The sequence below is a fragment of the Flectobacillus sp. BAB-3569 genome (assembly GCF_002270355.1).
Classification (GTDB): domain Bacteria; phylum Bacteroidota; class Bacteroidia; order Cytophagales; family Spirosomataceae; genus Flectobacillus; species Flectobacillus roseus.
In genome coordinates this window covers 1-45,705 of the sequence record NZ_NJFZ01000044.1, presented here as the reverse complement: position 1 = coordinate 45,705, position 45,705 = coordinate 1, and the positions used below count along the sequence as shown (strand labels likewise).

The window sequence follows — 45,705 nt, the reverse complement described above, 5'->3', positions numbered from 1 at the left end:
CGAAAAACGTTTCAATCCTTATTCTATTGGAAGTTACTCTGGAAGAATTTCCTTTTTCTTAGTTAGAATGTAAGTTCTGACGTTTCAATCCTTATTCTATTGGAAGTTACTCTGGAAGATTTCTACCCCAAATTTCGAATTGAATGGCGTTAGCCGTTTCAATCCTTATTCTATTGGAAGTTACTCTGGAAGATAAGTTTACAAAATGATTCAATTTCTTCATATCTAGAGTTTCAATCCTTATTCTATTGGAAGTTACTCTGGAAGATTACAAAGGTTACGATTTATCGTAATATTTGCAAATGTTTCAATCCTTATTCTATTGGAAGTTACTCTGGAAGATATGAGACTTCACATATTCATCACATTTTCGAGTGGTTTCAATCCTTATTCTATTGGAAGTTACTCTGGAAGTTGGATGTCCAAATACCCTTTAGCTGCTGATCTATTTTGAGTTTCAATCCTTATTCTATTGGAAGTTACTCTGGAAGTTACCTCCAACTTTTCAGAAGTTGATTGATTTTTCAGTTTCAATCCTTATTCTATTGGAAGTTACTCTGGAAGACAACACGCATTGTATGGCCAATATACCAAAGTCACGTTTCAATCCTTATTCTATTGGAAGTTACTCTGGAAGCTTGATTAATAGCATTGTAAGAGATATCATTGATGCCGTTTCAATCCTTATTCTATTGGAAGTTACTCTGGAAGAAGCAAGGTTTCCCGACTGGTATCTTTGCTTACGAGAGTTTCAATCCTTATTCTATTGGAAGTTACTCTGGAAGAATGCAATACCAAGCTTCAGCTTGGGAAAACTACCTGTTTCAATCCTTATTCTATTGGAAGTTACTCTGGAAGATGGCATGCACTTTCAGCTAGCAAAGGTCTAATTATGTTTCAATCCTTATTCTATTGGAAGTTACTCTGGAAGTAGAGTCTATTGAATTTGTTGGCAACATACCCACAAGTTTCAATCCTTATTCTATTGGAAGTTACTCTGGAAGAAGTTCTATGAAAAGCTTGTAAGGGATGTACTGAGCGGTTTCAATCCTTATTCTATTGGAAGTTACTCTGGAAGGCTAGAATGGAATCCATTAGAAATGCCACAACAAACGTTTCAATCCTTATTCTATTGGAAGTTACTCTGGAAGTTGCTATTTCTTTAGAAAGAGACTTTCAATGTTTTGGTTTCAATCCTTATTCTATTGGAAGTTACTCTGGAAGAATTTATATATCACACAAAATTCGGATTATAGCAACCGTTTCAATCCTTATTCTATTGGAAGTTACTCTGGAAGAGTACCAACAAAACGCAATTGCTTTTGAGCACGAATAGTTTCAATCCTTATTCTATTGGAAGTTACTCTGGAAGACTGGGTATCGAGCGACTATTACAATGCTGAGTATGGTTTCAATCCTTATTCTATTGGAAGTTACTCTGGAAGAAGTCAATCACCTGATTGACATTACAAATATAACACTGTTTCAATCCTTATTCTATTGGAAGTTACTCTGGAAGAGCAAAGGAGATATTTCAAACTACTTCATCAGTATCGTTTCAATCCTTATTCTATTGGAAGTTACTCTGGAAGGCGCCTGATTGGCTAATTCCTTGTAACATAAATACTTGTATGTTATTTTCGATTTCCCTTTTATGTTCTAAACAGTAGGTCAATGTACGTTTTTTAGTTTGTTTTTTGATTTTTTCCGTAAACATAACTAATTGATTTAAAATATCTTAAAGCCTTATTTTTATCTTTTAAAAATAAATTACAACTCGGAAATTGATTACTTCGTGCAAATATTTCTATAAGTGCAAGTTACGCATCGCATTTTAGATTTGGTAGCTTTTGGATAATAATTGTTCTCTATAATCTGATAAATTTCTCGACTTGCCTCTTTTACTAAATGTTTGTCGCTATCTTTTATTTCTACTTCTACCAATTTATTATTGCTCCGTGTATATACCAAATAGCCCTTGTTGACTCTGCAATGAAAGTTCTCTTCTATCAACCAAGCATAACAATACAATTGGGTTTTGTAAGTATCAAAAACTTTGTCGTCATAAGCTGCAAATTTATAGTCTAAGGGTGTCATGGTTCCGTCTTCTAATTTTAATACTTCGTCGATACGTCCTCTTAAAAACTCGTTAGTTAAATACTGGTCGTTGTATCGTTCGACTACCCCTATACGTCTGCGTAGGTATTCTTTATTCTGCTCTAATTTCTGGTTATGAATTTCTCTGCCTTTTTGGACTTTGAAATGTCTGTCTTCATATTGTGGAATGGCTATAACGTATTCAAAATACGTAAACCTCGGACAATATAAAAATTCTATGATATGTGAAGGGGTAAGAGTCATTGTGTCAGTGATGAATTGTGAATTTATCGGTGTCCAAATACTAAAAAATTGACATAAGTGCTGGCATTTAATTGAAATTTGAAAACAGATTCTTAAAGAAAAAGTGCCATTACTTCATCTGAAACTAATTTTTTATCGAAGGCTTGCCCCAATAAAACGGTTTCTTGTAATTCGTTTTTTGACATCGGGAAAATATAAACAGAATCGGTTGCTTCATCAATCAAATCTTCGATTTGTAATTGAAGGCTGTCTTTCATATTGCGGTCTATTGTACCCAGAAATACAGAAAATTGTACTCTGTATAAGCCCGATTGCTTACAGATTTTGGCAACTTTGGTACGAGTTTTATCGTTTTTTATATCATACAATACCCATGCAATCATGTTCCTATTTTTTGAATCCCTTTACTTGATGTCTAACTACTTTTTACAAATACAGTGTTTCGCTGGTGTCTTTGGTTTTCTCTATCAATTGATTAGCATAAGAATGAGCCTCCTGCTGAATGATATTTGTCCTTGTTTGGTTACGATTTTTGTAGCGAATACTGTCTTCTTCCAAGTAATCGTTCAATGCCTTAATCAACAACTCTTTGCCTTCTTTATTCAGTGTAACACCGTTCGTTATTTCGTCGATATGAGCTTTATTTACTTTTTTTGCCGTAAACAACCTAAAAACTGGTACTTCTACAAATATTCTGAATGGCTCTATAAAATCAAAAACCATGGATTTCTGGTTATAATCGTCTCGGTGCAAATATCCAACGTAAGGGTCTAAGCCTGCTAAAATTAAGGCTTTTTCTATTCTCGTATAAAGAATACCGTAAGCATAATTCAGAAAAGCATTAAATGAATCTTTGGCTGGTCTGCTACTCCTTCCGTTAAATTGATATGATGAAGGCAATACATAATTGATGGTTTCAAAATACAAGCGCCCTGCTGTGCCTTCTAAACCTCGGATAGTTTCAGCAAAATCTTGTACAGTACTTCCCTCCAATTTTCCAACTGAAATAACGAGGTTTTGGATTCGCTCAATTTTATCGTCCAGATACTCCGCCATCTGTGGACGATGTTTTTTTAAGTCTTTGATAAACTCCAACTGATGCGTCATTTTCTCCGAAATCCAATTTTTGGTAGCCTTTACGCCTTCTTCGTTGATACTGGCTTGCAGTTGTTGTTTACGGATTTTGGTAGTACTTCCCAATTTAGAATGCCAAACTCTTCCCAAAGGGTAGCCGTCTGAACGGGCAAAAATAATATCAATATTATTATACAAAGCCAATCGAACAGCATCGGTACTCAAAGATGCCGAAGTTGCTAATACAAACGAACTAACTTTGTAGGCAGCCAAAGTTTTTTTGATAGGTTCGCCATCTTTTACAGGAATTTTAACCTCAAACATATCATCCTTGATATGTAGATATGTTCCAAAAGTATTCAGATATACTTGCATCGTTTATGATTGAATAGATGGTATCGGATAATGAATGTCTTCATAGGCTTTTACGAAAGATAAAGCCAGCTTTAACTGTTCACCTTCCAGACTTTATGGGATAGGAAGTTGCTCAAACTGCTTATCAATCCAAGCCAGCTTCAACTCGTATTCTTCTTCGGTTTCAATCGTTTGAATAGCCATAGTTGTTATTTCTGTTTTGATAAAATCACCTGTTTATATAGCCTCCAACGTTCCAAAACCTCGTGCGACGGATTTCCCAATCCCAATAAACGAAGGTAACACAGCATTACTCACAAAATCAGCTTGGAAGGCAATCATGGATTTATCTTTAAACTTGGTTTCTTTCTCATACACATTTTGTAACATGCCCATTACCTGACCATTTACCCAATAATTCATCGCTTTGAAATAGCTCAGAATATTATTTTGGAGTAAAGTATTCAATTGTTTTTGCTGCTCGGAAGCAGAATTATGAAGGTATTTTTGATGGTTTTCTTGGTTCAAAGCCATCCAGAGTGTTTGGAAACGATAAGAGTGTAGTTCGTTCGACAAACCTATTTCAAGCGTTTTTGATTCGATATTTTTCTGGTTGATTTGGTACGTTTTATCCTCAATTTGTAGAGTTTTGATTTTCAAAAAAAGATTAATCAACAAATCAGCTCCTTCATTTAGCCCCACCAAAGTAGGAACTCTATTAATGACTTTATACTGCACCAAAGGATAACGGTACGCCGATTCGCCCGACTCCAAATGGTTGTGCAGCAAAGGTGAATACTCTTGAAAGATACTCCCAAAATAGCCCCTTAACTTATGAGCATCACGAGTAGCCAATTGAATTTCAGGAAAACGGATGATGGTTTGATGGATGGTTTGCATGGGTTTAATAACTTAATAGATTGACTTCTTGATAACCTGTATTTTGAGTAAAATCCTCTGAATCATAACTGTAGCACTCGGTCGGATTTTCTAATGTAGAAAGGTAAAAACCATGTGGTTTGCTATCATCATCAAATACAATACTTCTTTTATCTCTTGGAATTTGAACGTTAATTACATAGTCATAAAACGTTGATTTTATTTTTGAAAAAACCTGTTTTTTACCTCTTGAATCTAAGCTTTCATTACTATAAATTTCATCAAATTGATTCCACACCTCTACCGCTTTGGAGTTGAGTTGTAAAAAGACAGACTCTGTTTTAGATTCCTCAATGAGTGAGAACTGACCCAATTTAGCAAACTCAAGCTTGGCTATATTTTCTAAATATTCTGAAAGACGACTATCTGATTGTTTACGAATTTCAATAAAGTAATTTTTAATCAGATTCAAATACTCGTTTTCTTCCACTTCTTCAATATTCTTTAAAACGTTCTGTGTTTTTAGTAGTAATGCTGCTCCGTAAATCATCCCATTAGCTTTGTCCATCTCTTTAATATCATAAAGATAGACTTCTCCTTGATGAGCTTTTTCATCATACCTATTTGAGCGACCCGCTGCTTGAATGATAGAATCTATCGGTGCAATAGCTCTGAAAACAGTATCTACAGAAATATCAACCCCAGCCTCAATTAATTGTGTGGAAATAACAATTTTAGTTTTTGAAGAATCTTGTTTGATTCTTTTAATAATTTCCTTTCTTTCAAATGGAGTGATTAAGGTTGATAAATAATAAATATCTACGGTTTCTGAATCTATAATTTTTCTAATATTTTCAAACAGCTTTTTTGAGTGCTTTTTTGTGTTCAATATGACTAAAATATCTTTCTGGGGGTTCTCCTCATGATAATTCAATACCTCTTGCGAAAAGTCATCTAATGAAATTTTAGTTTTAGCACGATTAATCAATTTTGTACGATTGAAAAATTGAAAGTACTCTTCATAGTTGGGTACAATTTCAATGATTTCTTTTTCAGGCAGAAAAATCAACGGTTGAGTTGCTGACATCAAAATGAAATAGCAATTATATATTTCTCCCAATACCTCAAATACATTTTTAATTAGTTGCCAATGTTCATAAGAAACCGTCTGGATTTCATCTAAAATAATAATAGCATTTGCCAAATTTGGCAATTTCATTAACAATGATTTATCATTAGAAAAGATAGAATTTAATAGCTGAACAAAGGTTGTTACCACTACCTCCGATTGCCAAGTTTCAATTAAAAACTGACTCTTATCTGGATTAAATTCTTCATCATTTATTTTGTAAAGAGGTTCTGATAAATGATGATGTTTGAGAAGAATATTGGTATCTCGTGTAGCTAAAATCTCTTCATAAACTTGGAAATTTTGGTCAATAATTGAAGTGAACGGAATAGTAATGATTAGCCTTTGATTGGGTAAATTAAGGATTGTTCTCATTTTCCACGCCACCGCAAAAGATGTAATTGTTTTGCCTAATCCAGTTGGTAGGGTTATCGAATATAAATGTTTTTCTTTTGAAAAAACATTGTCAAGATTATCTAATGCTGATTGATATGCTTTATTTTTCTGCCTATCAAGTGCCGTTTTGGGCGAATTATAACCTCTGTTTTCTCTAAATGTAGTTACTATATTTTCATCAATAATTGGTTTTGTGGTATTGCGTTCTTCTTCTAAAATGACATCTCTTTTATCGGATAGCAATAGTCCTCCAAAAAGTAATTGATGAAAATAAAAATATTCGATTTTAGTTGAGATTGGTAATTCTTCAAACTCTCCGAATGCAATATTATTATCGTAAAATTCAGGCATATCTTTTAAATATGCCTTCGATGAGATATATTTTTTAAATCCTTGGAAGCTATAATCTAATTTTAAAGCGGAGTTAAAATACTCAATAATATTTTGAATACCTGACTCATCAAAAACCTGTATTTGGTCTTGGAGTTCGGTATGTTTGGTTTCAATGTACATTTCCGCTTCAAAATCATCTAAGTTACCATGATGTCTTTTAACGGCAGTAAAGGTAAAATGAGTAAAAAGCTGTTGTTCAAAATCAGAAAGAGCAGTGCTCGCTAAATAAGTTTTTGATATTTCCTTCACAAACAATGCGGAGATAAGTGCATGAGATTTAGGCCCAACTATTTTTTCACCTCTGCTCTCAAGGTAGATTTGGAAATAAGAAGTAGCTTTTCCTAAATCGTGGAAAGCTCCTATGATAAAAGCAAGATCTTGGCAAATCTGCTTTCTTTCTTTGGACTTGATAAATAAAGTTCGTCCTTCTATTAAGTTTTTGCAGTTATTGGCAACTTCTTCCAAATGCTTAATAAGCAATTTATCAGGGTGTGAATAGAGCATAGCTATTATTTCGCCCTAAACCAATGATTAGTTTAGGGCGATTTTAGATTTTATAAAAATATAATATTTCCAATATCCTCAAGGTAGAATATATTGTCAGATTTCACTTTAATAGGTTTCCCACTAGTTTCAATGATAACCTCCGAATACTCTGTTACAATTCGGTTTGCCTGCATTTCAATTGGCATGGTATCGGAAGTATATTTAAAGCCACTATTCACGGTATAGTCAAACTCAATAGGGTTATCTGCATCTGCATTATTCAAATTGACAGCCGTCAATACTTCTTGAAATTCAGCACTCTGTGATTTTGACACATTTACTATTCTTATAAATTTAGTAGATGCGGTAAACTGACTCAATCCAAGATAGGGTGTAAAGTGAGCCTGATTCAATTGTACTTTTTCAACTAATGTGCTGAATAATATAGAATCTCTCAAAGAGACATAAATTCTAAATTTTGGGTTTTTCAAAAGCTCAAACTCTATTTGAGTTCGCTGTTTTACATTAAAAAAACTACTTGCAGTTTTTTCTGTATCCAAAAGATTAAAGCCAATATTTACTTTTTTTGTTGGATTAATAATTTGTACCGCAAATGAGGCTTTCTCTTTGGTGAAAAGTTCAGCAACAGGAGTAACGCCTTCTCTAAAATTCTCCGCTGACACTTCTCGCTCAATACCCAAAATAGCACCGATGAGTCCTGCAATGGCTGGACGAGTTGGAATTGAATATGTCAATGGCGAAGTCGTCGTATTGAATTTTCGGAAATGACCATATTCACTCTCCACATCAAAAATCAAGACTTGATTAGAGGGTAGTAAGGTCGAGTTTTCCATCAGCTATTGTTAAAGGTTGAACAAATTTTAAACGTGCGTCTGCTTTTATTTCTACTGATTCAATATTTTCAAGATTAGCTTTGATTTCAGCGATAACATCAGAGAAATCTAAAGAAAAATCTTCCAAGCCTCTAATAGCTTTATCATTTTTGTCAGATTGAAGTTTTACTCTCTGGCGAAGACTTCCAATGTAATAAGGCTTGTCTTCTTTATAATTAATTGCTAAAAGCAATACAGGGTTTTGTCCAAATTTGGAACGAGAAATTAAGTTTTTAGTGCCTTGCCAAATACCATCCAGTAAAAGCTCTTTATCAGCTTCTGACATCGTTGAATAATTAGCAGCCTTTTCATTGATAATACCATTGAAGCCTATTAAACAGTACGGAACTTTGTACTCTGTTCTGAAAGTAGCTTGTCCTTTTTTATCTCCAGAAGCAAAAGCTCCTGTTCCTTGTTCAGTTATAATTTCTGTTTTATGCAAAGAACGTCCCATCTGGAATTGTGTTGGACCAGTAAGTGTAATTGAGTCTTTAGGTAAAGGTAAAACGCCACCAAATACTCTAATATCAATACAGGTTTTCAAAACAGTATCCTTATTTTCCTGAAATGCAGTAGCTCTTCTTTTACCATCAGATATATACGTTTTGTCTCCATCCTGATATTCTGTTTCTCGAACAAAAATATCTTTCCCATCTTTCCCATTATATCCCTTGTACTCATACCAATAATCACGGATAGTACGTTTTAGGCGAACATCCGAAACAATAACAGTATCATCTTCGGTATCGAATCTTGGTCGGTTTTCATTTAGAGGGTCCCCATTTGGATTAGCATTTTCAATTTCATAAAGAAACAATAGTTCTGTGCGGTTTTTTAAGATTTCTGACATGATGATAGATGTTGTTATTTAGATTCTTCTGATTTAGGAAATTTGAATTTATCACTGAATTGTAAGCCTGCCACAAAGTAGAAAGATGCTTCGTTATTAGACATCTTTTGAATTTTGTGAACATTCAATACAAAATACTCATTCACATAGCTGATTAATGTGAGGGGTACAGATTCATATTGTCTTAGTTTACCATAAGCTTCATGGTAAATACTTTGTAAATCTGACGGATTGAGATTATACCCCTTTAATTTTTTCTCAAAAGGCGTTCCTCCATTTAATTCATGATGCTGTACATTAAGTAAATGCTTCACCAAAGAACCAAGCAAAAAAACACCTACTTTTGCCTCTGAGTCAAGAAATCCATTATTGCCCTTAATAAAATCTTGTATTTTACTTGGGTCAAAGCCTTTTTGATTCTCTGTGTTTGAACTTTCTTTTATTTCTTCCATAATTAAATTGAAATTTGGATTATAGTCTGTAAGTCTAAGATGTTGAAAATATGCTAATACCAAATGGGCTTTCAATACAGTAAGATATGTCATTTCAACATAACCATCTGAGGTCTGGGATTTATTATAATTTTCTCTTATAACGAGCATGAACTTAGCATAAACACTTTCTGCTGAAATATTCTTGAGCATAAAAACTTTCTGGACAATATCCAAAAAGCTTTCGTTAAAGAAAGTTTTAAGAAGTCCAAAATTGAATGTTAAACTTTGAAGTTCTTTTTTGATAGAATATGAATTATGATACAGAGGATTACTATTAACAATGGTTGGTACTTCAACAAACAATTTTCTAAATCGAGACGGTACAATTTCTTCTAATAGAAGTTTGATTTTAATGGCTTTAGTTGTTGGATTTTCTTCATAAAATAGAAGATTAAGATTAAAATAATCTGTTTCTTCCTCTGCAATCATCTGCCAGATATAATCCTCTCTTTGTTTGATCTTTTGCCCATCTTTGGTAAGATTTTCGTAAATATCCTTTATTCTCAATGTCGCATTCTTGAGCTTGTTAAGGTCTTTACTTATCAAAGTTTTAGGAATCATATAGAAGGAATTCCCGTAGAAGTAACTTGATAAGTTATTGGCAATGTAGGTTCTTCCCAACTCAAATGTTAAGCTACAATCGGTACAAATAGGATAGTTTTTCCAGTTATTTTTTTGATTAAAAAATCCACTTACCATTCCAGGTTTATCAACAGTTGCATATTTGAATGGCGAAGCAAAACCGTGCAAAACTTCTTTCTTTTCTAAACAAATTGAACAAACTTGATTTTTTCCCTCTGATACAACATTATATTTTTCAGACTTTTCTTCTGTTCCTGATGCTGAAAGAATTTGTTGAATAATTACAAAATCTGCTAAATAAAATTCTTCGTCATTTATAACAAATTTCAAGCTCAACCCAGAACTTAATTTCTGTTCTTTACTTAGAGTTTCATAAACTGTACTTAGCTGACTTTTTACTTCTTCATAATTCTCTTTAACAATCAAAAAGTTATAAACTGTACTGAAAACTTTAAAATCGTGAGCATTGACAGACTTTTTGAGCTTTTCAACCAGTGCTTTAAATTGACCATTAACAAGAGTATTATATTTTTTGTCAATATCCCCAAACTTAGTAGTGAAGGTTATATCCCCACCACGAGCAGAACCTTTTCTATAAGCAAATTTTTCGTAGTTATTCTTATTGACGGGCAAAATATCAACTTTATCAAAACTTATTTGATAATCATCATTTTTAGATTTTAGCAGAAAAACAGCTAAAATCATATCATAGTTTGGCTTATCGGGAAACATATTTTGAATGAAAAGCTCATACGGCTTTTTATTCCCTAGAGTTGATAGCTGTAGTTTTCCTAGCTGGACAATAGCTTGATCTTGCATAATGGGCTTCGAAATTTACTTGAAGAAAATAGGTAAAAGAAAACTTGCCAAAATAGACGTAAATACCACTTTATAATTAGCAATAAACATATTTATAGTACTTCGTAAATAGACTCAATTCACAAGTTAAATAGAGCACTACCCTCAAAATTAGCTATAAATTCTACAGAAAAAAGTGATAAAAATTACATTTTGGCATTTCTTATTATACGGTCAACATTTGCTTATGAAATAGGCTTTTCATAAGTGACTATTACTGATACCGCAAAAGTAATCTTCATCTAGCTCAGGGCATAAAAAGTTACATTTGAGGCATCCAGTACATGAAATGGGGCGATTGATAAGTAAGTCACAATTTGACTTAAAGTCATTTTTTGCGTAATTTGTCATGTTTTTGCATGTTTAGTGTGAAAATTTATTGATAGCCCATTTCGTGCGTCCGACCAAGAAGTTACGAGATGGGCCTTTTCAATCCTTATTTTTTGGACTATTCATTGTAAATGAATAACAAAAGACAATCATGTTTCAACGTTTGTTGTTTTACAAAATTTAAAAAATCACCACAAGACTATCATTAAAGTGACCTATTTCTACAAAGGTATATTTTTCTTTTTCTCACACAAACTATTGTGAGATTTTTTTCTATTGATGATGTATATGTCTTGTAAATTAATTCTAAAGATTTTTCATTCTCTCATAATATTGAACTGAAACAGCAGCGTCCCCTTACTACTCCATAGTTCCAAACGAACCACCCATCTTCAACCTAGAAAAGTCATACATATTGGACTTTGTTGGTGTACTCCCTCCAAACCAAGCTCATAGTATCTTACATATGTCTATTGAGAGTCTAATCGAATCACTTTATGAACCGTTCGTTGCTTTGGTTCAATATTTGAAATACTATCTCTTCCATTGGGCTTCATTGCTGAGCTAGTTTTACTGCAAATTCTATCCATTATTTATCCTAATGTTCTTTTAATTACTAAGTTTAGCAATCCAATAGGGAAAAATATAAATCTACCAGTCTTGAAAGTATAGTCTGCCTCTATAAACATGACCCATCAATTGTAATATTATATTAGAGTAATGTAAAGAATGTCAATTGCCCAAAACATTACTCATAAAAACCTTACACTCCCTATTCAGTAGTTGTGCTTGCACACTGGTTCTAGGTAGTTTTTGACTGCCAGAAACCCCATCTTGCTTCAAAAAAGGTTATGCTAAATATAGGGTTAAATGACTGTAGTAAATGTAACTTTGAGTTATGACGCTATGTTGATGGTAGATTGAATAAAGTTTGCATAAAGATTTACTAAACATTGCCTATACATTCCACAAGGTTTAACGGTAGATTGCATACAGTTTGCATAAAGATTTACTAAACCCTACCTACACTTTACATAGAGCTTAACTATAGATTCGCGATAAAGTGAGCCTCCAAACAATTCCTTGATATTTGGAGATAAATATTCGTTTAACTGTTAGCAGCTATTGAGAATATTGCATCACTATCCTACCAATATTTGACGGAGATTGTCATGAAGCGCTAACAATCTTGGCACATTCCTAAGAGTTTTCTATCCACATGTACCCACCCCCTATTCAACATTTGAATAAATTAGTGTAAACGCTGTTAACCAAGCGTTTACACGTGTTAACAGTCTCGTTAACGCAAAAATGCTGAACGTTAACGGCGTTAACGCTCAGCATTTTTCAGATTTAAGGGGGCATATACAACTTTTAGTCTGTACTATTTTGGGGGAAGTTTACAACAATTGTAACAGCACACGCTTCTCGATGTAAGTCTCAACATTTAAAGGCTGAACAGGTAAGTGATCTTCAACAAAAAGTATGTTAGTGTCACATATTTTTCCACTTTCAATAACACTTTATTATTCGCCGTTGAAATATATTACTTATTTGCTTACATCGTCTACCCAGCCCATCCCAATGATCTCAATGCTTGCTTAATAGTTATTTCCTGGCGCTTAAAAGTTTCATCAAGTTCTTTAAACAGGTGTGGATAGTGCTCTCTTACTTTAGCGTTTAAAAGGGCTTTGAAGGAATCTCTTTGCAAGTTTTCAGACACACTTAACTGCCTATTATAATCATAACCAAACTTCAAGCTTTCCAATAGCTCTTCCTTTACGGTTGGGTTTTCTTCAAAATATGCCTTGATGATTTCATTTTGCTGCTCGTAATAGTTAATACGAAGATCTTCTAATGACTTCTCATGGTATTTTATACTTTGTAACCTCAAGTTCTGTTCCGTGACATCAATAACTACCTTTTTAGATTCTATCACTTGAGGGTAAAACAATACGTCTTGTTGCATCAGTTTTTGCAGATACCCCATAGGGTTGTTAATGACTGTTCCATTTGATTGTTGTCTTTTCAACATATCAATACGCTCAGCTACATAATTTAACGAATATTTCTCTATCCATTCCTTAACAGTTTTAAGGTTTACTCCCTGATATTCTTTGAGCTTATCGTAAATTTGATTATTCGCAATATCTGTTGATGGTATTTCTTCTTCTTCTTCTGGTTGTTTACGTTCTTCTACTACGGTTTTGTTCGAATATATATAGAAAACTAACGAGTGAACAGCTTTTCCTTTTTTATCCTCTTCAAAGGTAAACCGAATGTCTGTATAGTTTTCTAAATCCTCCTGAGCTTTTAAAATTACTCTTTGCTTAAAATTAGCATACAGTGGATATTTATCAGCAACAGCCAAAGTTTCCTTCAGTTCGGTAAGGGTGAAAGTTCTTCTTCCGATACGTTCGTATTGCTTTAATAATTCATATATACGCACCGAAAACGAGCTTTGCAGTTGTAAAACATTGCGTACATCATACATCAAAAATTGAGTTTGAAGCTGTAACAAAAATGGTTTCATTTTGGGGTGAAATGAAATATCGATATAACTTCCTTGACTCTTACTGGTAAAACTATCTAAACCTACAGCGATATAGGTCAAAAACTCTTTTTCTCCTTCCTCCGTATCACGTACAACTTTGATTTCTTTCTTCATCAATTTTACGGCTCCAGCCTTTAGCAACTTATATGCTTGTCGGTCGGTCGTAAGATTGAACTCATCAATCACATCTTTTAAATAAATTCGGTATTCTTTGAAGTCCTCATCATCAGGGAAAATCATTGTTAACATTTTCGTAAACACTCGCATTTCCCAAATATCAAAACGATATTTTCCTTCAACAAGGTTATTAGATTTCCTTATAAGTTTGACTGATTGCGAATCATCATTATGGTTCTTACTATGTTTCATTAAGTACGGATTAAATAGAAAATAAAGATACCTAAATTTGTTATAATTGACCCTAAATTTGTTATAATTGACCCTAAATTTGTTATAGTTATCCCTAAATTTGTTATAGTTGACCCTAAATTTGTTATATTAAATCTTATAATAAATTGAAAATCAGATAGTTACAAGCACTGAAAATACATAAAATACAATTAAAAAAAAGAAACATCATCAGGCTGTTTGATTTTTTTTAAAGTTTTTTATTCTTTTTAGTTTAATAAAACAGGTTTTTCGGTAAATATCTAAGCCCTGGTATTTGATTTAAAACACAGAGGCCCCGCGAACCCTAAATTTGTTATAGTTACGAAGCTCTGTTCCCTAAATTTGTTATAATTAGGACTCAGAACCTACAAGATTTCATTGCTAAAATGCCTTTTTACGATTATTTATAGGTTTTTTAGCCTCATAAATCTGGTATGAATGAAGTAACCCTAAATTTGTTATAGTTGAGGATAAGATGTTTTTAGTATCTATAAATAAAACACTTACAATATTTTCTTCAGAGCCATAGAAAGCTTAATGAGCTCATCGCAAAGGCTCTGGCTGGGGTTTTCGTTTAGTTTTTGTACTGTTTCATGAATTAAGCCCTGTAAGGTAGCTTTATCTGCTACGGGTTCTTCTAAAGTTGTGGATTTAGAGGAAGGCTCATGCAATAATGTAGATACCTCTTGCAAAGAGGAAATCGACTTTTCGGGAATATGTGCTTGATGAGAAAGCTGCTGAATATCAGATTTCTTGACTTTTAGTTTTCCTGATAGAATATCTTTTTTCAAGGAAGGATTTAATAAATTCAACCCTTCAGCAAATTCAGCATCTCGTTTAATAGTCTTTTCACTGACATTATATTGCTTGGATAATTTAGCCGATGTTGACTCTTTTGGTACTTCAGGAGCATAAGGGTCAAAATGACCCTTATGCTCTGTACGTAAATACTTGCCTTTTTCTAACTTTTCAGCATTATAACGAATTCCTCTTAAATAGGAAGCTTGTTCAGGAATTAGATTTCTCCTACCTAATTGATTATCAATCATATAATCCTTCGCTTCTCTGAAAGATGAGAAAGAGGTAAGGTGTATTTTGAAATTTATTTGATGTTTTTGACAAATACCATAACGGTTATGACCATCTACTAATACATAAACTTTTGAGGTATCGGTTGCCGAAGGGTCAATGATATTTTTAGCTGTTTCCCAAATCATCAACGCTTCTCTACACCCCTCTGTCAATATATTTTTTTCTAGCTGATTATACTCTTCTTCTTGAAGGGGTGGGATAAGATCACGAAGTTCATCTAATACGAATATCTGTTGTTTAATTGCTTCGTGATTTAAAAGACTTTGGTCTTTTATGATACTGTTAGTTATACCAAGGTTTCCTATATATTTTTTTGCCATGACTGTAGTTGTAAAAAGTGTTTAGGCGTTCGAAGAAAACTCCTTAGCCAGATTCATATAATCGATTGCACCATTGGAATTTTGATCATAATCAAAAATGGTAATTTGAGAAATCTGTGACTCTTTCACAGATACATTGCTTCTAATCTCAGTTTTATAAATTTTGAAATTCCCCAATGTTTGATAGACATAATCAATCATATCACGATGTACTTTCAGGCGTTTGTCCACCATCGTTAATACAACACCTTCTACGACAAGCTCTGGGTTAATACGTTCACGTACCTGCGAAATCCGTTCAAATAGATTATTTACCCCTTTCATTGCGGATACTTCGGGTTGTAAAGTAACCAAACAGCTATTTGAAGCAACTAAGGCAGAGTTAGTGAAAATATTTAAAGCTGGAGGACAATCAATTAGGATATAATCGTATTTATCTCTAAGCGGATTTAATTTATTCTTTAATTGGTTTACTCCTCCGACTGCTTGTACAAGCTCTAAGTCTGCAAAGGCTAGTTCCAAATCACTTGGCGATAAATCATAATTCTCAGCAATTTGGAAAACTGGTAAATCTTCATTTTTCAATAACGCATTTACAACTTGTCGTTCAGGATTATCTATTCCTAAAGATTGAGATAAATTTCCCTGCGAATCCATATCAACCAGTAAGACTTTGAACCCTAGTTTACTCAAGGCTTTTCCAAGATTAATTGTCGTTGTCGTTTTACCAACTCCCCCTTTATGATTAACGATAGAAATAACTTTAGCTTTATTATGCTGGACTTCATTGTATCCATATTTTATAAGAATGGGATATAATGCTGCAAGGTGCTTCGTATTGAGAACTCGGTCACCATTAAGTGCTTTGGCCAATGTACTAGTTGGTAGCCCTGCTTCTTTTTCAAGAATAGAGACCGAAAGAGCTGGATTTTTTCTTAGAAAGAAAACGGTTTGTTCGTTAGAGAGCATATTATCATACCTTTTTGTCTTAAAATTAGGATAAAAAAAATATTTGTCAATTATTTTTGACAAATATTGTTGATTTTAATGGAAAATATTAGTCTTGTTGGGTGGTATGATCTGGTATAATGATAGAACGAAACTAAGAAGGATTAAAAACAGGATAAACTTTATATTTTTAGACTATAATAAAAATGTAAAACCGACATATTCTAGTTGTTTGATGATTTAGTTTTAGGTAATCTTTCAAATTTGACCACACGAGTGGTTAGTCATTGTTCGTACCTTCTTGAATTTTAAAAATGTGGAACGTTAACGGCGTTAACGTTCAGTTTTATCGCGTTAACGCGACTGTTAACGCGTGTAAACGCTTGGTTAACAGCGTTTACACTAATTTATTCAAATGTTGAATAGGGGGTGGTCTATAGATGCAATAATCTCAATAGCTGCTAACCGTTAAACGAATATTTATCACCAAGTATCAAGGAATTGTTCAGATGCTCACTTTATCTAGAATCTATAGTTAAACTCTGTGAAGAGTATAGTCAATGTTTAGTAAAACTTTGTGCAAACTGTATGCAATCTACCGTTAAACCTTGTGGAATGTGTAGGCAATGTTTAGTAAATCTTTATGCAAACTATATTCAATCTATCATCAATCAGGTGTCATAACTCAAGTTTGTGTATTGTACTCTAATTTAACCCAATATTTAGCATAACCTTTTTTGGGAGCAAGATGGAGTTTTTGTAGGTCAAAAACTATTTAGAACTAGTGTGCAAGCACAACGAATGAATTTGAGAGTGTGAGGCTTTTTATGAATAGTACGTTCTAAAGTTGGAAATTAGATGATCACCTGTTGTTGTAAGGTTCTCCAAAAGTACTTTACAGTAGAGCTGTATGAAAACATCTTCATTTTCAATGTTTTCATAATAGAGTATGATGTTTTCACTTTGGAGTAGTATGAAAACACTTTGATTATTAATGTTTTCATTATCGAGTATGATGTTTTCGTTTTGGGGCAATATGAAAACAACTTTGTTTTCAATGTTTTCATCATAATTTTCTCATATACTTAAAGTTACGTGAAGAGAAACCATGCATGTCAGGAAAGGTATATTTTAAGTCATACGACATAAGGTCAATCACTTTGGCCCTCAATCCGTTAGCTTTGTAAAATAGGTAAAAATAATGATTAAATAAATGCTATATCTGTAGCATACTCTGGGGAAGCTTACATATCACAACCATTATCTGTCATAATCGACTTGGAATTAGGTAGAAAATTTTAATTCAAATTGCCAATCTAATGTTTGCAACTGTTCCTTCAATTCTTCCAAATTATCAACTAAATTTTCAAAAGAGGGTTTGTTGGTTTCGTAAATCATATCTTCCATCATTTTCTTATAATCTGCTCTCCACTCTCCTATTATCTGTGGCAATGGTACAGGGTTAAGGCTTTTAGGATTGTGGGTATTGTAATCTACACCACCTACTCTGGAAAATGTATAGCGATGGGCAACGATGGTTTCATATAGCGCTTTATCGTGAATGGCTTTTTGAGCAACGCCTGCCTTAGCTAGCTGATACACATCATACAAATGACGGCTCAACCTATCCACTCGTATTTTTTCGGCAGTACGATGAAACTCTTCGTGTAATAAGAATAGCTTCTCTAAAAAGGTTCTTTCTGGATTCACAGTAGGCACTTCAAATAGTTGTTCGGCAAAATCTCTTCCTTTGTAAAATTCATCTACCAACGAACCAAAAGTTTGAACACTGAAGGGTTCTCTTAGCGATCTACAACTGATTTCGATTTGTACCCTTGGCAAAATATATTCTGAAGGCTGACTTACAACATTTGGGTAGTATATTTCCAATACTCTAGGATCTTGATCGCTATCTTTTGCTTCAATCACGACAAAATTCAACGCTTTGTATCCCTTAGCATCAAATGCTTGTTTTAATTCTTCAAAGAAAGTTCCAGTGGTATATGCTCCTGCTTTTTTTCTGAGTTTATCCCTTTGATTCTTTCCTAGTTCTCCTGTAAATCCGAAATACTCTTTATCTATTGCCAAATCAATGTCTTCAGAAAATCTGTTGATAAGCTTCCAAGCTTTACTAAGAGAGGTTCCACCTTTGAACACTAGGTGTTTTGCAATATCCATCTGAAATATGATTTCAAGTGTACGACTTACCCACCAATCCTTCTCTACTGCAAAGGGTGTCATTCCCATTGTTGAAGCAATGGCCTCAAAAACAGCAACCTTTTCTGTTTTCTTTGTGGTGTAAAAATCAATTTTTGCCTTCATTCAATGCTTGTTTCATTATTTTTTGAATCCATACTGGTGCTAGCAATATGTCGTGCCTTAAGTCTTTTTCATCTTCTTTTCGAAGTAAGTCAATAATCTTTTTTTCTTCTACTTCGCTTACCTTACCATTGCCGATTTCTTTGAGTGCTTGAATAACCAACCTACTTATTTTCCCTTTTGCTAATAGGTTTTTAGGAGTAGTTTTTTTAAACTTAATCTTCCGCTTTCCCACTTTAATTTCTCGGGGCGAACCGTCTGTGAGCAATACAATATTCATGGGGACTTGTGTACTTAGCCCTAGGGCATTTAGTGCATAACTTCCCGTTGGAATCGTCCTTATTCGGTCTCGCTTGGCTATAGCTTCGGCAACTTCTTCTGCTGTGGGTATTAATGAGCCTATTAATTTACTTATTTTGGGGCGCACATAAATACCCTGTGCTACTCGCATAAGGCATTTTTTATCTTCCAAACGATCTAAGGCTTTACGTATGGCATCGGAAGAGCCATAACTCAAATAGTCATCAGGCAATATTAGTACTCCCCTAGGCTTACTTTTTATCGACTTTTCTATTTGTTTTTCAACGCTTTCCATTTAATATAAAATTTATTTTTGTCACAAATTTAGCAAATATTTGTGACAAAAAATATTCTGATTTAGAGCATTTGATGCGGGTACTCGAATGTTAATTATTGTCCCAAATTTAGAAAAGATTTGTGGTAACAATTAATGCAAAAAACTTTGCCTGCTGTCAATTGGTATTTCTCCAGTTGTGATTTTGCAGTGGAGTAATGTTTTTGTCAACACCATCGTCCAGTTTAGAGTCGTAGCCTTCAGCGATGGGTTCGTCAATTTAGGTTTGTAATGCTTCAATTTCTTGTAATTGCTGGCGTACTTTCTCTTTTCATTTTCATCCTGTGCTATACCTACTGCAACTGTATTTGGCGATACTCCAAATTATATACTCGCTGGTTGATATACTGCGATTTAAGTTTAAACGAACTATCTCTATTACATTGGTAAATGAGTGTATATACTTAAAACAGTGGTGCTGTCCAGAGATTAAGTACCCAACTATATTGGGCTGCCGTAAAACCATTTTGTAAGCAATATTACTGTGCTATTTCGGCCACAAGAGCCAATGGCACTATATTAGCCTCGCAAAACCAATAACCAACATTGATTGGATTGACCTGATGGCAGATACAGCACTTTACTAAATCATTATTGCTGTCCCAAAACGCTTGTTTTGTGGAAGTACCATTCTGACAGATGGTAATAACTTAACTGGTATTACTAGATTTAGCTCTGTCTTAATCCTTGTTTTTGTGGAAGTACCATTCTGACCATTTTTAAACTTTATAAACAATGAATTTTAAACCAACTTGTCTTAATCCTTGTTTTTGTGGAAGTACCATTCTGACTTAGAGATTATCAAAGGTCAAATTCCGACACCAAACGGGTCTTAATCCTTGTTTTTGTGGAAGTACCATTCTGACAGCCTTCAATTAATGTAATGGCTTTTAAATTTCAAGTCTTAATCCTTGTTTTTGTGGAAGTACCATTCTGACAGACCCATTTACTAATATCTTATTAATCAATGTATTAATACTAAAAATATTTGAAATTTCATATCGTATCATTGATTTATTATATCGAAAATGTTCCTAATTTTTGTCAGAGCGATATAGACTTTTCAAAAATACAAAACTTTATCCTAAGTTCTAAGGCTATGCTAGGCTTTAAAAAATAAAAAATCGGTACCTTTTCAAGTACCGATTACACAATCACCACGACCCAACTATACGCTAGCATATCTCTACTGTTAGAGCCTTTTTGCCGAGTTGCTTTTTTACAGGATCATACACCTTTACCGCTGTGCCTTTTACAGTTTGTACTTGCGTTATGTTCCGTTCCTTCAAAAGCTGGCTAGCTATGTATATATTATCAACAAAACCAAAACCTCCTTTTGTGAACTTTATCGTACCTTCATAGCTTTCCATCCAATTAGCAAGCGTTCCTTGCGGTAATGCCAAGGCTTGTACCCAATGCACCTTTTTGTTGTCACTTGGTGAAAGATACAAGGTGACTAGCTGACCTCTCTCAGGCTTTGGCCAAAGCTGATGATACGGAAATCCTGCCTCATGTCCCTCTTGAGTGATGTATTTTAACCACTTCTTCTCTGCATTGATTTCTGTAATGACGGCTTCGGTCATAGGCAAATCTCGATACAAAAGCGATTGTACCAATTTGGCTTGCTGTTGATAAAAAGCTATCATATTACCTGCTCCTTCTGTGGTATGAAACCAAGACTCTTGTGTAAGTTGTCGTAAACTTGCAGAAACATGCCAGCTATTTTGCTCTCTAATACTGATACATGCTTGTACTTCGCTTTTAGCTTCAGACAACTTACCCATTTGCAATAACAACAAAGCCAATTGCTGCTTGACATTAATCAAAAAAGATTCTTGTGTTTTACACAACACTGCTTTGCACAAACAAGCCAATTTTTCAAGATCGCTGTTTACACATAAGCTCAATAACTCCCAAACCCAAAATTCATGACTTTTACTACGAGCAAAAGGCAAAAGCACTGTCAATGCTGCTCCTTGCTGATCGGATGATTTTAGGAGTAACTTTACGCGATAATACTTTACGTATAGCAAAGAGGGTTCTTTGTCATCAGCCCATTCAAAATACGATAACCAATACCCTTGCTCATCAGCCGATAGTTGTTCAAAATCTGGTAATAACCTTTTTGCAACGGCTATGAGTGTACGTTCGATAATAGCAGGGTAATTTTGTCCATTGGGCAAAAACTCTTTTTCAAAGTCTTTTAAAGAACTTTTAGACAAATCAAAACTACGAACGAAAGGGATAAACAAATCCCAACTACCTGCTATTTTGAGTGCTAATCCCAACAAGGCCGAACGGACGTCGGTGTTCTGTACAGCAAACTCCAGTCGGTTAAACCAAGCGTTTTCAAACAAGGTTATTAACTTGGGCAAAAAGCCTTCGCCTGCCTTTAGCAGAGAATAACCGTGCTTAACCAATTGCCAAGAAATTTGTTCGACTAATAAGGGCTCTTCCAGCAAAGAAGGCATAGTCCAAAGCTCCTGCAAGATCTCGGCAAATTGCAAGTGCTGACTTTGTGCCAATTTGAGTTGGTCAAACTTCACCCAAGCCCAAGCACGCCAAGCCCAAACGTCGTTGGGTGACTGTACTAAAAGCTCGCTGGCCATATAAAGTGCTTCGTCGAGCTGACCTGCCTGACGTAATTGACGAATTTGGTTGAAAGCAGTTGTAGTATTGAAGGTCGAAAAGGGGTTAAGTGTTAGTTGTGAATTGTGAGTGGTGAATGATGAATTGCCCTTTGTCCTTACTAATCATTCCAAGGGTAGCCACAAGTTTGGCAACAGTCATCGTCGGTATCTATCCAATCATTGCATTTGGGGCATCTTCTGCCTCCGTAGGCTACGATTTGCGTAAACTTCGGATTTTTGGCAATAGTCAATTTAGTTGTCATAGTATAAAAATTAAAGGGTTAAAAAATGATGGTATGTTTGGGCGCTGTCATCAAATCGAGCTCAAAGTTTTTACCGATACACGAAAGCTTATGAAGCATTTCTTCGCCTACAGGAAGCACCATGATACTATCCTCATTTTCATAACAGCCTTGCGCTTTTCGCAAAATCCCCAATATCTGTTTGTGCATTTTATGGGTAATTCTGGCAAAAAACACGGACTTCTGCACCCGAATACAGCCTTGTTTTTCGAGATACTTCGAAACCATTCGGCGGACTTTATTATTTTCAATATCGTAGAGAATAAAGCAATACATTTCTTCAGATGTTTTGGGTGATGATTGATTAAACCATTGGAGAAAATGCCCCAAATGTTTGGGCAAATCTTCTCGCTCCAATACCTCTTCCATCGTCGAAGGTGGGAGAGAAGGAAGCGCAGCCTCAGCCCACAAATCATTGAGCTCGATAGGAGAGAGGGGGATTATTTCACGTTTTTTTCTAGGCATATCCTTTTAGTGATGAGTTTTGAGTTTTGAAACGATAATATTCTGTGTCTTCTCGCTACCTTTCTAATTTTGCATCAAAACCGAGTTGAGGGCTATCCCTTGGCTAGTTTGAGTGGGAACAAACAAGAAGGCTTCTAATGCCATAAACAGTGCCTCTGACAAATAGGCATCGGCACCAGTTTTGGGAGATTTGACAATAGAAAAACCCTTTTTTCCAAAAAACACATTCACCTCAGCATACTTATACCCTTGTCTGATCATCACCTTTTGTCCATAATTGATTCGCTGTAAATCCATTAGCTCCCAGTTATTTTCCTTACAAATACGTTCAAAATCTGACTGCAAAGCCAATATTTCTTCTGGCACAAAAATTTGTTTGTCAGCCTTACGAACGGTTTGTTTGGGATTGATTTCCTTCAAAACAGCCTTATATTTCTGTTCGTCCAAAACAGCTTTAGGCTTAACCACTGGCGGGGCTGGCGTTGTAGCTACGCCTTCAAACATTTCTTCCTTTTCGATATAGGTATCCCAACAAACACCCTTAGCTTCAGGATTGAAATATACATTGGCATCGTGAGCCAAAAAACAAGCACGAGTGGCATCGCAAGTACGTAAGTCGACACTACCGACCAACTGATGCTTTTCGGCAAATTGGATAGCAAACTCACGGTAAAACATTTTGTATTCTAGCAAAGACAAACAAGGGCTTTCTAAACGAAAAAGTACTTTGAACCCTTCGCCACTTGGCGATACAAAAGCCAACAAAACACGAGAGTCTTCAGCCAAATAGGCAGGTACAGTTTGGTTTTCGAGCGTACAATGGTCAACATCCAACAAGACATAATGACAAGCCTTGAAGAAGTCGGACTTGCGAATGCCATTCTCAAAGTCAGAGCCAACGATATAGGGCAATCGGGTTTTGAGCTTTTTGTACGAATTGGCATCCAAATCTTTGACACGACGCAAACGAGCTGTCTCTTCCTTGAGCGCATTGCCCGTACGAATCATCGTTGCCAATGCTTCGGGCGATAAGCCTGTAAGCGTTTCGGCAGAAACAGCCGTGATATTTTGTCCGAAAAGAATAGTTGGTGTTGCGAAGGTGATAACAGTTTAAGGGTTGATTACTAAGAATGGAATTTTTTAAGCTCAGAAGCCAATTGCTGAGCCTCCAGTTGCAAATGCGTTAAGCGACTTCTGCTAAGTCCATTAACCTGTACTTTCTCGCCCAAATAATCATTAAATGATTGAATCAAAATACGTTTTCCGATTGGTCCAAGCCAATACGTACCCATCTCGACCTCAAAAAACTCTTCACAGACAACCTCTTGTAAACATAAATGACACACCACATAATCAGCCCAATGACGAAACTGCTCAATAAAATCATATACCAATACAGGACGATTGTATTCGTCGCGGTGCATGATTCCGATAAAAGGATCTAGCCCCGCATGTATCAGCGCCGACTCACAATGACCGTACAACATCCCGTAGGCATAATTGAGCAAACAATTGAAAGCGTCCAAAGCAGGATGTTTACTTCTTTTGGCAAACTGGTAGTCGGTAGGCAACAGTTTACTCAACTGCTCAAAATATACACGAGCCATCGAACCCTCCAAACCTCTTAGCTGAGCAAATACCTCCGAAAAGTCGTCGCTTATTTCACAAGCTTTAATTTTGTCAGCATATTTTCGTATTTGTTCTACCGTAGGTTGTACCTCTCTTTCGAGCAACATCCCCAACAATTCCAACACCGCCACATGACCTTGAGCTTTTCTACCGAGTATGTCAATTACCCAAGCAACCGCACTTTTATGAGCTGTAAAAGTCAATTGGTTTTTACGAATACTCGAAATAGAACCAAACTGATTACTCCAGACACGACCAATCGGGAAGCCCTTGCGATCGATAAACAGTAAGTCTATGTCATTCTCGATAGCCGTACTAATCACCTCATAACTCAAATGCGTAGCAGGGTGCAAATGAATAGACTTAATCTGGAAAACAGGCGCAAACATCACTTGGTCAGCCTGTTTGACACAGAACCTACCATTGTTAATAGAGACCGAAGCCCCACGGCGATTGATTATGAGTTGAGTTGTATCGAAAGCTATTTCTGTTTGATTTCGATACAAAAGTAGCCTGAGATAGTGTAAACTAATTACACTGATTTTTTAATTTGAAAATTAGTTCATTTGAAGATTATGGAATTTGAAGATTTGAAAATGATGGGGATGGATATCAAATGGAAGAAGTTGATTTTGGAATTTGGAGGGTGTAAAAGAGAACTATTAAATATAAGAAGTGGGGATTCTAAAACATTTAACAAAGTTTAATTTACGCTTCCAGTATTTACTCAAAACGTAAACTCATGCACTCGAAGAAATATCAAAATTCATGTTTTGTAATAGTACCACACACCCTAAGTACTTCATTTTTTCATTCCTTCATTCAGACAACGCGTCTTAATGCTTGTTTTTTGTAGAAGGACTGCTTAAACATTTGCCAATTGTGGGGTTGACATCCCCACAATCTAAACGCCTTAATCCTTGTTTTTGTGGAAGTACTGCTCTGACAAACTTTTAACGTTGGGTAAAACCAATATAATATCAGTCTTAATCCTTGTTTTTGTGGAAGTACAACTCTGACTCCGTTTTGAAATTTTTCTAACTGAAAAACAAGCAAGGAAAGTCTTAATCCTTGTTTTTGTGGAAGTACTGCTCTGACCAAGAAGAAGAAAATGTAAGAGATTGGGATTGGCTGTCTTAATCCTTGTTTTTCTGGAAGTACTGCTCTGACTTTATTAAACGGGAATCGTTTTACGGTTTCCGTTTTTGTCTTAATCCTTGTTTTTCTGGAAGTACTGCTCTGACAACAAAGCGAAATTATCAAAGAAACAAAAATCCTTGAAGTCTTAATCCTTGTTTTTCTGGAAGTACTGCTCTGACAGAAATATCAATATGGCTAAAGGAAGAGAAGTGTTCACAGTGTCTTAATCCTTGTTTTTCTGGAAGTACTGCTCTGACTAAAAAATACGGAAAAGAAAAATTAAATTCAGCAACGAGTCTTAATCCTTGTTTTTCTGGAAGTACTGCTCTGACACTCCAAGGATAACGGTTAATTTAGACACAGAGGCTAAGTCTTAATCCTTGTTTTTCTGGAAGTACTGCTCTGACTTGTAAGTCGTTAAATGACCTTCGGTGACTCTTAGGTAAGGTCTTAATCCTTGTTTTTCTGGAAGTACTGCTCTGACATAACGTCTTTCGTCTTATCGATTGATAGATTACACGTCTTGTCTTAATCCTTGTTTTTCTGGAAGTACTGCTCTGACAACGAACCCATCTGTTAAAAAATACAAAATTGGATTGTCTTAATCCTTGTTTTTCTGGAAGTACTGCTCTGACATCTTTTCAGTCTCAGATTTTAAACAAACAATACCATGAGTCTTAATCCTTGTTTTTGTGGAAGTACTGCTCTGACAGTAATTATTTACGGGCTTCGTACTACGGACGGGTTGAGGTCTTAATCCTTGTTTTTGTGGAAGTACTGCTCTGACGTTAATGGTAGACACTCTAGTTCTACTATCAAAGAACCTGTCTTAATCCTTGTTTTTGTGGAAGTACTGCTGACCTTTTTTATTTATGAAAAAAATAAGAATGAATACATTTGGTCTTAATCCTTGTTTTTGTGGAAGTACTGCTCTGACCTTATTTGAAAAAATATAAGAGTGATGAAGAACTTCTTAAAGGTCTTAATCCTTGTTTTTCTGGAAGTACTGCTCTGACTATAAACCTATGGAAAAAGAAATATTCATTATTTTTTGTCTTAATCCTTGTTTTTCTGGAAGTACTGCTCTGACCCATGATTTCAGCGTATAGAAATTTCGGTTTTAAAGGTGGTCTTAATCCTTGTTTTTCTGGAAGTACTGCTCTGACTATAACTTTTTAACATTTTAAACAAATTACCCTTATGAAGTCTTAATCCTTGTTTTTCTGGAAGTACTGCTCTGACAAAGAAAGAGGTTTAATCACAATCTCTTTTAATTATACTGAGGTCTTAATCCTTGTTTTTCTGGAAGTACTGCTCTGACTTATCGTATTGATTTTTATACTTGGTCTTTAACTTTTATAAAGTCTTAATCCTTGTTTTTCTGGAAGTACTGCTCTGACTATTGGGAAAATTGTATTCTGCAAGTAACGGGTATATTAGTCTTAATCCTTGTTTTTCTGGAAGTACTGCTCTGACCTACTAGTAGAGATTTAGATCCTGAAAAAGAATCAAGAGGTCTTAATCCTTGTTTTTCTGGAAGTACTGCTCTGACCCCTTATGGAAATTACAACATCACAATTCGAAATGTTCGTTGAGTCTTAATCCTTGTTTTTCTGGAAGTACTGCTCTGACAGACCCTTAAGCTAACATTTTAATAATCAATGTATTAACATTAAAAATATTGGATATTTTATATTCTGTCATTGATTTATTATATCGAAAATGTTCCTAATTTGTTGTCACAGAGCAATATAGACTTTACAAATATACATATTTATACGGTTATTATGCCCCGTTTCTACACAAAAAAAGAGCCCATTTTACTTGGCTCTCTTGGGATATATCACTCTAATAGCTCCGTAATTTTATCAATATTTCCCCTTGGCTGAATCTGTCGTAGAGATAACTTAGTCTCGCTCATCCATTTTTTCCATAATGCTATTAAAAGGTCCTGCTCGTCGAGTACTTTACTTTTTGGCTGAATTTCCAATACTTGTACTACAATAGGAGGGAAGCTCTTTTTGATAGGAATCAGTCCTTCGTTGGCTTGTGCCAGTTGGGTACGCCAATTGTTATTTTTACGAAGTCGAGTAATCATCTGAGAATCTGTTCGACGATTGCCTTGCTGACCTACAAAGCGATTTGATTCAAAATCAAAATAACCATCCGTTAAAATATATAAATAATTCTGACAGTTTTGTCGAGTATCCTGCGTCAAATTGTCATTGAAATAACGCCAAATGTCCGCACCTCGAAAATGTTGCGACTGTGTTTTACCCGTGGTAGCTGCCTTGTATAGCTGCTGCAAGCGCAGGGGTAGCTCCTTCCGAAATTGCTCCAATCGAGTACGTCTTTCCTGCAAGGATAGCTTTTGCATATTGATATACAAGCCCGACGTATAGGTATGTTCGTCAACGCCCCCTTCTTGAGGGACAAGACTCACTTTGAAAGAGTCATTAGAATAAATCATCAGATTTTTACGAACCTGTTGCTCAAAAATCCCAAAAACAGCCTCAATAATAGCCTTATCTCGGTTGACCTGATCATTTGCCAAAAGACGATCCGATAAATCCAATACAACCAAATAATGATGAGCCTCCTTTTTTTGGGCTGAAGCCAAAACGGTAGCAGACAAAGCAAACAATAAACTAAACAAGATATGGCGGAAGTAAAAAAATGTTGTCATAGTATTTGGGGGTTAAGAAATGAAAAAATGATGGTATTAAGGAGTACTTTATAGTCATCACACTCCTGCAGAAGTAGCATGAGTGTGATGAGCCAACCACTATTCTGAAAGATAACGACTTCGAAAATCTTGATATCTTTCTTCACAAAGTCCAAGCAAATCCTGTTTGTTAGGAAGCGTTCCCACCAACTTTATCCAACCATCATAAAACCTTGAAGCATAATTATCCAGTTCAGAGAGACTTACCTTCATGTTCTGCTTACGTTCCGAAAGCCTGTCAATATCAATTTTTAATTGACTCACTTTTGACATCATCAAGCCAAACTCCTTTTTCAAACCATCTATTTTTTCTCGAATACCCGTAATTTTATCTCTACGTTTTTCGATTTCAAGATTTACCACCTGTTCATAGTTGGTCTTGCTAAGCTCCTCCAACAAAGTAGCGACCACGATTCCCCAAACAATAGTAGAAACAAAACCCATCATCAATACCGCCCAAAAGTCGGGGCTAGTATACCATGCAGACACTTCACCTTCTTGCCCTATCATAAACTGTAGTTTTTGGTTAGTTGCCTCAATTTTATAAGCAATAATAACATCTAGAACCAACGTCGATATACCAGCAATCCCTACAAACAACCACCGCTTTTTGCCTTGATATTCTGTATACAGTTTTTCAAGCACCATCGCAAACATCAACAAAGGAATAGGAGCAAACCAATGGAAATTAAACGTAGTAAAAGCATCCTTCGAGAAAATAGCGTTGAATACACCTCCTAAGCCTTCGCCTTTTTGCTGGATTTCCTGCAAGGTTACGCTTATATCTCGTGTCATACCCATATACACTGCACTCACATAAAATGCCACCAAATACACAAAACCGATTCCACTAAAAATTGCCGCACGCCAAAGAGTAAACTGATTCCGAGCGGTAGGCTTTTTGCTCTGATGACGCTCCAGTCTCCATTCGTGAATCTCCTCTTCCAGCTCGTCGATTGACCTCTCGAGACTAGGGATAGACACATCGCTAAGGTGCTGACCATCGGTATTCAGGGTTACAATCTCCTTTTCTAGCACAGCAATTTTCTCATCGAGCTCCTTCCGATGCTTTTCTTGCTGAACCTCGTCAGAATTTTCATCAATGATATGCCCACTTCTGATTTCAAGCAAGGTATTGTACAAGGCATTCGGGTTGCCTTTGTGGTGCATAGACTGCTCGATGCCATACTCATTTAAGTTGACCTTTATTACAGGCACATGCGTAGGCAATGAGGCAGATAACACCTGTTCTACAGTCATTTCTGCTGCTGGTAAAACCTCTTCTGTTGTGTTTGGAGCGAAAGTATTGTTAGTCGTCATAATAGTAAAATGTTTAAGATGAAAATAAAAAGATATATCTGTGAGTAGCTTACGAAGGACATCCAGCAATTGGGGATTTTTGATTTCGGAAATAGAAGCTTCTATTTCCGAAATCAAAAATCCGATATCCCAAATCGATAGCCTTTCCCACTTAAGCGTACTTGTGAGAATTATTGGTAAACAACTCCTTCCGAGCACGGGTAACACCTGTGTACAAAAATCTTAGGTCAGGATTAGGTGGCATCCAAGTATTAAAAAACACCGTATTCCACTCGCTACCTTGCGCTTTATGACAAGTCATCGCATGCGCATAACCCAGCTGCATCGCAGACAAATATTCGTCATCACGACTATCCTTAGATTGTCGGTAAATAGGGTTATACTTCTTCGCCGATGCAAACAAAGCCTTTCGTTTATCGATGGTAATACTTTTGGGATCTTGAAGATAGTCCAGAGAAATAGTCACGTCCACTATCTCGGCCTCTTGGCCATGGCTAAATCTTTTCAAACCCACACGCATAAACTCCATTTCAGCAACTTTATTAATTTTGCCTACATGCTCCACCTGCAAAATCTCACCACTTGGTATATACGTATTGTGATAGCCATAAAAATTACGGCTTGGTACCACCATATCACCAGGCGCAATAGTTCCAGTCAATCCTAGTTTTTGGCGAATCAAATGATTACACTTGAGGGCGTAGTCGTTTGACAAACTAAGAATCACGGCTGCTCTAGGATTAGTTTCATCAAAACACGCCAAATACAAGTCAATCATATTTTCCATACGATACATTGATTTACCGATATTCTCCGAAAACCTCCCTCCAGTACGAATACTATTACGAATTTCAGAGGCAACTTCTAATATATAAGAACCCTCGGCCTGACGCATCACCTTCGACAGAGATACCTCCGAACAGCATAAGTCAAACTCTCTTCTCAGAAAATCCATATCCAAAGCAGGAGCAGTGTCATACTTACCATATTTGACAGGAGGTAATTGAAACTCATCTCCCACAAAAATGATTTTGCTATCCGAATGTCCACTACGAACAAATTCAATCAGGTCCGAGAGCATAGGTGTGTCGGTCTCAAAATCGGCAGAACTATCTACCCTGTTGCTAATCATCGAGCTCTCATCAATGATATAAATCACCTCGCCTTCCACTTGATTTACCTTGCGAAGCAGTTTCACACAAGCACGCTCTTCATCCGTTTCTGGTTTGTAAATACCCGAATGAATGGTACCAGCCTGATAATCTGTTTTTTCAGATAAGTTCATAGCCGCACAGCCTGTTGGAGCCCAAAGCTCTACTTGCTTTTTCTGGTCTTTCAAAAAATTCACGACAGCCTTTAAAATAGACGTCTTGCCTGTACCCGCTGCACCTTTCAGTATCAAGGCCTTATCGGTGCTTTTCAAAAATAAACCAACCGTTTCCAAGGCAAAAGATTGCTCTGTAGTTGGAGAAAAAGGAAGGAAGTGTGAAATTGTGTTATTGAAGGTCGTAAAAGTTTAAATCCTGTGGGACTATTCCCGATTTGATGGTACAAACTTAGTATCGTCAACATAGTTAAATCTCCCGTTGACAAATACAAATTTTATTTTTTGTAAAAAAAATTATGAGTGAAAAGAAAAAATCAACTTCCTACGAAAAGCTCAAACGAGTCATTTATTTACACCAAAAACTACGCAATACCAATGAAAGGTCTGGTCTTAGTAGCAAACAGCTGCTTGAGTATTTATATGGCATTGATGAGATTAGCATAGACGAAAAAACCTTAAGAGATGATTTGAAATTTCTCAGAGATCAACTCAATGCTCCATTGCCCAAACGTGCCAATAAACACAAAGGGTATTACTACGAAACCAAAGACACCTACTCACTCTTAGAAGAGTTGGATGGTAAGGCAACGAGTGAAATCATCGAAATAGTTGCCGTAGTTCGCCGTTACTTTAATAATCACCCAAACGAGTTTGCAGGTATCGAAGATGTTTTGCTCAAATTAGAACAACGTTCCTCGATCATTAGCAACGAATCAGATGAATATATTGCTTTTGAGGAAGTTGACTTACAAGGGCGTGAACACCTATTACCTTTACTACAACATATCAGAAATGGCAATTATCTGACGATGGAATACAAACCTTATCATGAATCTCTCAAAAACTTAGTGGTATATCCACTCATGCTCAAAGAATACAACAACCGTTGGTATCTGATTGCATGGGAAGAGGCCGCTGATTATCTCTCTAAAATCGCCTTAGACAGAATCAAGTCTTTCAAAATTACCAGTCATCAATTTTTACTTCCTCCCAATCCTAATATCAAGCAACATTTCGATCAAGTGGTAGGAGTTACCGTTTTTGAAGAAAAAACGATTGAAACCGTAGTCTTACGTTCGCACAGCAGAGTCAGAGCACAGTATCTTATTACCAAACCTTTACACAAAAGCCAAAAGCATATTGAAATTTCTGGCAATCAATACGAGTTTAGGTTACAAGTAATAGTCAATCCAGAACTCACTACCAAAATACTCGAATACGGCGCTGACCTAGAAGTCATTGAACCCTTGCATCTCCGAAAAACGATTAGGGATATTGCCTCAAAAATGCTTAGTCGATACCAAGAGGGTTGAATGATGAGTTGGGAGTGATTAGTTTTGAGTGTAAAAAATAAGCGTAAAATATTGATTCATAGAATTTTACATTCACAACTCACAATTCATCACTCAAAACTCACCACGTCAGAGATATATCCAAAATATCAATCCGCACCAAACCTGCTGGAGCCTCAAAAGTAGTAGAAACTCCCTTCTCTTGATTGATAAGGGCAGCACCCAAAGGCGTGTCATAAGCCAATCGCTTTTGAGCAATATTCGTTTCGCCACTTCCTACAATCTCCAAAACCATTTCTCGCACCTGTGTCCCATGATATTGAGAAATACGAACAATTGACCCAATTTGTACACGATCCGAACTACGTTGCTTAGAAGCAATCACCACGGATTGAGCTAATTTTTGACGCATCAAAACAATCTCTTTGCTCAAACGCTCCTCTATTTGTCCAATCTGAATCCACCCAGGATTGTCATGCCAGCCGTCGCCAGAGGCATGATAAGCCACAGCTTTTTCTTCCTGAATTTCCTTTAGTTCTTTTTCAAGAGAAATAAGGCGTTCTTCCAAAGTTGCTTTACCTTGAAGGGTGATATAGGTCTTTTGTGTCATTGTCGTCATGATGGTATCGGTTAAGTTGATTTACAAAACATAAAATTTTGAACTGAAGAAAAATCGAGACGGGCAAAGCCCACCTCAATTACTACTATGCTGTCAGACCATAGGAAAGTGTCTCGATTCGATGGTGTAGATGATCGAGAGACATTCCCCTCGTAGGTGTTTCGGTATGAACAAACTCCTTTTCGGCGAACAAATCACAATGATAAGTACGTCGCTTACCCGTCAGCATCAGCGTAGAAGTACGTTGCTTAAACGTATGCTCACTATTGATACGGTGAATCACAGTCGCAGGCAGAAAATAAGCTCGCCCACCAGACAAGGTAAGATTGGCAGAGCGGCGTAAACGCTGACTTGGATTCAATAACTCCGTATGATACGCCCCTCCCTGCACTGGACTATATTGATAGTGCATTAGCAACTCCTCGCCACTCAAATCATCCAACTCATAGAACGTATTTTCCAAACAACCCTCTATGATATACGAAGCAAAATCCCAAGCGTGATTATGGCGATTTTCTTGCGGAATCAAACTAGAAGCCTCATAGACATGCAAACGCAATTTGAAGTCAGGGTGATTAATCAACACCCATTTTTCAAAACCATTGTCATGATGGTATGAAGCATTCACGGTACGAAGTGCAGAAGTTTCGTCCATCATAAACAAACCAAACAATTGTCCACGCAACTCAGGACTACCCAAACACGCAATAATTTGACTAATCATCGAACCATTGACATCGCGCATTAACAAATCCGCCATGCAATTTTCGAGTGCCAACAGACTACCCGTACTCAATGCCTGACGGAGACATAAGCCTACTTCATTCGAAGCATTAGGCTCAAACAACAAAACCGTATCATTCCTAAAAGAATGGGCATCGCTTGGCAAACCGTAATGAATAGATGCTGCTTTAGCAGCGAAAGAAGGCGTGTGAATTGGAGTATTGAAGGTCGTATAAAAGTTTAAGGTTTTCGACTTGTTTCGAATGCAAAGTTGGTGTATACTAGTGCAGTCTATTTACACTATATCTTAAGAAAGTGTATCTTTAAGAATAGTTTTTAACATTACTAATTTTATGATATGAAAATAAACCAAAAACAGTTTGAGAGGTACAAAGTGCTTCATAAACACCTTTCTAAGAGTCAAGGAAAAACCCATAAGGAGCTAGCCAAATGTTGCATGGATGAGCTAGCTCTCCCTACATGTCCATCCAGACGCACTATTATGCTTGATCTAGCTTTCTTCCGGAGTCATGAAGCAGAAATCTCATGTATTAATGGATATTATAAATTTGCAAAACCATTTTCTCTTTATGGTCTTCTAGACCCTGACGAACTAAAACTTGCCAATGAGATAAAAGCGCTATTTTCTCAATATGCCCAATTACCACAAATATCGGGCTTAGAAGATATTCACTTACAAATTGAAGAACGTATAAATATTGATTCAACTAGCAAACCTGAAGTAATTGTTAGTTTTGAGCAAAATAATATCTATACAGGTCAAAAGCACCTTATAGCATTATATAACGCTATCAAAGCTAAAAAAACACTCAAAATCCACTTTCAAGATTTTTCTAAATCACAAAAAGCATACAGTATTAGTCCTTATATGCTCAAAGAATATCATAACCGTTGGCATGTGTATGGTTATGAACATAAAAAGGGGAAAATCTACAACTTGGCGCTCGATAGAATTTTAGCGATAGATGAGGCTTCTATTTTTAAATACAGAGAGCAAAAAGCTGGAGACTTAGCTTTTCTCAATGACATTATTGGATTTACCTATCTCTATGATGCTGAAACAGAGACTTATGCAGCATTAGAAAGTGTCAAAATCAAAGTGGATCTTCCTAGAGCCAACTACATCAGGACCAAGCCATTACATCATAGTCAACAAGAATTATCCAAAGAAACTAACGAAACACACGTAGTATTCACCTACCAACTACGATTTAATAACGAGCTTTTTGCGAAGCTTCTCGAATTTGGAAAGGATCTTGAAATTGTCGAACCTCGCCATTTACGAGATAAAATGATAGTACATATTCAGGAAATGGCTAAGAAGTACGGGATTTAGTCGCTTTCCCCTATCAGAGAAATCATTATTACTCATTCTGCTGAAATGATTTCTCTGATTCGATTAATCGTTTTTCTCGCTCTAATTCCATGCGTAATTCTTCCTCTGTCGGTAAGTATAATTGATACTTTGAAGCAAAAAGTTGCTGACTACCTTCCAAGACAGAGTATTTAACAATCGTTTCATTTTTCTCAGTACAAAGAATAATCCCAATTGTTGGATTATCGCCTTCAGTTTTAAAGTGCTCCTCCCAATAACGAACATAAAAATCAATTTGCCCAATATCTTGGTAGGATAATTTTCCAACTTTAAGGTCAATCAACACAAAACATTTGAGCAAATAATTATAGAAAACCAAGTCAACATAAAAATGTTCGTTATCAGCAGTAAAGCGTTTTTGACGAGCCACAAATGAGAAGCCCTTACCCAATTCCAATAAAAAGTCCTGCAATTTATCAATCAAAGCCGTTTCTAAAGCTTGTTCACTAAAGGCATGATTGCTTTTAAGATTCAGAAACTCCAAAACAAATGGGTCTTTGATAATATCCTGAGCCGAAAGCTTTTCGCTCTTTTGAGCCTCTACCAAAAGGCTTTTTTTATCCTGACTTGCTAATAACCTCTCATAATACAAGCTATTAATTTGTCGTTCCAAGATTCTGGTACTCCATTGATTATCAATAGCCTCCTGCAAATAATACTGACGGGCTTTTTCATTTTGTACCTTTAGTAGCAAACGATAATGTGTCCAAGATAATTCGCCACGCAGTGCGTGACGAATTGGAAAAGCAAGATAAAACTGACGAATATACTTTAAATTGGTAAGATTAAATCCTTTTCCAAACTCATCAGATAGTTCCTGAGACAAACGCTGTAAAAGGTTATCACCATATTTGGCTCTTTCATTTCCTTGCTGCTCCTCTTCCACGATTTTCTGACCAATATGCCAATAGGCATCAATCATCGAAAGATTAACAGCCGAATAAGCCCTTTGTTGAGTATTACGAAGTATTTCGGCAATTGAATGATAAAGCGTAGTCATGGTTTTTATGGAATTTATTGGCAAAGATAAGGAATTGTAGATAGGTAAAAGAAGTTAAAATTTTCTTAAAACCAATTAATAACTAAATAGGTAGTTAATTTCATGTATATTTAGGAATCAGATTCCTAAATATACATGAAATACTAAGCATTAAGAAGATTGGATATTGCCAATTTTACATCATCGTAAATATCAAAATCATGTAAAAATTGAAACCATTTTAGCGTTTTTCTGATCTATATTTACCAAGTTACCCCAATGTAAATTTTAGATATTTTTTCAAACCTAGAAATCAAATAAGCTTCAATATTTGTCCATTAATCAGTAAAAAAGGATTATTTTGATATTTAACACCAAGAACGTTCTCTATTTTTCAAAAAAAGTATTTATTGAATATCCTCTATTTAATAAAGCAGACTCTATTAAGTTCCTTGAAACAGGCTCAAAGTCATGTGCTCCTATAGATTTATTTCTTAATTCTGAAAGTCCTCTTAAACTTTTTAAAAATAAAAATTCAGGGTGTTTATAAAACTCAAGTATGGATAAAGATGTAGGTATATTAAGTACCTCAAAATTTAAAGGTTTTTTATCATGCTTGGAAGTCATTAAATGATTTTTCAATTTTGTGTTTTTTCCCATCAATTCATGTATATCTTTAACCCAAGTATTATATTTAATTTCAAAGTCTAAATACTTAGATAATTCATACTGAACCATAAATTCATGTATTCTAAAAAATCTTAAAAGAAAGTCTACATAAGATTCCTGATCAAATTTAATTCTAGCGTTAATATATAACTCTCGAATGAGGTAAAGGTCTTTATTTACATTATCTGATGTTAGTAAATTAAGTTGTGTAATATTTTCCATAGAGAATTTCCTGTGTTGTGTGCTAAGTTCATTTAAAAGCCTCTTAGCTTCAGAGAAATTAAAGTGTAATCTACATTCGGCATATTTTGCTATGGCTTTTGCTTCATTTTTTACTGATAGATACTTAATTGCAGCATAATCATAATGACGAAGTAATGCACTTGCTTTCTGATGTTCACTCTCCGCTAAAATTGATTTGGCAAAATCTAGTTCAAACGAAAATTTTGTTCTTTCATCAACTGTAAAGTGTCTAAGCTTAATATTTGATGCTTTAATAATATTAAGCATCAATCCTGTGTTGATAGCATCGATCCCCCCTTGATTCAATAAAAAAACAGAGTTAATACTATTATTATTTTGTTCTATTTCTTTAATTAAATCACTTTCACTAAAGAATCTATACATCTCATCTAAAAAAGTCACATTCTCGGTTATGAGAACTTCATTCATAGATATATGTACTCCTTGAGGTAACTTATTTCGTAGTATTCTTGCAATAATTTTTCCAAAGAATACAGAATCGTTATTCCGATATTTAGATTCAACATCATGAGGTTGATCTGTGGATATAATAAATACCTTGTTAATAACAATATTATAATCTACTAAATATTGGATTAATGGTGCTATTATAGGTGTATGGATTATGTTTTGAAATTTAGAAAAATTTCGTTCTATTAATTCCCCTAATGGGCGAGCCATAAATTGACTATTGTAAGGATTCTTTAATGCTAATATTTCATCCTCGTTTAATGATTTTTGTAAATCCTTATCATTTACTTGAATGTCTCTCGTTCCAACTGTCAACACCAAATAATTTTCCATAATTACTGTTTGGGTTTTAAATGTCTAACTCTTTGAATTTTACCTTTTTCAATAACCATTGCAACTCTACAAACATATCCTTTAGGCTGTGGAGCAGATTCTGTCATTTCAATTTTTTTATCTTCATACCCTTTTACGTAGATTTTTACTTTGTTTGGTTTTCCACTTTCTATTACTTCTGCATCAACCTCTAAGTTTTTGGTGATTGCACCCTCATACATTTTAGGTTTCTTAGCCTCTTCTTTTTCTATTCTTTCTCTTTCCAAACGTTCGGCTTCTGCTTTTGCTTCTTCAATGGCTCTTTGTTGAACGAATTCCTTTTCAATAGCTTCTTGTTGCTGGCGTTTCAAAATAGTTTCTTCATCTAACAACGTTAGTTTGATAAAGCCCATAGGTTGAAATATCCATCCGCCCTTAGTATCTTTTTCAAATGCTAATTTTCTGGATTTATATTTTTGTTTTCCAACATCACCTTTTTTACACAACTTATTTCTTGAATCCTCTTCCGTCCAAACACCAATTACTTCATAATAATCATCATACTGCCAGTCGCCCGTAATACTATGAAAGCCAGAACCAGCCGATAACCTCAAAATACATTCTTTAGAACTGTTTTGCAGTCTTTCAACTTTGTTTTTCAGGTCATTTAACTTAGATAAAACCCTTCCTGTATTATCATCAATTTGATAATTCTCGAAAAAAGCAATCTCCTTTTTCAACATACTTAATGTATGTGTATTGATAATTTGGCAAAGTTGTTCCGTTGGGTTTTTAGTAAGCCACGCTGCTGTATGTGTTGGAGGTAATTTAATCTTATTATTTTTCAAAGCTTCCGCATACAACTGCTCAATGATACCTTTTTTAAACGAAAGCATTAGATTTCCTCTACTGAAAGTTTTTAAAGACTCATAAATGGTGGTAAACCCTGTTTCTTTAAAAGTTGAATCAGTTTTATCTTTTCCATGTTTCCAACCACCAGCCCAATTTTTCCCATCATTTTTTTGAAGGTTAAATATTTTTGTATTAGTCAAAAAAGTGTCTGTAAAATGAATGTCCGTGAATTGGAAAAATCGCATAACGGAGTTTTCAAAATTTCCTAAGACTTGCTCTGAAACTTTACCGTTTTTTTGAAATACTTGTGTGCTATTTCTATAAAAATAATTTAGCAGAATAGAACTAATCGCTCCTTTGATTGAACTACCTGGAATATAAGGTTTTCCATCAAATCCATTAAAAATATGGCGTTTGATGTCTAAACTATTCATATTAGCATCAAAGCTTTTCCAAGATGCTTCTTGGACTTTCTTAGCATCTAAGCTCTTTTCAAGCGTTTGAGTTGTATCTGCACGAGATAGAATAATGGCTAATTGAGAGCTATCAATAAACTTAGATAGTTCTTTAAAATCTAAAATCCAAGTTTTATCGTCTTTGATAATAAAATCTAAGCCATTTTGCCAATGGTTTTCACTTGCACCTCCAATATGTGTAGGTGTAAGGATTTCTACTTCAAACGTTTGAGAAACGATGCTATCTTTTACCTTTATCATATCAAAACAGGGATAAAAAGTGATTTACCAACTCGCCATATAGGATTATCAATCTTTGTAGGTAATAGTTCATTTGAAGGTTTTAAATTCACTGTTTTACCCATTGAAAAAATAGTAGTACTTGTTCGGCTAAATACAGAACCTTCTTGAAACATATAAATTGAACGTTTACGATAAGTATTGTGAGGTTCAGAAATCCAGCCACCACGTTTGGTGATTTCGTAACGTACTTTTTCATCATTCAGTAATGAAACTAAAGCCTCTTTACTTTCGGGACAAAAAAGTGATAGGTTCATGGCAAACTGACTGCTATTAGGAATATCTAACGTAATTTTACCAAAGGATAGATTAAAACAACCATTACCAATACCTCGGTCAGTGCCTAAACCATTGTCTGCTAATAACGCCAAGGCTGCCTTTACTCGATTTCTTGTTTGTTCATTTTCAAAATTACATAAGCAGTACATTCCTGAACCTTTCTCAAAAAACAGCTTCTCAGCATAAAATGGCTTTGTATCTTCCGATTCATTTCTTGGTCTTATGATACGAGGTTGAACTTCCGAACTGATAAAGTTAGGATTGATATTGATGTTTTTTGCTACTTGGTAATTGCCTTTTATTGCATCTACACCCGTATCAATAGCTTGTTTGTTGATGTATTTTTCAAAATGAAAAGTATCAACATACTTTATCTTTTTGAATTTTTTTGCATCTTCCGTTGCCATTTCCGTTGAGCTATTTCTGGGAGCTTGAAAAAACGGTTTAGTAAAAAAGTGAACTTTCTGTTTGGTTGTTTTATCAATAGTATAAGGAAACAAGCTACTGAGCGTAAAGCTTACTTCTTTGGTTATCCATTCTTCCTTACCTAAAAATGCCCACGATTGCATAATGGCAGCATAAAGCGTATCGGAATGAATCGTTCGCTCACTCACTCCATAATCAGCACGAGCATTGCTGATATGGAGTGGGGTCGTAAACTCAAAATATATAACATCAAGGCTTTTTTTCATTACGCTAAACCGTTTAGGTAAGTATCTACTGTTTTCCGATTAGGAGAATCTATGTCTGTTTCAATTTTCACCTGACCATAACCACGTGTACCACTTCCTCCTAAATAATCATCCTCTAATAATTCGATACCAGATTTTAATAGAGCAATGAATTTATTAGCATCGGCATCGTCCATTACGTTAATAACAAATTCAATGTTAAATACAGCCCCAGCAGGCACACGTTCAATTTGGCGAGGATGTTCTGCTGTTCCTGTAAGACGATTAATTACATTTTCAAATTTTACTTCCGTATAAGGCATATCAGTAAACTCCGAGTCATAAAAAGCTTTACTGCTTTTTTCAGTCATTGAAGCATCTCTAACAAGTAAACGAGAAGGTTTTCCATTGTTTCCCGCAGAGCCAAAAAGCGTAGCTAATAATTTTCCATTATCAGTGGAATAATTATCATAATCAAAAGAAGTCTCTCCTTTTGAGTTAATACCTTCTCCCATAGCTACTTCTAAAAGGCTTCGGATTTTCCCTTTTAGTGAACTACCCGGAATATAAGGTTGATTATTATCCTTTCTTCGAACTACGGGACTATCAACGCCACCGATTTCTACATTTTCTTTGCTATCGCCAATGTGTAAGCCAGACAATAAGGTTAAAGTACCTTTTATGATGATTTTTTCTACGAGTTTCATTTTATTAAAATTAAGTTGGGTTTTAAAGGATTATTCTTGACCTCCATAATATTTATGATAAGCAACGATGGCTTCTACAATTCTCACAAACGAATCAAACTTTGCTTTATCGTTATCTATTTTTTTTATGAGGGGACTTAAAGATTTATACAATTTATCAAGCCCGGGTTGACTTTCCTTTTTTGCTTTTCCTTTTGCGTAAGCTAAACGAGGTTCAAGCATAATAATCTCACCACTTCGGTTACCAAAGTCTGCTTGAATTTGTCTCATCGAGCCAAAAAATTTTCTAATCTGAGTAGTTTTAATCTCTTTTAAATCCTTACCTAAGTCTTCTAATGCACTAAGGTCTTTTATGCCATTGGATAGCATATCTTCTAAAGTTTGTTTCATATTAATTGCTTCTTTAAATCAAAATATTTATGTAATATTTACTTCATTTATTTATCTCTTAAAATCAATTCAGCCCAACGAGAGGCTACCACAAATACATCAAATCGAATTGGTTTACCTCCAAATTGATTGCATAGCAAGGCTATTTCAATCATTTTTAAAGCATCATTTTTTTTCTTATTGTCTTTTACTTCATAGCGTTTCAAAGAATAAGCCGTATTCCATTTCCAAGATAGATTGGGATTTTCGTTTTTGTCTTTTCTTTTAGAAATTGCATACCATGTAAATACTTTTTGTAGTAAACCACGAGAAAGAATTGGATTTTCTCCCTCTAAGTGTTCGAGCCAAAAGTCTTTAATATCTTTGATTATTTTAAATTCTTCCCAACCCACAGCAATACCAAAAAGACACAAGGCATCTTTTTCTCTTTTATCAAGTCGTTTAAAGTCTTTTGCTAAATGTTCGGCTTCACCAGCTAAATCTGCTCCTTTGGCAATAGGAAATTTTGGTGTAACAATGCTAATACCAGCCGAAACCGTTATATCTTCTCGTCCAGTAAATAGCTTAAATTCGCTTTGTATTTCTTCGGCAAAAGCAATGGTTTTATCCCAACGTCCTACAGCAAAAACATCATCTCCACCCGAATAAATAATATTTACCCAATCTTTGTAATCTTCTTTTGAACGAATCGTATTTAAGTAACCACTAAAAAACCAGTCTAATTGTCCCGACAATGTAGCATAAGCAGAAAAAGAAGCAGTTTCTTTATTAAATCCTTTGATGAAAATTTGCCCTAAGCCGTCAACATCCATGCGTAAAATTGCCAGCCTGTTGAAAGAACCAGTACATTCGCTTTTCACAATGGGAGAATTATCATTTTCATTGTCTTCTCTATCTATTCCAGCCAATTGCTCAAAGTTTTTTGCTTTCCCCTTTTTATCAAAAGCAACTTCGTTACCACCATAAAAACGGTAAGAGTATGCGATATTTTTTGTACTTGTACTTTGTGGTTTGATAAAGTTTATCTCAATTTTTACCGTCAAGCATACTTCTGTATTTTCAGTTTGTACTAAATCTTTGTTTGTCAATAACCAATAGTTTCGACCAACTAAAGACCCATAACTGTTAACCTTTAAGTTTGGCTGACGATGGTTTGAAAATATGATATAGTCATTTTTTGCTAAGGCTTGTCCGATTTCCTTTTGTTCTTGTACTTGAGGGGAAATTTTTACATCTTCATCTATTTCTGTGACTTTTTCCGTTTCTTCACCAGTTACTGAACAAATAGCACTTTGTCCTCCTTGACCAAAACCTTCATCATTAAATAGATTGTCGAAATCATCAAGTAATAGATTTTTAAACTTCTGGTATTTTTTTTCAGCCGTTTTTTCACTTACTTTTTTCCATAAGTCTCCTAAAGTTTTGTGTTCATTTTCGATAATGACAGATTTTTTTTCAAGTCAAAAGCAAAAGCTTCAAAGCCTATGCACACATAAATATTGCCTTTGTACTTCTCCCAAAGTTCTTTTTTAATTTTCTCTTCTATTTCAGTGAGTGCCTTCTTTACTTCGGTCGTATTTGGAAGTAACATAAAAAACTTTCCCCCACTACTATAAATAATATGACTTAGGGTAGTTTTGGTAATACGAATCACTTCGCTTGCAATTTCGTCTAACATTAATTGAAGTGAGAAGGAACGACCTTTTAAGCTTTTGGAAGCATATTTAGATGAAATGTCATAAATAAACTTTTGAATACCAGAAGTATCTACGCATAAGAGTAATAAAGGTGAATGCCCTTTTTGAAGTATAAGTTTTTTATCATAATTGAAAGCCGTAGTGTATTCAGAATGATAGTCGTATAAACATTGAGCTATTGCAGCCGTTATTTTTAAATGGTCAAATAAGCTATTATCAGCAAAGTCAATCGTCGATGCAGGAATACACCAACAATACTTTTTAAGCAAGTAATGTAAAGAAGTGTTGAATACACCAAGCGAATCTATAGGTAAAGTCTTAAACTCATTATTGAACTCATGCCATAGCTCTGCGTATTCGGCTTGAGAAACGCCTGTTTGATATTTTTCTGCTGTTGGAAAAATTCTGTTTAATGATAATTTACGTAAACTAAAAGCCGTTTTACTGGCTTTGTTTTCTTTATTATTAACCAATAAATTTCCAAAAATGCTGATTAAAGGTTCTTCTTTAAATTTAAGTTTCCCTCTTTTTACTTTGTCTTCTTCTTGATATTCGGAGGTTGTTCTATCAATTCCACTTGCCCACCAATCCGCTAATTGAATAAAAGCCTGTAATTTTGATGTAGGCTTGTGGTGATAAATAGACACATTTACTAAATTGTCTGAACTACTTCTATCATACACGCCTAATTTTTCAAATAAAGCTAAGTTTTCCTCAAAAAATAGTTGAGTCCAAATAACGTGTTGATACTTAAAATAACCTTCTTGGGAAGTAGGACAAATATTATCAGCATTCTTAACAACAAAAGGATATTTTGCCAAATGAGTGGAGTTGTAATATGATACATCCGCCCTCTGGTAAAACTTACCTATGTCATGTAATAAAGCTGCCAAATAAATTTGTTGTCGCTTAAGCTCATTCATATATTTTGTATTTATGTTCTTAGAATCTCATGTCAACTATTTCTCCTTATTTCCTCTCCCGAGTCACCGTTCCAAAGCCCAAACTAATTCCTTTCCCAATACCTAAATGGTCTGGTAAGAAGACGTTTGTTTTGAAATTGATGTCGAAGGCTAAGAGGCGTTGTTCTTTGTAAGGGACAGTTCGAGTGCTCACTATACTGTCTATACGCACTTTGACTTCTTTGTCGATAAACCATTTGATTCCTTTGGCAAAAGAGAGGATATTGCCGACCAAAACTTTTTCTAAAAAGGTAATCCGATCAATGTCATTGCTGAGTTGATTATACTTTTTGTGATTCTCTTGGTTGATGGCTAACCAGTTTTTGAGTCTATAATCAAAGGTGTTTTCCCAAACTTGCATCTGATATTGTTGCATCGAGATGCTTTTTACGGCTAATGAAACCTCTCGATCAGAGATGGTAACTTTACTACGGTTTTTCTCGAAGAAATGATGAACCTCATCAACGCCATAGTCGACACAGATAAGTGAAGGAGAACCTCCAATCATTTTGTATTGGATAACGGGATAGCCATACAAATAACCATCGCCGAGATGATTATGAAAATGGATGTTCTCGCGACCAGCACATTTGATAACAGCTCCACGGAAGGCAGGTAATTCGAACGGTTTAATAGAGGCTTCGAATTGTATTTTTAGGTATCGAATTTTCAAACTCATATTTGGATAGGTTGTGATTGGGAGGTGAGTTAATAATGCAAGTGCATCTCGCAATGTTTAAGATTTATTTGTGATTCACAAGTATTGAATCAGGATTTTTAAAAAATCTTATTAAACGGTCATTGACAAATTTCATTCCATTCCTTCCTTCAAGATTTTTTCTTAACCTTCATCAATTTTCACAAAGGAACAAAAGGTTAGTGTAAAATAATTACACTGCAATAAAATACAGCAATATGTACCTTTTACTTAATATGAGATTTAAAAATAAACTTTAATAAACGGTACAAGTATAATTTATATTAATAATTGAAGTGACTTTACATTGTGATGGGTGGGTAGCTTGTACCAGAAATGGAGGGTTTAATTCTTATTCTAATGGAGGTTACTCAGGAAAAACTCTACGACCAAGAAGAGGCATTGTTTCAATCCTTATTCTAATGGAAGTTACTCTGGAAGATTATGGAACGCACCAGCTGATATTGCAGAAAAGTACCGTTTCAATCCTTATTCTATTGGAAGTTACTTTGGAAGATCTGCAATCGAAGCTGGTAAAACAACTCAAACTCGGTTTCAATCCTTATTCTACTGGAAGTTACTCTGGAGGATCAAGCAATTGTGGCTCAATTTCCTCACGAGCTGAGTTTCAATCCTTATTCTACTGGAAGTTACTCTGGAAGCATCAGCAGGATCAGGTTGTTCTTTCTTTTCTTTCTTCGTTTCAATCCTTATTCTACTGGAAGTTACTCTGGAAGTTAAAGAAGGTAACAACACCCTCTTTCATCATTTTAGTTTCAATCCTTATTCTACTGGAAGTTACTTTGGAAGAGAACTTACAGTTGGTTGTGGTAATGATGATTCAGTGTGTTTCAATCCTTATTCTACTGGAAGTTACTTTGGAAGTCTCGCAGGGTTCGTTCTTAACGTAACGTCAATCTCTGTTTCAATCCTTATTCTACTGGAAGTTACTTTGGAAGTCTAATTCATTATCTCTTTGCTTTAGGTTTTCTCCAGGTTTCAATCCTTATTCTACTGGAAGTTACTTTGGAAGCTATTATTTTTTTAGAAATATGGAAAATATTTGATGTTTCAATCCTTATTCTACTGGAAGTTACTTTGGAAGATCATTGCTTGC

General features: G+C 35.2%; 34 protein-coding genes and 3 CRISPR repeat arrays. Of the genes, 2 read left to right on the top strand and 32 right to left on the bottom strand.

Going from position 1 to position 45,705, the window contains the following annotated elements:
* Nucleotides 1–8: 8 nt before the first annotated feature.
* A CRISPR array of direct repeats spans nucleotides 9–1,592; the repeat unit is 37 nt; unit sequence GTTTCAATCCTTATTCTATTGGAAGTTACTCTGGAAG.
* Between the two features lie 196 nt (nucleotides 1,593–1,788).
* The 21 genes from cas4 to BWI92_RS25870 all read right to left on the bottom strand — a co-directional run bounded on the left by cas4 (nucleotide 1,789) and on the right by BWI92_RS25870 (nucleotide 31,039).
* Entirely contained in the window at nucleotides 1,789–2,361 is a 573-nt protein-coding gene (gene cas4 / locus BWI92_RS25970; protein WP_095168501.1) for a CRISPR-associated protein Cas4, read from the bottom strand.
* Nucleotides 2,362–2,453: 92 nt separating this feature from the next.
* The gene (gene cas2, locus BWI92_RS25965; RefSeq protein ID WP_095168499.1) at nucleotides 2,454–2,744 is read right to left on the bottom strand and encodes a CRISPR-associated endonuclease Cas2; all 291 of its coding nucleotides are present in this window, start codon (nucleotides 2,742–2,744) and stop codon (nucleotides 2,454–2,456) included.
* A 43-nt stretch (nucleotides 2,745–2,787) separates the two neighbouring features.
* The gene (cas1, locus tag BWI92_RS25960; RefSeq protein WP_095168496.1) at nucleotides 2,788–3,810 is read right to left on the bottom strand and encodes a CRISPR-associated endonuclease Cas1; all 1,023 of its coding nucleotides are present in this window, start codon (nucleotides 3,808–3,810) and stop codon (nucleotides 2,788–2,790) included.
* A gap of 216 nt (nucleotides 3,811–4,026) precedes the next feature.
* Entirely contained in the window at nucleotides 4,027–4,689 is a 663-nt protein-coding gene (locus BWI92_RS25955; RefSeq protein ID WP_095168492.1) for a CRISPR-associated endonuclease Cas6, read from the bottom strand.
* 4 nt (nucleotides 4,690–4,693) lie between these two features.
* A complete protein-coding gene (locus tag BWI92_RS25950; protein ID WP_095168490.1) occupies nucleotides 4,694–7,090 on the bottom strand; it encodes a CRISPR-associated helicase/endonuclease Cas3 in 2,397 nt (798 codons plus the stop codon).
* A 50-nt stretch (nucleotides 7,091–7,140) separates the two neighbouring features.
* Entirely contained in the window at nucleotides 7,141–7,926 is a 786-nt protein-coding gene (gene cas5b / locus BWI92_RS25945) for a type I-B CRISPR-associated protein Cas5b (protein ID WP_095168488.1), read from the bottom strand.
* Nucleotides 7,898–8,815 carry a type I-B CRISPR-associated protein Cas7/Csh2 gene (cas7b, locus tag BWI92_RS25940; protein WP_095168485.1) on the bottom strand — a complete coding sequence of 306 codons (918 nt, stop codon included), beginning with the start codon at nucleotides 8,813–8,815 and terminating at the stop codon, nucleotides 7,898–7,900. Before cas7b ends, cas5b begins: the two co-directional genes overlap by 29 nt.
* A 14-nt stretch (nucleotides 8,816–8,829) precedes the next feature.
* A complete protein-coding gene (locus BWI92_RS25935; protein WP_095168483.1) occupies nucleotides 8,830–10,710 on the bottom strand; it encodes a TIGR02556 family CRISPR-associated protein in 1,881 nt (626 codons plus the stop codon).
* Between the two features lie 1,936 nt (nucleotides 10,711–12,646).
* Nucleotides 12,647–14,002 carry a replication initiation protein gene (locus tag BWI92_RS25930; protein WP_095168481.1) on the bottom strand — a complete coding sequence of 452 codons (1,356 nt, stop codon included), beginning with the start codon at nucleotides 14,000–14,002 and terminating at the stop codon, nucleotides 12,647–12,649.
* A 524-nt stretch (nucleotides 14,003–14,526) separates the two neighbouring features.
* A complete protein-coding gene (locus BWI92_RS25925) occupies nucleotides 14,527–15,435 on the bottom strand; it encodes a hypothetical protein (protein ID WP_095168479.1) in 909 nt (302 codons plus the stop codon).
* Nucleotides 15,436–15,456: 21 nt separating this feature from the next.
* Nucleotides 15,457–16,467 carry a ParA family protein gene (locus BWI92_RS25920; RefSeq protein WP_310588961.1) on the bottom strand — a complete coding sequence of 337 codons (1,011 nt, stop codon included), beginning with the start codon at nucleotides 16,465–16,467 and terminating at the stop codon, nucleotides 15,457–15,459.
* A gap of 1,200 nt (nucleotides 16,468–17,667) precedes the next feature.
* Nucleotides 17,668–18,705 (bottom strand): nucleotidyl transferase AbiEii/AbiGii toxin family protein, encoded by a 1,038-nt coding sequence (locus tag BWI92_RS25910; protein WP_095168475.1) that lies wholly within the window; start codon nucleotides 18,703–18,705, stop codon nucleotides 17,668–17,670.
* Nucleotides 18,689–19,297: a DUF6088 family protein gene (locus BWI92_RS25905; protein WP_095168472.1), complete on the bottom strand. Its 609-nt coding sequence runs from the start codon at nucleotides 19,295–19,297 to the stop codon at nucleotides 18,689–18,691. Before BWI92_RS25905 ends, BWI92_RS25910 begins: the two co-directional genes overlap by 17 nt.
* Nucleotides 19,298–20,511: 1,214 nt before the next feature.
* Nucleotides 20,512–21,945, bottom strand: a complete 1,434-nt coding sequence (locus BWI92_RS25900; RefSeq protein ID WP_095168469.1) for a DUF7017 domain-containing protein — start codon at nucleotides 21,943–21,945, stop codon at nucleotides 20,512–20,514.
* Nucleotides 21,946–22,085: 140 nt separating this feature from the next.
* Nucleotides 22,086–22,229 carry a hypothetical protein gene (locus BWI92_RS27520; RefSeq protein ID WP_176464548.1) on the bottom strand — a complete coding sequence of 48 codons (144 nt, stop codon included), beginning with the start codon at nucleotides 22,227–22,229 and terminating at the stop codon, nucleotides 22,086–22,088.
* 18 nt (nucleotides 22,230–22,247) lie between these two features.
* A complete protein-coding gene (gene cas2, locus BWI92_RS25895) occupies nucleotides 22,248–22,733 on the bottom strand; it encodes a CRISPR-associated endonuclease Cas2 (RefSeq protein WP_095168466.1) in 486 nt (161 codons plus the stop codon).
* A gap of 63 nt (nucleotides 22,734–22,796) precedes the next feature.
* Nucleotides 22,797–23,816, bottom strand: coding sequence for a CRISPR-associated primase-polymerase type B (locus tag BWI92_RS25890; protein WP_255406908.1), 1,020 nt, complete (start codon nucleotides 23,814–23,816; stop codon nucleotides 22,797–22,799).
* A 41-nt stretch (nucleotides 23,817–23,857) separates the two neighbouring features.
* Nucleotides 23,858–24,868 (bottom strand): CRISPR-associated endonuclease Cas1, encoded by a 1,011-nt coding sequence (gene cas1 / locus BWI92_RS25885; protein ID WP_176464547.1) that lies wholly within the window; start codon nucleotides 24,866–24,868, stop codon nucleotides 23,858–23,860.
* Between the two features lie 404 nt (nucleotides 24,869–25,272).
* A CRISPR array of direct repeats spans nucleotides 25,273–27,134; the repeat unit is 37 nt; unit sequence GTCTTAATCCTTGTTTTTCTGGAAGTACTGCTCTGAC.
* Between the two features lie 211 nt (nucleotides 27,135–27,345).
* Nucleotides 27,346–28,188, bottom strand: a complete 843-nt coding sequence (locus BWI92_RS25880; protein WP_095168459.1) for a hypothetical protein — start codon at nucleotides 28,186–28,188, stop codon at nucleotides 27,346–27,348.
* Nucleotides 28,189–28,287: 99 nt separating this feature from the next.
* Entirely contained in the window at nucleotides 28,288–29,547 is a 1,260-nt protein-coding gene (locus BWI92_RS25875) for a hypothetical protein (protein ID WP_095168456.1), read from the bottom strand.
* Between the two features lie 151 nt (nucleotides 29,548–29,698).
* Entirely contained in the window at nucleotides 29,699–31,039 is a 1,341-nt protein-coding gene (locus BWI92_RS25870; RefSeq protein WP_255406907.1) for an ATP-dependent RecD-like DNA helicase, read from the bottom strand.
* 131 nt (nucleotides 31,040–31,170) lie between these two features.
* Here BWI92_RS25870 and BWI92_RS25865 point away from each other — a divergent pair, with 131 nt between their 5' ends.
* Nucleotides 31,171–32,187 carry a YafY family protein gene (locus BWI92_RS25865; protein ID WP_095168452.1) on the top strand — a complete coding sequence of 339 codons (1,017 nt, stop codon included), beginning with the start codon at nucleotides 31,171–31,173 and terminating at the stop codon, nucleotides 32,185–32,187.
* 100 nt (nucleotides 32,188–32,287) lie between these two features.
* Here BWI92_RS25865 and BWI92_RS25860 read toward each other — a convergent pair whose 3' ends face one another.
* Together BWI92_RS25860 and BWI92_RS25855 are read right to left on the bottom strand one after the other, a co-directional pair.
* Nucleotides 32,288–32,785, bottom strand: coding sequence for a GreA/GreB family elongation factor (locus tag BWI92_RS25860; protein ID WP_095168450.1), 498 nt, complete (start codon nucleotides 32,783–32,785; stop codon nucleotides 32,288–32,290).
* A gap of 85 nt (nucleotides 32,786–32,870) precedes the next feature.
* Complete coding sequence (locus tag BWI92_RS25855; RefSeq protein WP_141234937.1) at nucleotides 32,871–33,674, bottom strand: hypothetical protein; 804 nt, start codon at nucleotides 33,672–33,674, stop codon at nucleotides 32,871–32,873.
* A 336-nt stretch (nucleotides 33,675–34,010) separates the two neighbouring features.
* Between BWI92_RS25855 and BWI92_RS25850 the strand changes: the two genes are divergently transcribed.
* Entirely contained in the window at nucleotides 34,011–34,865 is an 855-nt protein-coding gene (locus tag BWI92_RS25850; RefSeq protein ID WP_176464546.1) for a YafY family protein, read from the top strand.
* 28 nt (nucleotides 34,866–34,893) lie between these two features.
* On the opposite strand, the gene BWI92_RS25845 is transcribed toward BWI92_RS25850, so the two are convergent.
* The 9 genes from BWI92_RS25845 to BWI92_RS25805 all read right to left on the bottom strand — a co-directional run bounded on the left by BWI92_RS25845 (nucleotide 34,894) and on the right by BWI92_RS25805 (nucleotide 44,570).
* Entirely contained in the window at nucleotides 34,894–35,904 is a 1,011-nt protein-coding gene (locus tag BWI92_RS25845; RefSeq protein WP_176464545.1) for a YhcG family protein, read from the bottom strand.
* Between the two features lie 366 nt (nucleotides 35,905–36,270).
* Complete coding sequence (locus BWI92_RS25840; RefSeq protein ID WP_095168443.1) at nucleotides 36,271–37,599, bottom strand: hypothetical protein; 1,329 nt, start codon at nucleotides 37,597–37,599, stop codon at nucleotides 36,271–36,273.
* 2 nt (nucleotides 37,600–37,601) lie between these two features.
* On the bottom strand, nucleotides 37,602–39,146 hold the full coding sequence (gene csm5, locus BWI92_RS25835; protein ID WP_095168440.1) for a type III-A CRISPR-associated RAMP protein Csm5: 1,545 nt from the start codon (nucleotides 39,144–39,146) through the stop codon (nucleotides 37,602–37,604).
* Nucleotides 39,143–40,156, bottom strand: coding sequence for a type III-A CRISPR-associated RAMP protein Csm4 (csm4, locus tag BWI92_RS25830; RefSeq protein WP_095168437.1), 1,014 nt, complete (start codon nucleotides 40,154–40,156; stop codon nucleotides 39,143–39,145). Before csm4 ends, csm5 begins: the two co-directional genes overlap by 4 nt.
* Nucleotides 40,156–40,842: a type III-A CRISPR-associated RAMP protein Csm3 gene (gene csm3, locus BWI92_RS25825; RefSeq protein ID WP_095168435.1), complete on the bottom strand. Its 687-nt coding sequence runs from the start codon at nucleotides 40,840–40,842 to the stop codon at nucleotides 40,156–40,158. Before csm3 ends, csm4 begins: the two co-directional genes overlap by 1 nt.
* 30 nt (nucleotides 40,843–40,872) lie before the next feature.
* Nucleotides 40,873–41,232 carry a type III-A CRISPR-associated protein Csm2 gene (csm2, locus tag BWI92_RS25820; protein ID WP_095168432.1) on the bottom strand — a complete coding sequence of 120 codons (360 nt, stop codon included), beginning with the start codon at nucleotides 41,230–41,232 and terminating at the stop codon, nucleotides 40,873–40,875.
* 47 nt (nucleotides 41,233–41,279) lie between these two features.
* Entirely contained in the window at nucleotides 41,280–42,671 is a 1,392-nt protein-coding gene (gene cas10, locus BWI92_RS28550; protein ID WP_255406906.1) for a type III-A CRISPR-associated protein Cas10/Csm1, read from the bottom strand.
* On the bottom strand, nucleotides 42,647–43,852 hold the full coding sequence (gene cas10, locus BWI92_RS28545; RefSeq protein ID WP_095168426.1) for a type III-A CRISPR-associated protein Cas10/Csm1: 1,206 nt from the start codon (nucleotides 43,850–43,852) through the stop codon (nucleotides 42,647–42,649). The genes cas10 (BWI92_RS28550) and cas10 (BWI92_RS28545) overlap by 25 nt, the downstream gene beginning before the upstream one ends.
* Before the next feature lie 46 nt (nucleotides 43,853–43,898).
* The gene (locus BWI92_RS25805; RefSeq protein ID WP_095168424.1) at nucleotides 43,899–44,570 is read right to left on the bottom strand and encodes a CRISPR-associated endonuclease Cas6; all 672 of its coding nucleotides are present in this window, start codon (nucleotides 44,568–44,570) and stop codon (nucleotides 43,899–43,901) included.
* A gap of 422 nt (nucleotides 44,571–44,992) precedes the next feature.
* Nucleotides 44,993–45,693: direct repeats of the CRISPR family, unit length 37 nt; unit sequence GTTTCAATCCTTATTCTACTGGAAGTTACTTTGGAAG.
* Nucleotides 45,694–45,705 lie beyond the last annotated feature (12 nt).

Excerpts from the sequence above, each read along its gene's own strand:
- cas4 (WP_095168501.1), bottom strand. The coding sequence starts at position 2,361 with ATGACTCTTACCCCTTCACATATCATAGAATTTTTATATTGTCCGAGG.
- cas2 (WP_095168499.1), bottom strand. The coding sequence starts at position 2,744 with ATGATTGCATGGGTATTGTATGATATAAAAAACGATAAAACTCGTACC.
- cas1 (WP_095168496.1), bottom strand. The coding sequence starts at position 3,810 with ATGCAAGTATATCTGAATACTTTTGGAACATATCTACATATCAAGGAT.
- BWI92_RS25955 (WP_095168492.1), bottom strand. The coding sequence starts at position 4,689 with ATGCAAACCATCCATCAAACCATCATCCGTTTTCCTGAAATTCAATTG.
- BWI92_RS25950 (WP_095168490.1), bottom strand. The coding sequence starts at position 7,090 with ATGCTCTATTCACACCCTGATAAATTGCTTATTAAGCATTTGGAAGAA.
- cas5b (WP_095168488.1), bottom strand. The coding sequence starts at position 7,926 with ATGGAAAACTCGACCTTACTACCCTCTAATCAAGTCTTGATTTTTGAT.
- cas7b (WP_095168485.1), bottom strand. The coding sequence starts at position 8,815 with ATGTCAGAAATCTTAAAAAACCGCACAGAACTATTGTTTCTTTATGAA.
- BWI92_RS25935 (WP_095168483.1), bottom strand. The coding sequence starts at position 10,710 with ATGCAAGATCAAGCTATTGTCCAGCTAGGAAAACTACAGCTATCAACT.
- BWI92_RS25930 (WP_095168481.1), bottom strand. The coding sequence starts at position 14,002 with ATGAAACATAGTAAGAACCATAATGATGATTCGCAATCAGTCAAACTT.
- BWI92_RS25925 (WP_095168479.1), bottom strand. The coding sequence starts at position 15,435 with ATGGCAAAAAAATATATAGGAAACCTTGGTATAACTAACAGTATCATA.
- BWI92_RS25910 (WP_095168475.1), bottom strand. The coding sequence starts at position 18,705 with ATGAAGGCAAAAATTGATTTTTACACCACAAAGAAAACAGAAAAGGTT.
- BWI92_RS25905 (WP_095168472.1), bottom strand. The coding sequence starts at position 19,297 with ATGGAAAGCGTTGAAAAACAAATAGAAAAGTCGATAAAAAGTAAGCCT.
- BWI92_RS25900 (WP_095168469.1), bottom strand. The coding sequence starts at position 21,945 with ATGGCCAGCGAGCTTTTAGTACAGTCACCCAACGACGTTTGGGCTTGG.
- BWI92_RS27520 (WP_176464548.1), bottom strand. The coding sequence starts at position 22,229 with ATGACAACTAAATTGACTATTGCCAAAAATCCGAAGTTTACGCAAATC.
- cas2 (WP_095168466.1), bottom strand. The coding sequence starts at position 22,733 with ATGCCTAGAAAAAAACGTGAAATAATCCCCCTCTCTCCTATCGAGCTC.
- BWI92_RS25880 (WP_095168459.1), bottom strand. The coding sequence starts at position 28,188 with ATGACAACATTTTTTTACTTCCGCCATATCTTGTTTAGTTTATTGTTT.
- BWI92_RS25875 (WP_095168456.1), bottom strand. The coding sequence starts at position 29,547 with ATGACGACTAACAATACTTTCGCTCCAAACACAACAGAAGAGGTTTTA.
- BWI92_RS25865 (WP_095168452.1), top strand. The coding sequence starts at position 31,171 with ATGAGTGAAAAGAAAAAATCAACTTCCTACGAAAAGCTCAAACGAGTC.
- BWI92_RS25860 (WP_095168450.1), bottom strand. The coding sequence starts at position 32,785 with ATGACGACAATGACACAAAAGACCTATATCACCCTTCAAGGTAAAGCA.
- BWI92_RS25850 (WP_176464546.1), top strand. The coding sequence starts at position 34,011 with ATGCTTGATCTAGCTTTCTTCCGGAGTCATGAAGCAGAAATCTCATGT.
- BWI92_RS25845 (WP_176464545.1), bottom strand. The coding sequence starts at position 35,904 with ATGACTACGCTTTATCATTCAATTGCCGAAATACTTCGTAATACTCAA.
- BWI92_RS25840 (WP_095168443.1), bottom strand. The coding sequence starts at position 37,599 with ATGGAAAATTATTTGGTGTTGACAGTTGGAACGAGAGACATTCAAGTA.
- csm5 (WP_095168440.1), bottom strand. The coding sequence starts at position 39,146 with ATGATAAAGGTAAAAGATAGCATCGTTTCTCAAACGTTTGAAGTAGAA.
- csm4 (WP_095168437.1), bottom strand. The coding sequence starts at position 40,156 with ATGAAAAAAAGCCTTGATGTTATATATTTTGAGTTTACGACCCCACTC.
- csm3 (WP_095168435.1), bottom strand. The coding sequence starts at position 40,842 with ATGAAACTCGTAGAAAAAATCATCATAAAAGGTACTTTAACCTTATTG.
- csm2 (WP_095168432.1), bottom strand. The coding sequence starts at position 41,232 with ATGAAACAAACTTTAGAAGATATGCTATCCAATGGCATAAAAGACCTT.
- cas10 (WP_095168426.1), bottom strand. The coding sequence starts at position 43,852 with ATGAATGAGCTTAAGCGACAACAAATTTATTTGGCAGCTTTATTACAT.
- BWI92_RS25805 (WP_095168424.1), bottom strand. The coding sequence starts at position 44,570 with ATGAGTTTGAAAATTCGATACCTAAAAATACAATTCGAAGCCTCTATT.